This is a genomic window from Paenibacillus sp. 01T47 (genome assembly GCF_056398245.1).
Map to the genome: position 1 here is coordinate 1 of NZ_JBFTPA010000026.1, position 57671 is coordinate 57671.

Genomic DNA, 57671 nt, shown 5'->3' on the forward strand with positions numbered 1-57671 from the left:
TGTTACTCACCCGTCCGCCGCTAAGCATCAGAGGTGCAAGCACCTCATCAACTCCGCTCGACTTGCATGTATTAGGCACGCCGCCAGCGTTCGTCCTGAGCCAGGATCAAACTCTCCAAATTGGTGTTTGAAATGCTCATTACTTTTTTATCGCTTTTTCGCTTATCCCGAAGGATTTGCGAGGCAGTTATTACTCGTTGTTCAGTTTTCAAAGAACAATTCAATCTTTCGTGTCAACCGCGTGTTTCGTATCGGCGACTTTTATAATATATCACATTCGCCCAAGTTAATGCAAGCTTTTTTTTAAATTCTTTTTTCGAAGCTTGTTTACTTACTCTTGGGGCGAGAACTAATGTAGCACATAATTGAATACAGAGTCAACCTTTTCCTTAAACCTTTTTTTAAATTTGCTAAACCACCACCCACTGGAGCCCAACAATTAAGGCTACTCCAGGTACACCTAATGTAAGTACAGTTCCTATCGTTATAGGGTTCAGCGGGATATACATCCCTGGAACAAGACCTGAATAGTTTAACAAGTACAGCAAACCAGCCGCCAGAACAATATGAAGCGAGAAGCTGCGCAGCCATCCCCACGATAACCTGTTCTTAAGCAGTACGACTGCTAACAGGAGAGAAGATCCAATAAAAATCGATAACCATATTGTCTTCACACTCTCACCCCTCTCCATGCTGGCCAGTTCTTGCTAGTACGCTTTGCCAATCGAAGCAGCATCTCATATCGCTTTTCTGCTGTGATCATACAATATATCGCGTAATCCACTTGATCCTTGCCGACTGCGTAATTAAAGAAACGATTCGCATTTTCCCATTCACGGTGTGCCTCAACAATTTCGGCTCGGATGTCATCCATTTGGTTCATCCCTTTTTTTAATTCGAGTTGGCCTGTATTGCTCATATCTATCCCTCCCGCTTGTCCTCACTACATCATGTTCATTACTATATGTATAAGCTTGGACATTAGAATAGAACGGGATATTAAACGGAGCACCTTATCAAGACGACAAAAACGGCAGATCGAGTAATTTCTCGACCTGCCGTTTTCTATATTGATTATGACTAGTTTATTTCTCTTCGACCTTCTAATGCTTTGGACAAAGTAACCTCATCCGCATATTCAAGATCACCGCCAACAGGCAAGCCATGCGCGATACGCGTAACTCGAATACCAAATGGCTTGATCAACCGGGATAGATACATTGCTGTGGCTTCGCCTTCAATATTCGGGTTAGTGGCCAGTATTAGCTCCTGAACGCGTTCGTCGCTCAGCCTTCTTAACAGCTCAGCGATACGAATTTCGTCTGGACCGATGCCCTCCATAGGCGAGATTGCGCCTTGAAGCACGTGGTAATGGCCTTGGAAGTCCTTCATACGCTCAATCGCAACAAGATCCTTAGACTCTTGAACAACACATATGATGGAATTGTCACGTGATTTATCCTGACAGATTCTACATGGATCTGTATCGGTTATATTGCAACAAACCGAGCAATAGAACAAATTGCGCTTAACGCTTACTAGCGCCTTCGCAAAATCAATGACGTCGTCTTCCTTCATTCGAAGAACATGAAACGCCAGACGGGCGGCCGTTTTGGGTCCAATACCCGGTAATCGCGTAAAAGCATCAATTAACTTCGCTATCGGTTCTGGGTAATACAAAACTGGGTACAGCTCCTTTCAAGCAAAAAACGCCTTCGGTGTCCCCTGGACACTAAAGCAGCTTTGACGGAGAAATAAAAGATAAGTACACGTAATATACTTTCCTTCATTTCAAACAGAAGCAATACTGCTTCTTAGAACAATCCTGGAATTTTCATTCCGCCTGTGAATTTACCCATATCCTTATTCGCTAGATCATCCACTTTAGTTAGCGCATCGTTAACAGCTGTAAGGACAAGGTCTTGCAGCATTTCGACATCTTCCGGATCTACAGCCTCAGGTTTAATCGTAATGCTAAGAAGTTTCTTATGGCCGTTCGCAGATACGGTTACTACTCCGCCGCCCGCTGTTCCTTCAACCGTCTTTGTTTCCAACTCTTCTTGAGCCTTCATCATTTGATCTTGCATCTTCTTCACTTGCTTCATCATTTGGTTCATATTGTTCATTACAATTCACCTCATCATTAGAATTTAATCTTTATCCTTCACTACTACTAAATCTTCACCGAAAAGTTTGACGGCCTCTTCCACCCATACCGGCCGACTTGCAGCTTGTGGTGAAGCAGAAGATTCGGGCTCAAGCTGAAGCGTCTCGCTCTTCTGCGTACTAGCGCCTTGTGCCGCTGCCGCCTGCCAGTCCTTCAACATAACCGTAACAATACGGAATGAACCGCCGAGCACATCATGCATGACTTTCTCAATAATCTCGCGATTGGCCGGCTTCTCGGTCGTTTCTCGGTGCATCGTATTCTTGAATGCCACGAGAATGGCATCGTCAGCAGAAGCAACCGGCTCACCGTCTTTTAGCCAAGCATGGACCGTAATCTTAGCGTCCTTCACACCCTGCAGCACATCGTTCCACTTCATTCTGAACTGATTGAATTCTGGACTGCCTGCTGTTGCCAGGTACGGATCAAGCTTGACTGAAGACCGTACTATGCCGCCTGAGCCGCCGAATGAACTGCGAACCGCATTAGTACGTGCTGCTTGCTTGCTGGCCGCACTGTCAGCCGAAGAAGCGCTGTTCCCGCTACCTACTCCATTTTGGATCGCTTGCTCTAGTTTACGCTCCAATGCCTCAATCTGCTGACGCAAACGTCCTACTTCAGCTGATTGTCCGCCGCTTGATGCTGAAGCTGCTGTACTTGCAGAAGCCGCTCCGCCTGACGATTGCTCGTCATTTAATGTGCAAAGCTTCATAAGCGCTACTTCAAACAAGGTTTGAGGCTGCGAGGCATGCTTAAGCTCCACTTGATAACGGTTCAACGTATCAATCATAGCGAACAATCGCTCTGGAGTGAAGGCCTCGGCCATCATTTTGAAGCGTTCAGGATCAACGATCCTCTCTGTTACTGCGCCTCCCTGCGGAGCAAGCTTCATAACAAGCAAATCACGGAAATAATAAATTAAGTTTTCCATGCATTTGTCCGCACTTTTGCCGGCTTGCATCAAGCTTTCCACAAGCGGCATAACAGCTGCTACATGTCGATCCTTCACAGCTTCCGCCAGCTGGTAGAAATGATCAGCGGCCATGCCGCCTGTCACATCTACTGCCGCGTCGAGAGTAATACGATCACCTGCAAAAGCAGAAACCTGCTCCAGCAAGCTGATCGCATCGCGCATTCCGCCTTCCGACAATCTTGCAATATAAGCAAGCGCATCTTCGTCGGCCTGTATGCTCTCTTCACGGCAAATCTTAAGCAAGTGCTGCGTCTGCTCTTCAAGCGATACCTGTCTGAAATCAAACCGTTGACAACGGGAGATAATCGTAGCAGGCAGCTTATGCGGTTCGGTCGTCGCCAAGATAAAGATAACATGCCCCGGCGGCTCCTCCAATGTTTTGAGCAAGGCGTTAAATGCCTCGGCCGTAAGCATATGTACTTCATCTATAATATAAACTTTGAACCGCACTTCTGAAGGTGCATATCGCACTTTATCACGAATATCACGAATTTCATCAATACCGCGATTAGATGCAGCATCAATCTCAATTACATCCATAATATGTCCCGCGGTAATCCCTATGCAAGCATCACATTCATTACATGGCTCTTCAGCCGGACCACGTTCACAGTTAACCGCTTTGGCTAATATTTTCGCTGCGCTTGTCTTTCCGGTTCCTCGCGGCCCATTAAAAAGATAAGCATGAGATACACGCTGCTCACGAATAGAATTTTGCAGCGTTTGAATAATATGCTGTTGTCCAACCATGTCCTGAAACGTCTGCGGACGCCAGGCACGGTATAAAGCGATATGTGACACGCAGACCTTTCCTTTCAAGTTGCCTTTTCATTTACAATAAGCAAAAGCACCTTCGGTCCTGTGGACGCTGAAATTGCTTTGCATTGCGAAATATAAGAGTAGTATTAGAAAATAATATACTTTCTTATATTTTGAACCATTGCTACTCCCCTATTATACAACAACTGTGTAGCAAGCAAAACTTTCTTTTGCTAAGACTTTACCCTATTAAAACAACAGCAATAAACAAAAACACCTGCATTCGCTAATTCCGACAAAAACATCGAACAGCGATCACAGGTGCTACTTTTGCTATTAGCAAATCATATTAGAAAATTTTAGTACCGTGCACCTACTCCTGATAAATACGACCCAGGCGACATCCTTGCACTACAGCTCGAGTCAGGCACTCCCCCGGCACATGAACTAATTTACTTATGGCTGCTTCCTTCCGGACCTGACCAAGTTCATAAACGTCCATTGCGGAGGACCCAACTGTCAACACTGCTCGCAAGTGCCAAGACCCTACATCAGTATAACCTCAAGTAGGAATTCAACCTCGCTACAGCGGATTGCGAGTTACAGGGCACCGCTACCTCCCCATCTAGCACGGCAAAAATAAGTATAGCCGATTCCGTCCTAAAGCGCAACTCGCGGTTGAAATTGGACGAATGCCAGAGCTACCTTTTGGCTTCTACATGAACCTTATACCGAGGCATATTGTACTGAACGACCGACTGGGCCTTTGCTCGCAGCTCTTCGACTTGAACGTCGGACAGTGATTTATTTGCTTTTACATTCACATGAAGATCGGTACCGTTAAAATAAATTTGCGTATGCTCGATGCCGGAAATCGGCTTCAACACCTGCTCAATGAATTTTCCATCTGCATTATAATTAAGATACTGATAACGATTCGGTAAATTGGGATTGCTGTTGGAATAACCCATGTATCCATCATGACCGTAGGTTTTCAGCCTGTTTTCTTGCTTGCTTCTTCCATTCCCACATCCTGAGAGCGTCATGGCTAACAGAAATAAGCAAGCCAGTAAGGCTGTCATTTGAAATAAACCGAATCGTTTACTCAAACCGAATGTTTGTTTATTCAATCAAAAAACCTCCCTTCTATCCAATAGGATGGCTGAGGGAGGCTCTTGTATTCTGCCAAATAAAGGCGGAACGATTTGTAGGATTAAATACCGTATTTCTTCTTGAAACGATCGACGCGGCCGCCAGCATCCAGGAACTTTTGCTTACCCGTGTAGAATGGGTGGCATTGGGAACAAACCTCTACGCGAAGACTCGGTTTAACCGAACCAGTCTCGAAGGAATTTCCACAAGCGCAAGTTGCTGTAATGATGTGGTATGTCGGATGAATAGCTTGTTTCATCTCGTTCACCTCTTTCTGCCCTGAATCGCATGCGGACTCAGAGTTAAATCGCACATCTCGGATTATAGCATGAACTTATTTGCTGTTGCAATGAATAATCAGTGATATGGTTAATATTAGCCGAATTTACTACCTAATAGGTACTTATCGACGTAATGCGGCTGGTGGAACATGTGTATAAGAGCCAATAACTACATCGGGCAGCTCTTCACGGAAAATTTCAAGCATTTGCTTCATCCCGTATATCTCACCTTGTGCCTTAGGAATAATCGCTAAGTAGCTTTCAGGATCGATATTCAGGTTGCGCATTTGAATGAGTTTTAGTCCAGTACGCTTAACGAATCCAATCATCGCTTCTATTTCTTCCTCACGGTCAGTGACCCCTGGGAAAATCAAATAGTTGATCGACGTATATACACCATTGTCAGAAGCATATTTCAAAGACTTCTCAACATTTTTTAAGTTGTAGCCGCGAGGCTTATAGTAAGCATTATAGTGATCATCAAGTGCACTGATCGTACTTACGCGCATTAGATTAAGGCCTGCATCAACAATCGCGCGCATGAAATCAGTTAATCCCGCGTTCGTATTAATGTTAATGTATCCAAGCGAGGTTTGACTGCGAACACGCTTCATAGCCTCAACGATGATTTTAGCTTGTGTTGAAGGTTCGCCTTCACAGCCTTGACCGAAGCTAATGATGGATTCCGGCTCGCGCAAATGCTCAAGCATAATTTCAACGACCTCATCAACAGTCGGCTTAAAATTCATCCGCGTCTGCGGAGCAACAAAGCCGCTATCGTCAGGTTGTTCAGAGATACATCCGAAGCAGCCTGCATTACAAGAATATGATACCGGAACAGCACCCTCCCATCTACCTAAAAACGTGTTGGAAGAGGTCAAGCACTCATAACCTAGAGCACAGTTCGATAGATGCTTATAAAGACGATTATCCGGATATTTAGCAAGAATACGCTCTACTTGAATACCAAGTTCGTCACGATCGCAATTAAGCGGATCCCATCTTTCAGGATCATCACTTTGCTCAGCCGTTACATAAAAGTTACCGTCTTTCCATACGACAGCTGTATAACCGAACAATGGCAGCTTCTCGTTCTTGTCCGCTTTCACATAGCCCGGCAAGCATAGACGAGTAAAGCCTTGCGGAAGCAAGGCGCCGACTGCTTGAGCTCCGCCTTGCAATGCCTGCATCTCACCCGTGCTCGGATTAAGACCAATGGGTCTAGTGAAAGGCAGGCTAACAAGAGTTGCTCCATTAGGAAGTGGAATTAATTCCTCCTCCATAATTTCGACAATCATATCACCGCTTCTTCCCAAAGCTATAAAGTCGGGATGGTCAAATACATTTCCGTTTTTATCCGCATATACGAGATTCATGTTGTTCTCCCTCCTGCGGTCTTACGATCCGTGCGTAGTTCTAGGCGTAGGACGCCTGCTGGTCGCTGTAGTACTGCTCTTTATACCGGACCGCTCCGGCTTCGCTTCAACTGTTGTATCAAGAGACATGAGGAACTGTTCGTTGTTCTCACTATCTTTAAGTTTCTTCAAGAAATTATCTACATAATCAGGCGTATCCGTCATTCCTCTGCGGATGGCCCAAACCTTCTCCAGCTCTTCCTTCGTAAGCAGCATTTCCTCACGTCTAGTTCCAGATCTGCGCAAATCAAGCGCAGGGAAAATACGACGCTCAGAAAGCTTACGGTCTAGATGGAGCTCCATATTACCCGTACCTTTAAATTCTTCATAAATGATGTCATCCATACGTGAGCCTGTTTCGATCAACGCAGTCGCAAGTATAGTCAAGCTTCCGCCCTCTTCCACGTTTCGAGCCGAACCAAAAAACCGTTTTGGACGGTGGAACGCTGCTGGATCAATACCGCCGCTAAGCGTACGACCAGATGGAGGAATAACCAAGTTATACGCCCTAGCAAGACGGGTGATACTATCCATCAAGATGACAACGTCCTTCTTATGCTCAACAAGACGAAGCGCTCGCTCAAGTACAAGCTCTGCTACTTTGATATGGTTCTCGGGCAGCTCATCAAATGTGGAGGCGATAACTTCACCCTTCACGGAGCGCTGCATATCAGTAACTTCCTCTGGACGCTCATCAATAAGCAGAACGAACAATTTGATATCGGGACGATTTTCGGAAATGCTGTGGGCGATTTCTTTAAGAAGCAAGGTTTTACCTGTCTTCGGAGGAGCAACAATTAGACCGCGTTGGCCAAGTCCTACAGGAGCAAGCAAATCCATCATTCGAGTGGAAAGCTTCGACTGTGTCGTCTCAAGCACTAGCTTCTTTTCTGGATAAAGAGGAGTAAGCGCAGGAAAGTGCAATCGTTCTGAAGCCGTTTCCGGATTTTCGCCGTTAACAGCATTTACTTGCAATAGACCAAAATAACGCTCATTCTCTTTCGGAGGACGGCATTTACCTGAAACAAGATCGCCGCTTCTCAAATCAAATCTGCGAATTTGTGATGCTGAAATATAAATATCTTCCTTGCTCGGCAAATAGTTAATAGGCCGTAAAAATCCGAAGCCTTCTGACAAAATATCGAGGACGCCTTCCATGAACATAAGGCCGCTCTTCTCTGCTTGCGCTCGAAGAATTGCAAAAATTAATTCCTTCTTCTTAAGTGTTCCGTAATAGGGAACTTGAAATTGCTTCGCCAATTTATAAAGGTCGGTCAATTTCATCTCTTCTAGATCTGCGATCTGAAGGTCTGTCATGTTCTCACCACTTTATTTAATTTTCATTATGATTTTGTATATCTAGTAAAATCATAGGATTGATTATCCATCATTGCCGAATTAGACGCCGTCTATTCCACAGCGTCTGCATCGTCCTATTCCTTATGAAGTGGCTTCCGTTTCACGCCATACTTCCGCACCCAGGCGGCATAAGTTTTCTACTAGATTATCATAACCTCGGTCAATATATTCGACGCCCGAAATTTCAGTAACGCCTTCTTCAACAGTCAAAGCAGCGACAACAAGTGCAGCCCCTGCGCGTAAATCAGCAGCCTTAACTTTTGCAGCACTCAGCTTGCCGCCTTCAATAACAGCTGAACGGCCCTCAACACGAATATCCGCTCCCATGCGAGTGAGCTCAGGAACATGCTTAAATCTAGTACCGTATACATAATCAGTTAAAATACTGACTCCATTCGCTTGTGTAAGCAAGGTTGTCATTGGAGATTGTAAGTCCGTAGGGAAACCAGGGTACACAAGTGCCTTTACATCAATGGACGAATAATTAGGTCCGCCAATAATTCGGATGGATTCATCCATCTCAATAACTTGAACACCCATCTCTTCAAGCTTAGCGCTCATCGCTTCCAAGTGCTTCGGAATAACATTATCAATAAGGACATCGCCGCGCGTTGCTGCAGCTGCAATCATATACGTACCGGCTTGAATTCGATCGGGAATAATGGAATGGCGGCAGCCATGCATCTGATCGACGCCTTCAATACGAATCGTCTCAGTCCCAGCACCTTTGATTTTTGCGCCCATGGCATTAAGGAGAGTAGCTACATCTATAATTTCAGGCTCTTTTGCCGCATTTTCAATAATCGTTATTCCTTTGGCCCGCGAGGCAGCTAGCATGATATTAATCGTTGCTCCAACACTTGAAACGTCAAGGTAAATCTTTGCGCCTCGTAATTGCTCAGCATGAATTCGAATAGATCCATGATCATTAGTTACCGTGGCACCAAGTGCTTCAAACCCTTTAATATGCTGATCGATTGGTCTAGGCTCAAAGTTGCAGCCCCCTGGCATTCCGATTGTCGCTTCACCAAACCTACCAAGCATTGCCCCCATCAAATAATAGGATGCGCGCAGCAATTTCACTTTGCCGTTTGGCATCGGTTTGGAGACAAGCGCGGAAGGATCAATGCGCATCATATCGCCGTCACGCTTTACGACAGCACCAAGCTCCTGCAAAATTTCACTGTATACAGCTACATCACTTATAATAGGCAAATTATCCAACACAACTTCTGATTCTGCTAAAATAGCAGCAGGTACAAGAGCCACCGCGCTGTTCTTGGCTCCGCTGATTTGAACGGTACCGCGAAGCGGCCGTCCACCGCGTATCATCAATTTCTCCATCTAATTATAGTTCCTCCCGTAGATTGGAAGAGAATAAAGGAAAAACCGCCAAAGCAAGCGAGTGTTAAACCCACTTGCCGTTATGAGGCGGTTTATTCCTTTGCTCCTGTTATTACACTTAGTTGTTACTTCCGAACAAACGGATTTTTGTTAGTAACAGCCAGCTTCTCAATTCGCACAGCTGTCATGTATTGGCGTAGTTCCAATGAATCAGCGTTAGCTATTTGTTTTCTTGAAATTGTATTTGTAAAAGCAACATGTTTCTCTCAAAGGGATACTGCAACTGAAATTAATATCATGATCAAAATCAAATCGATTGGAAGACTAGATTTTTTTTGGCCCCGGCACACGCCATTGCAGCAGTGAATTGAATGCCCATATATTTCAAGGCGCTTTCGCTGACCTTCCAAATAAACGGTGATTTTTCTTCCTTAGCAGCTTCAACAATCGTTTGTGTAATTACCCTGATGTCTGTGTTGAACTGGACTACTGTTTCTCGCTTGCTATAAGCGCCTGGCAAAATTCATTCATAGGAACTAACAAGATCGCTGTCTTCCTCGTAAATGTTATCTTTCTTCCTCCAGCTCGGTCCGACTTGTCATTCTGAGACATTATAACATAATGAGCCTTGGAATAGTAAAGCTTGTTTTGCTATTGCCAATAAATGAAAAAAACGGCATCGCCTTCAAGTAAGAGACGATGCCGTTTATTTGCTAAATCAGGAGCCTATTGCAAAACGACTTGTGGAGTTGCCGCCTCGCAGCTGCATATTAACCGCAATTCGCATCTCATCGATGTCGAAAGGTTTCGTAAAGTGCATTAATGCCCCGAGATCCGTCGCTTCTTTAATCATATCCAATTCACCATATGCGGTCATCATGATGACTTTAATGTTTCGGTCGATAGCTTTCACATGCTTTAAAATTTCCAGACCATCCATGCCGGGAATTTTCATATCCAACAGAACAAGATCTGGAGCATCGTTCTTGACGATTTCCAAAGCCAGCTTGCCATTAGACGCTTGGAACGTATTATAGCCCTCGCTGCTGAAAACTTCCATAAGCAATACGCGAATACCGTTCTGATCATCAACGATCAACACTTTCTTCTTATCCAACTCCAAATCCCCCCGCAAATGAGTTTACCCAAAAAATGGCCAACTCTTCCATAATCGTTAATATATTCGCTAAAGTGGGTATATAATCCTTCTCGTTAAGAGAAAAACTTATCTGTTGTTGTTAAAGAATCTGCCATTGATCAAAAATGCAATATATTACTCGGAATGGTTAAGCGCTGCTTGTACAAATCCGCGGAACAATGGCTGCGGACGGTTCGGTCTAGACTTGAATTCCGGGTGGAATTGAACAGCCAAGAACCAAGGATGATCAGCCATTTCCACAACCTCAACAAGACGGCCGTCTGGAGAAGTTCCAGAAATAGTAAGACCAACAGATTCAATCGCTTCACGGTACTCATTGTTAAATTCATACCGGTGACGATGACGCTCATAAACGAGCTCGTCGCCATATTCACGCTCAGCAAGCGTACCTGGCTTAAGTTTACAAGGGTACAGACCAAGACGCATCGTGCCACCCATATCTTCAACATCCTTCTGATCCGGCAGCAAGTCAATAACCGGATATGGAGTGGATGAATTAATTTCAGAGCTATTCGCACCAGCTAATCCCGCCACATTTCGAGCATATTCAATGACAGCTACCTGCATGCCAAGGCAAATACCGAAAAACGGAATTTTGTTTTCACGTGCGTATTTAATCGCTGTAATCTTGCCTTCAATACCGCGATCGCCAAAGCCGCCTGGCACAAGAATACCATTAACGCCTCTAAGCTGCTGGTGGGCGTTCTCTTCCGTAAGCTCATCTGCATGCAGCCAACGAATTTTCACTTCTGAGTCGGAAGCAATACCCGCATGCTCTAGCGACTCTACAATACTGAGGTACGCATCATGCAACGAGACATATTTACCAACAATTGCAATTTCCGTCTTCTTATGAAGCGACTTCACACGCTGAACAAGGCTTTCCCATTCGCGCATATCCGGCTGTTCTGTCTTAAGCTTCAGATGATTAACAACGATCTCGTCGAGGCCTTCCTCACGAAGCATCAATGGCACTTCATACAAAGTGGACGCATCGCGGCATTCCACGACTGCATTCGCATCGATATCGCAGAACAAGCCAATTTTACGTTTCAAATCTTCAGCAAGCGGATGCTCTGTACGGCATACGATTACGTTCGGTTGAATACCGATGCTGCGCAATTCCTTAACACTATGCTGCGTCGGTTTTGTTTTCACTTCACCTGCCGCTTTGATGTAAGGAATAAGCGTTACGTGGATGTACATTACATTGTCGCGCCCGATATCGCTTTTAATTTGACGAATAGCTTCAAGGAAAGGCAAGCTTTCGATATCACCAACCGTACCGCCGATTTCTGTAATAACAACATCAGAACCCGCTTCTTTGCCCGCACGGAATACACGGTCTTTAATTTCGTTCGTAATATGCGGGATTACCTGAACAGTTCCACCCAAGTAGTCGCCGCGGCGCTCTTTGGTAATTACATTGGAATAGATTTTGCCGGACGTCACATTGTTGTTCTTCGACAAGTTAATGTCAATAAACCGTTCATAGTGACCAAGATCCAAATCTGTTTCTGCACCATCATCGGTAACGAATACTTCTCCGTGCTGATATGGACTCATCGTTCCTGGGTCGACGTTGATGTATGGATCAAACTTCTGAATCGTTACTTTGAGGCCCCTGTTCTTCAGCAATCGGCCAAGCGAGGCTGCTGTTATCCCTTTGCCCAAGGACGACACTACGCCGCCGGTTACAAAAATATATTTGGTCACTGTGATGATACCCTCCAAGCCCTATGGTTAATGTTTAGGTTTGCCCATTTACTCGATAAACATGGATGCGGATACACTCCGCCTATCCATCCAATTTGTGGGAATGCATCCTACAGACCCATCCCTCACAAACAAAAAAAGTGACACCCGTAGCAACGGGGCACTTTTCCTTTTTTTGGCATATATAAAAATACAAGCAAGCATCAGCAATGCGTTATGCTCTACTTCTATTTCACCGCGAAACTTGACCTTCTCGTCAAAAGACGAAAACGAGTCGTTTGCGCTTGTATGCGTTATTTGTTAACCGAATCTTAAGCCCATGAGATAGTTTACTCTGCGCTCCTAGCAACTGTCAAGCGAAACTGACTGGATATTCCTCACGCCAGTTCAAACGACTAAGCCATCTGTATAGAGCAGAGCTCGTACCGCAGAAAAGTATAAGAAGGAGGATAAGCTGGGTGCTTAAACCGCCTTATACTTTCAGCAAACATTTACTTGTCAGACTCGTCGTCGTCTTCAAATTCCTCATCATCCGACTCATCATCATCCGCATCGAGTTCACCGTCGACTTCTTCCTCGTCCAGCTCCTCGTCGTCGATTCCAACTTCCTCATCGACTTCAGCTTCCTCTTCTGCCTCTTCGAAGTCCTCGCGGTCCTCGTCGAATACATCGTAGTCTTCTTCAGCCTCTGCGTAAGTATCCTCTTCTTCGTCCGCGAATACATCATCATCTTCGAGATCATCATCATCGTTAATGATACGCGTACGCTTCGCATTACCTACAGGATCTTCAGAACGCTCAACTGGATACCAGCGTTTCAGTCCCCACATGTTGCTGCCAACGCAAGCGAAACGTCCATCAATGTTGATTTCTGTATACACTTGGGCGATGAACTGGTTGATTCCGTCTGCGGAAAGACCGCGTATTTTAGCGATCTCCATCATTAGATCGCGATAGTAGTAAGGCGTATTAGCCGCTTTCAGCACTTCAAAGGCCAAATCGACCATAGGCATTTCCTTCATACGTTCAGGATCCAGCTTTAACGTGAAATTGCTGCTGCTCATATGGACACATCCTCTCTTGCCATTCAATTTATGTACTCGTTCTTACCTATAAAATGCAAGGATCGTGTACGTTATTCTCTTATACACCGCTCACATTTAATCGCAAAACGATCGGTAACTGCCAGAGGCTCGCACCCGTCGTTTACGCTAGTCACAGTATAGTAAAACCTATTTCCTGCAAAAAAGCAAGCGGACCACGCTGCTGCAGTATAGCTTGGACTTCTATGCAAAAAGCGAAAGGATAGTCCTTCCGCTTTGACTGTATCCATCCGGCCATGACACGAGGCAACGCACCTTGGTCGTAAGAGTCCCTGAGAACTCTTTGTTCATCGTATGTCCCCAGTCGATTTTTGACACGGTTTTCAGCCTAATTATGTGAAAAAAGGCAAGTTGCTCATGCGTTATAGAGCGCTCGTTCATACAATAGTTCAGCATGGTCCGTCGGGAGGGGAAGCCAAGTTTGGACACCGTCGCTTTTATCCGTATGTTGCAGGATACGATGGCTCGCACGGACACAACGACTGTTAAGCGTATCATTCGCTTTCAGCGTGCGAGCGACTACCGATACTTCCTACAGCAATTGCCTAAAGTCACTTCATCATCTTTACCGCAAAAAAGCATTAGACAAATGCCCAGCATTCTTGGAATAGCCTGCACATTGCCGGCCGAGGAATCATTAGAGCGATTCGCCGGGCGTGTTTGGATTGAGAAAGATTGTAAAATCAGCGTGCATTCTTCTCCACAAAAGTCGATTATTGTAGATAAGGGCATCCCCTGGGGTGTAAACCAGATTAAAGCCCCGCTGGCTTGGAGCACGACAACCGGTCACCGGGTCAAAGTCGGCGTCATCGATACAGGAGCTGACTTCAGCCATCCAGATCTCCGCCAATCACTTTCTAGGGGCATCAACCTTCTCAATCGCAGCATGCTCCCTCATGATGATAACGGTCATGGTACACATATTGCAGGTACCATCGCCGCAGCAAATCAATTACAGGGCATGATTGGCGTAGCCCCGCGGGCGTTAATCTCGCCTGTCAAAGCTTTTGACCATAATGGGAGCGCCTTCGTATCCGACATTATTCTCGGTATTGAATGGTGTATCCGCAATCGCATGAACGTCATCAACATGAGCTTCGGTATGAAGACAAAAAGCAAAGCGCTGCTTGGAGCTGTCATTAATGCTCACAATGCAGGCGTCATTATCGTTGCTTCCTCCGGCAATGACGGGAAGCGCCGTTCCGTTGATTATCCGGCACGCTACCCTCAAACGATTGCTGTTGGCGCAACGAATAAACTCCGCCGCGTTGCACCTTTCAGCAATCGAGGCTCCTATATTGACGTTTACGCGCCTGGCGACAAAATCGTATCCGCATGGCTGCGCGGCAAATACAATGAAATGAGTGGAACCTCCATGGCCACCTCGCATGTCAGCGGAGCAATCGCGCTTCTGCTCGCACATAAGCCGGGACTTACGCCTACCGAGATCAAGACAATTATTAAACGATCCGTTCAGCCCCTTAGAGGCAGTAAAGCCCGCCGAACGATCGGCGAGCTTGACGTGATGCGTATGATGCAAACCGTGGATAAGGTATGAGTCCACGGTTTATTTTTATGAAACAAAGCTTACATGCGTTCTGGAGCAGAAACACCGACCAAACGAAGCACGTTCGCAATAGCGATACGTACGGCTCCAAGCAAGGCTAAGCGCGCTTGCGATTGCTCAGCATCTTCTGTGATGACGCGCTCCGCTCTATAATAGCTATGGAACTGGGAAGCCAGCTCGTATACATAACGAATAAGACGATGAGGCGCATATTGTGCTGCAGCCTCAGAGATCTCCTGCGGCAGCTCACCAACTTTACGAAGAAGATCGAACTCGCCCTCGGCAGTCAGCTTGCTGAAATCGATAGTGTCCGTGGATTTAAGAACAATGCCTTGTTCCTCCGCTTGTCTGAAAATACTGCAAATCCGAGCGTGCGCATATTGAACATAGAACACAGGGTTCTCATTTGAAGTAGAGATCGCCAAATCCATATCGAAATCAAGATGCGAATCCATGCTCCGCATGGAGAAGAAGTAACGAATCGCATCGATGCCCACTTCATCCATCAAATCCTGCATGGTAACCGCTTTGCCCGTACGCTTCGACATTTTCATTTTCTCGCCGTTCTGGAACAAGCTGACCATCTGTGCAATTAACACGGTCAGTTTCTTCGGATCGTTGCCTAGTGCCTCCATCGCTGCTTTCACACGCGGAATGTAGCCATGGTGATCGGCACCCCAAATGTTGATCATCTGATCGAAGCCGCGTCCGTATTTATCCATATGATAGGCGATATCCGGCGTCAAATAGGTATATGAGCCGTCATTTTTCACGAGCACGCGGTTTTTGTCGTCGCCAAAAGTCATGGTAGACAGCCATGTCGCTCCTTCTTCTTCATAGACATGCCCTGTCGCCTTCAGCGTTGCAAGACCTTGCTCCACTTGTCCGCTCTCGTATAATGCTGTTTCACTGTACCAAACGTCAAAACCGACGCGGAATCTTCCGAGATCGCGTTTAATTTTATCAAGCTCCCGCTCAAGGCCAAACTGGCGGAAAAACGTAAAACGTTCTTGATCCGGCAATTCCAGCAGCTTATCGCCTTCTTGCTCGACAAGAAGTTTTGCAAAACCAATGATGTCCTCGCCATAATAACCATCCTCCGGCATTTCCGCCGCTTGACCAAGCGCTTGACGGTAACGAGCTTCGATGGATACTGCTAGGTTCTCCACCTGCTTGCCCGCATCATTAATATAATATTCGCGCGTAACCTCATATCCCGCATAATCAAGTACATTGCACAATGCATCGCCAACCGCGGCACCGCGAGCATGTCCAAGATGCAGGCTGCCCGTAGGATTCGCGCTCACGAATTCTACCTGTACACTTTTGCCGGAACCATCCGAAGTACGTCCGTAGTTTTCTCCCGCTTCAAGCGCTGCAGCCACAACCGGATAGAGATAGCTGTTATCCATACGGAAGTTAATAAAGCCCGGGCCTGCAATTTCCGCTGCTTGAATAGAAGCTTGCTTCGTATCCAAATGCGCAATAATCGCCTCAGCGATTTGACGAGGATTTTTCTTCGCCAGCTTCGTCAGCTGCATCGCTGCATTTGTTGCCAAATCACCGTGCGATTTATCCTTAGGAACTTCGAGCACAAACGCTGGAAGCTCTTCCCGCGCTGCCAAACCAGCCGCTACCGCTGCATCAGCGATCGCTGCTTTGACTTGTTCATACATCTTCTCTAATACATTTGCATTCATTAATTTTGTTCCTCCTGTATATGGAGCCGGATATGAAACCGACCCGACATTTGATCACCAACGTACAATTCATACTCCCATTCAAGTGTAAAAGGCAGCTGATCGGGCAATGTGTCCAGCGCTTTCATTACACCATCTTCACCCGGCGCATGAAGCCGCAGCCGCAGCGTTTCTGCTTCAAGCGATAAAGATGTCATTTGTGATTGATAGCTGCCAGCTCTCCTATGTCCAGGAACAAAAAGCTGCTCCGATTCTATAGCGCCGCGCCGCACAACTGACATTTCTTCCGGCCGGAATCGAATAAGCGTCCGTATTTCACCAGCTTCTGTATCGCCTTCCACTGCCGGCTCGATGTAGCGGATAAATATGGATTTCTCCTTGCGGAACCAATCCCCTTTGTAAGCATGAGTATGCGAGCTTCCATCCTGCACACTCTCCAATGTAATTCGCACTTTCCTGCTGTCTGCCATCATCTTGCTCCTGTTATCAGTCTAATCTTATGTAACTACTATATACAGGTAGGCTCCGAATTTCAACGCTAGAGCCCGGTTAACTTGTTGCAAACGGTACGATTTCACGCCATGCCTCCACACGATCCTCGAGCGTTCGCATACGCGGAGTTGGAATCGGACTGGAGGAAGGCAGCTTGAGTAACGTGATGCTTCGAAAGCTTTCATGCCCTTTATAAAATTTCTGAAAGGTATCGTATGCCTTGCTTCCGTTAAATGCAAAGCAGCGCAGCTCTGGATATTTGGCTACAAGCTCCGGCAGCTTCTGCGGTACGATTCCACGTATGTTCACATCCAAGCTGCCTTCGCGCTCGCAAGATTCGATAATATCCCATAACGCTAAGCGATGCTCCTTTAAGAATGCGAGACGGTTGTTATACACAGGGTCTGGGTCTGACTCATTAAATAAACGATATATAATTTTCCACATAAAATTTTGCGGGTGTCCATAAAATTGCTTATGCTCAAGCGATTTTACACTTGGTGCTGTCCCAAGAATCAGCACGCATGATCGCTCATCGATAACAGGCGGAAACGAATAAATGCGCATGTCGTATAGCCCCCTAATCTATATTTTCAAAGCAGCAATAACGTCTTATTATAAGCCCATTCTAGCCTTGATCATACGATCGCATTTTCTGTTTGTATTAGAAAAAGACGCTTCCCGCTAAGATTACGCGGAAAACGTCTTTTTATCAATGCGAATCGATTATTTGGCCGGAATCTTTATGCTTTGACCCGAATAGATTCTATTCGGGTTCTTTAGCTTATTGTAGCTGGCTAATTTCTGCCACGTCGTTCCGTGTTCCAAAGCTATTGCATACAGAGTGTCCCCTGCTTTAACCGTATAAACCGAAGCTTGAGGAGTCGTTGGAACAGAAGTCGTTGGCTTCTCAGGTTTAGCTGGCTCTGTCGGCTTCGTCGGTGTTGTTGGTGTTGTTGGTGTTGTTGGTGTTATCGGTTTTGTTGGTTCTACCGGCAACACTACTGACCTCGCACTTAGATTAAGCTTAAACTCTGCATAGCCATCAGCTGTATCACCCGTGTAGGCAGTCAACTTATTCGCTTCCGCTGCACTCTTTGCTTCCGGTGACGTCTTGATTGTCACGTTCACGGTGTCATTAATTGCCGCTAGCGACCAGTTGCCATCCGCTGCCGGATCAATCGTCTTGAAGGAGCGAATGTAGTCAATGACAACCTGGCGGTTCTCATCCGGGGAAGCAAGGATAATACGTTTGCCGTCCGGGTTAGCGAATTTGCTGGAAGATGCACGGTAGTTGTTCGTTGCAACAACGAACTTCTGATCCGCCTTAATTGGTTTTCCTTCAAACTGCAAATTAACGATCCGCTTCGCGCTTTCGTTCTTGAGCGCGCCGCCAGCTTCATACTTCGTCGGTTGTGCAACATCGATCTGATAGGTCACACCGTCAATGACATCGAAGTTGTACGTTGGGAAATCATAATTGATCAGCTCTTGCTTCTCCGTGCTCGCTGCATCGATCTGCTTGAATTGACCAGCTGACCACTCGAGCCATTCTTTAATCTCCGCTCCTGTGACGAGTACAGCATTCACAGTATTCGAGTACAAATACAAATCGGCAACATTCTTGATTGCAATATCGCCCGCCTGAATATTGGTATAATAGTTCGGTCCTTGGCGGCCGCCAGCCTTAAACGGCGCTCCTGCCGAAAGAACAGGAAGCCCTTCATATTCCGTACCCTGCAGCTGCTTCTCTACATACCATTTTTGTGCATTCGTAACGATTTGAATGGATGGATCATCTTGAACAAGAGCAAACCAGCTGTTGATTGACGCTGTCGTCTTGCCGACAGGCCCTCGCACATACGCCAGCGTATGCTCATGATCCTCTTTCACCGCATCGACAACAGCTTTGTCAGCTTCTACAAGAGGTACCTTATTTACCGCATCAAAGATAGGCTTAACCGTGCTTTTCGAATCCACAACGGCCCATTTCCCATCCTTGTTCTCCAGTGTTAAATCAATAATCCCAAGATTATTTCCCCAGAAGCCCGGTTCAACCGCAGGCACTCCGTTAATCGTTCCTTTGGCGAGATCGACACCCGTTTTTCCTTCAAACGATTTGTCAGGGAATACTTTATGCGCATGTCCGAACAAAATCGCATTAATGCCAGCAACTTTGCTTAAATAGAGCACCGAATTTTCCATGAGCTCTGATTGCGGGATATCTTCAAAGCCCGAGTGCGGAATCGCAACAATGATATCCGCTCCCTTCGCTTTCATTTCCGCTACAAACTTTTCTGCCGTTTTGACAACATCCTTAACGATAACCTTGCCTTCTAGATGAGCTTTGTCCCATGTTGTAATTTGCGGAGGCACAAATCCAATCACGCCCACCTTCAGCTTATGCTTCGCGCCCTTGCTGTCTGTTACCTCTTTATCAATAATGAGATAAGGCTTAAACAAATTAACATCATTCGTCTCATCCTTGTCTCCATCTACTTTATAAATGTTTGCATTTACATAAGGAAAGTCTGCGCCCGCGAGCGAGGTGTCCAGAAACGATAAGCCATAATTGAATTCATGATTGCCTAAGTTGCCTGCATCGTAGTTAAGCAAATTCATAGCTTTGTACACCGGATGCGTCTCGCCCTGCTTCAGCTTATCAACCGTAGCGACATAATCACCTAGTGGATTTCCTTGAATCAAATCGCCATTATCAAATAATAGGCTGTTTGGAGCTTCCTCCCGCGCTTTCTTGATGAGCGTAGCCGTCTTTGCGAACCCATATTCATCAGTAGGCTTGTCCGCAAAATAGTCATAGTTCATCATGTTCACGTGCAGGTCCGACGTTTCCATAATTCGCAGTTGCACTGTATTCCCTGCACCCGCATCGGCCATTGCCGTGAACGGCATAGCCCCTAGACTAACGGTAATAGCAGCAGCTAAAGCACCCTTCCACACCGATTTGTTAACCAACAAAAACGCCTCCTTCATTCTCTTTCTATTAATAAGATGCTCTGCTGCAAGCACAAGATGAAATAATGTTTTCCTACAATATATTAATTTAAATATTCTGAATTGTCATTTATTTATTTTGTTAATCTAAAGTGTCCTTTTACAATAAAAAAAAGGCTTCACGCCACGCGGATAAAAGACCGCTGGCAGTGAAGCCTTCACTCTATTTAATAACTATTTCAAAAAGCCTAGAAGCATCTCGCGAATAACCTTCGCCGCAACAATTTGCGTTTGCTCCGTTGGATCATAAGCTGGCGCAACTTCAACGAGATCGAAGCCCACAATGTTCACGCCGGAACGTGCAATAGCATGAACGGATTCAATAAGCTCCTTCGACGTAATGCCGCCCGCTTCCGCTGTACCTGTACCTGGTGCTGCAGATGGGTCAAGCACATCGATGTCGATCGTTAAATAAACCGGACGTCCTTCTAGCTCAGGAAGCACCTTCTTAAGCGGCTCCAAAACCTCGAACGGATGGAAGTTGATGTTCTCGCGTGCATATTGCCACTCTTCGCGCGATCCTGAACGAATACCGAACTGGTAAATGTTCTGTCCACCCATAAGACCAGCTGCTTTGCGCAGCGGCGTAGAGTGAGACAATGGCTCGCCTTCATACGACTCGCGCAAATCAGCGTGAGCGTCGAAGTGAATGATCGCAAGATCAGGGTGCTTTTTGTACACCTCTTGGAAGATCGGCCAAGAAACAAGATGTTCGCCGCCGAGACCAACAGGTATTTTACCGTCGTCTAGCACACCGCGAACGAATTCGCCGATGATTTCCAGACTGCGCGCTGCGTTTCCGAAAGGAAGCAGCAAATCACCAGCATCGAAATATTCAATATCCTCGAGGCTGCGATCTAGGTAAGGGCTGTATTCTTCAAGTCCAATCGACACTTCGCGAATGCGAGGAGGGCCGAAACGGGAGCCTGGACGGAAGCTAACCGTGAAATCCATCGGCATGCCGTAGATAACCGCTTTGGAAGCTTCGTAGTTGTCAGAGCTCAAAATGAAGACATTGCCTGAATATTTTTGATCCAATTTCATGAGGTATGTCCCTCTCTTTCCTGAAGCGTAGCCGCTTGTTACTTCACAAGATCTTCAACAAATTTAGGAAGCACGAATGCTGCTTTGTGAAGACGAGGCGTGTAATATTTTGTATCAATTTCTGGAATTGCTGTCTCATCAACAGCAAGAGGATCGTGTTTTTTGCTGCCCATTGTGAACGTCCACAGACCGCTTGGGTAAGTAGGAATGTTCGCGCCATATACACGAACGATCGGGAATACTTCCTTCACGTCTTTGTTTACGCTTTGGATCAGGTCCGCTTTAAACCAAGGGTTGTCCGTTTGAGCAACGAAGATACCGTCTTCTTTCAATGCTTCGTAGATACCTTGGTAGAAGCCCTTCGTAAATAGGTTTGCCGCAGGGCCAACCGGTTCAGTGGAATCAACCATAATAACGTCATAGGTGTTTTTATGATCATGAATATGCATAAAGCCGTCGTTTACAAGCACTTCAACACGCGGGTTGTCGAGCTCGCCAGCGATGGATGGCAAGTATTTTTTGGAGTACTCGATTACTTTACCGTCGATGTCGACAAGAACTGCCTTCTTCACCTTCGGATGTTTCATTACTTCACGAATAACGCCGCCGTCTCCGCCGCCAACAACAAGCACGTACTCCGGATTCGGATGCGTGAAAAGTACAGGATGCGCAACCATTTCGTGGTAAACGAACTCATCCTTAACCGTGGTCATAACCATACCGTCGAGAACAAGCATCGTTCCAAACTCTTCCGTTTCGATCATATCAAGCTGTTGAAAATCTGTTTGTTCATTAACGTAAGTCTTAGTGATCTTCGCCGTTATGCCGAAGCTATCTGTTTGTTTTTCCGTATACCACAATTCCATGGTGTTAAATCCCTTCTTTCCTTCAATCGTTCAACCTGTATTATAGTAAAATTATTAAATCACTACAAGTACTCTAGACAATCCGTGCATTAACGTTTTTCAAAGATTTTATTAAGTATAATATCCTGATTTTCCGTACGATATGTAGATGCTGTTTCACAACAAAGGCTGTCCCACATAACATGGGACAGCCTTTATTCATCTTGAGAAGGTCATACCTGTTCTTTTGTATAATGTCCTTCTCAACCATTTGCCAGCTTCACGCAGCCTGTCGTCTCACGAATGATCAGCTCTACCGGTAAAGCCTTGCACCTCTCCTGAACAGGGTTGCCATCAATCTGATCGAGCAGCATGCGGATCGCTTCCTGCCCTTTCTCCAAAATATTTTGAGAGACGGTCGTTAGCGCAGGCGAAGTAAAGCTAGAGATGGACAAATTGTCAAAGCCAATTACCGAATAGTCCTCCGGCACTTTTTTGCCGAGTTCTCGCAGCCGTTTAAGCAAGCCCATCGCACTTACATCCGAAAACGAGAAGATCGCCGTCACGTCCGCAAGCTTGATGAGCTGATCCGCAGCCCGATAGCCACCATCAAGCGATGTCGGGAGCCTGATCATTAAGGCTTGATCATAAGGAATACCCGCTTCTGCCAGCGCATCCTTATAGCCTAACCATCGCTCATGCAAAACACCGTAATATGTGATGCGCTCAAGCGGAATATCTCCAATTAAAAGCGCAATTCGTCGATGCCCTTGGTCGATTAAATAACGAATCGCGCGATAGCTTCCTTTTCTGTCCTCTAAATTAACTTGATATAGATCGTCTCGCTTCAAGTAGCTATCAATAAAGACGGCAGGCATGCCTAAGTTTACAATACGATCAACTGCCTGCGAGCCCTCATTCGTCCCCATCACGATTAACCCATCCAATCGACGCTCCTTGGCGAATGTGAATGTTTCTGTGCTCTCATCAATACCCGATAAAATAATATGAAATTGGCGATCACGAGCGCCTTCTTCTACACCTGTAAGCAGGTCCCAATAAAAAGGGTTGTCCTGCAGCCGCCCAGGCTGCATCATCGGTACGACGAGTCCAACAAGATGCGTACGCCGAGTCTTTAGGTTTCTAGCAGGCAGATTTGGCGTGTAGCCAAGCTCGATAATTACCCGCTCGATATTTTCTTTCGTTGTGCCCGATACCCTTCCCTTGCCGTTAATAACGTTAGATACCGTCGCAATCGATACACCAGCCACCTTGGCAACGTCTACGATGCTTACTTCATTTTTCATCCTCTTATCGCTCTCTTTCGTCTCAAAGTCCATCCGGCTCCTTGAGTTAAACGTTTTATCATAGTATAGCTTATTTGTGGAGGCACTAAAATTTGTACTCCGAAAATATAAAAAAGAAGAAGCAAACCGGCTCAAGCGAGCCAGCCTGCTTCCCCTATATTGCATACTACCAGCCGCTGTTGCCTGCACCTCTAGTTATTACAAACTGATTATTCGGATTCGATAGGCCTCCCGATGCAGCCCCTGTGACTGTTACATTACTAAACGTCCCTGATCCAGTAACGGAATCGAACAATATCCCATAGGTGCCGGCACCGCTGATATTCACTTGATTAAAGCTCACGTTTGTTATCGATTGATTGTAGCTGAATTTCACAGCTTCATAGGTGCTGTCATTAATTTGAACATTATCGACAACGATTGGAGCCGAAATGCTCTGATTTTCTGCATAGATCCATAAACCGCCGAAGCTCGTGTTCCAGTTGCGCTCCCAGCCGCCTGTACGGTTCAGCGTATTTCGTTTCACTTCAGTCGTGCCGCTAAACGCAACGGCATTGAACCTTGTACTGACCACGATGCCTGCAGAAGCCGTCACCGTGTCTGCACCGATGTTATCCCATATCTTGTTGTCCTTGCCGCCGTAAAGGGCGTAAGTATTCGCAAGAACAGGGACCTGGGCGATATTATAGCGGAACATGCTGTTCTCATTCGGTGAGCCGTCCGACCACATCGCGAAGGCGTCGTCCCCTGTATTGCGTACACTGAAATGGCTGATCGTTGTATTTTTGACACCGCCGTGAAGGTTTACACCATCCGCCCATGTATTGCGAATCTTACCTCCGACTACATATAAACCGTCCGTTCCAGACTGCAGCCAGAAGCCCACCTTCGTATGCTCGATCCATACATTTTGAATAAGCGAGCCTGTTCCAAAGTTTCCTTCGAAAGCAGCGTGGTCCGCACCGTCGTTCCGATACAGGGAATCTCCCGTAATCGCAAGATCGGTAATCGTTACATTACCGCCTACGCCATAAAAGCCGCCTTTCCCGTTAGTGCCTTGCAAATTAGAGTACCACATGCCAGCGCCGCGAATATGGATACCGTTCACATTCACTCGGTCATTCATTCGGAAGGTGCCTGATGGAATCCACACGCCTGCTTTACCTGTCGACTTCGCATTAGCAATAGCGTCACGAATCGCTTGCGTATCATCACCTGCATCGCCCGCAATAGCTCCGAAGGAGGTAATGCTCACGAAATTAGCAGGCATTGTGTAGGCGGCATCTACTTGTTCCAAGTTAATAAGATCAATCGTATAGTAAGAAGCTGTATCGCCAGAATCCTTCTGCAGCTTCACCGTAGCCCCCGCAGGAATATTTCCGACAAGGAAGCGGCTCTCATCATAAAAGCGATGTCCTTCGCCGTTCGCAGCATTGTCGTTGTACGGATAAGCGCCATACGTCCATGCATAACGTGACGTTAGGCTGAGTGTCTGTGTTTTAGCTCCGTTCACATAAAGGCTAAGTGTTCCATTCGTACCGCCGCCCCCAGCCGAATCAGGCATACTATACCTGACAACAACAGAGTTAGCAGCTTGTGGCGCTGTCCACTGCACATAGTGCCCAGTAGATGTCAGCTTTACAGCGCGTCTTCCCGACGATTCTGATTCAACAGTCAAATAGGTACGGTTTGCTGTAAGCACCTGAGCGTTCGTCGTGCCGCTCTCCGCTTCCAGCTCTTGATAAGGTACGGTTGCTCCCCGCGCCGCCAAGCCGATTCCACCTGATGCAGAAATGTAATCGATCGCTATTCCGCCGCTATTTCCGCTGTCATATTGATACGTAATTGTATTTAAACCTTTGCGAAGGCTCAGCGTCTCGCTTTGACTGCCCCAAGTAGTTGCTCCTCCAGTTGCTGAGAGCGTTGTTGTTTTAACAAAAACACCATTCACGTAAATATTTATCGTCTTGATCGTCCCTGTTCCATTAGCGTAGCGAAGCTCAACGGCCGAGTTCCCTTCCGCAGTCCGGTTAACGGTGAAAATTGCTCTCGCACCGACGCTTGTAAAGTTCTGCAAATAGGTCGATGTTTTGGTTACTCCACCTGAGAAAAATTGATCCTCCGCTTGATACACAAATCCCGTGCCCGGCGTTGGGGTAGGTGTTACAGTAGGCGTAGGCGTTGGTGTCACGGTTGGTGTTGGAGTTGGAGTTGGTGTAGGGGTTGGTGTCGGCGTTGTTGTAAGAGCACCTACAACGAGGTTATCCAAATTGATATTTCCAGAATCCGTCGTATCAAATTGAAGCCGAACGGCATTGCTGCCTGCATTCAGAGTAACGACTTCCAGCTTGGTGCCCCATGTGTCCCAATTCGATGTAGCTGGAAGCGTCACTTGACGCAGCTTTGTTCCATTCAGATAAAGGCTTAATGTTTTATCGCTGCCTGTTCCATTAGCATATCGGAACGTTAGCTCACGGCTTCCGGCTGCGGCTGGCGTAACAGCAAATTGTACCGCCGCGTTTCCTTTGTTGCCATCTGTGAAGCCGCCGACAAATCCGGTTCCCGTATAGCCCGTATGATCGTTAGCTATAGTTGTTCCTCCAGTAAGAGTCGCCGCTTCTGCCTCAAGGGTGTTTGGCGCAGCTGGCGCTGCTTCAACATCAATTTTGTCTAAGTTTACGTTTCCTGTGTCTATCGTGTCGAATTTGTAGCGGATCGTATTGCTGCCTGCTGCGAGCGTCAATGCTTCCGTGCTGGTCGTCCAGCTGTCCCAATTCGCGGTTGCATTCAGCGTCGTTTGCTTAATCTTGACGCCATTTACGTATAGGCTCAACGTCTTCGCACTGCCATTCCCATTCGCATACCGCACGGTTACGTTATGAACCCCAGCTGCTGCCGCGCTTACCGTAAACTGAGCAGCTGCATTTCCCTTATTGCCATCTGTAAAACCGCCAACGAAGCCAGACCCGGAATAACCCGTATGATCATTCGCATATACGGCTCCCCCTGAGAGTGAAGCCGACTCCGCCTCGTAAGAAGCTGCATAGCTGGTTTGTGCCTGCGCGAAGAATGTGAGCACCATACTCATAATAATGAGTACGGATAGACGTTTCTTAAGACTAATCGTCATTAATCATCACGATCCTTTTCATATAATAGAAGCTCATTTACCTGCGTTGATTTGAATAAGTGCGGTTCTAATGTAAACGCATTCATAAATCGATATCCACTATGTCAGGCAACACCACCTTTCAATAGAACATTTTTTGATCCATTCGCAGCATATTGAGGAAGGTTCATGGATCTTTGCATAATACCATGCCTTATTTTACGATTATGATAACCAATTAAACGTTTAACCAAGTAACGCTCGTCATTCGTGGTTAAACCTTTAATCAGAGATTATCATGCGTTTTCCTTATCGTCAACATCCTAATTTCAAGCCGATTATTCTTGTATTGCAGGCTGCTAATTCTTATGCCACGCTACTGAATAGAGTCCGAATATTAATCTATATAATGAATACTATTTAAATCCCTTCTACAAATATTTACGATTACGCTCCTCTTCGTGAATAGGGTGTTCTTCGTTTTTCCATACTAAGGAAAAGCGAAGTTTTGCATTGAAGGGAGCCTGCTCCATGAAAAAAAATTCCAACCAGCAGGGTAAGCTGCGCCGCAGACCTGCTTTTCCATTTATAACCGAGAGGTTCCTTCCCCAATTTCTGAAAATGAAGAAATGGTTGAGATGGGCAGCTGCCGCATTCACCCTTTTCATACTCATCTTGGCCGGTACACTTATCTTCTTACGTACGCAATCGCTGCCAGTCACTGCGATTAGCCAAACATCTCAAATGCTTGATTTGCATGGCAATGTCATCGATACGTTTCATGCAGGAGAGAACCGCCGTTCTGTGCAGCTATCCGACATTTCGCATTATGTGATTGAAGCTACCTTAGCTATAGAGGATCGCCGCTTCTATGATCATCGCGGCTTCGATATGAAGGGAATGGCGCGAGCCGTTATGGTTAACGTCCAAAGCTTCTCGGCACGCCAAGGCGCAAGCACGCTTACTCAGCAGCTCGCACGTAATCTATATTTGACGCATGAGCGAACCTGGCAGCGCAAGCTGAAGGAAGCGATGTACACGGTTCAGCTTGAAATGAATTACTCCAAAGACGAAATTCTGGGCATGTATTTGAATCAAATTTATTATGGCCACGGCTCCTATGGTATTGAAGCAGCGGCGATGATGTACTTCAATAAACACGCTTCCGAGCTCACGCTTGCAGAAAGCGCGATGCTTGCCGGCATTCCGAAGGGTCCTAAGTATTATTCGCCGTACCTTAACATGAAGAATGCAAAGGACCGCCAGCTTACTATTTTGCAGGCGATGCTTGAAGGCGGCTCCATTACATCCGAGCAGGCTGATGCCGCTTATAAGGAAATGCTGAGCTTCCAGACACTTGGCTCTGGCGACCAGGAAGGGTTTGCGCCTTATTTTCGCGATTACATCAGGTATATTGCTGTCGACAAGCTGGGTATTAATGAACATTTGCTGAATGAGGGCGGAATTACCATCTATACAACGCTTGATCCGTCCGCGCAAGCAACGGCTGAAGAGGTCATTGCAAAGGGCTTTCCCGAAAACTCCGAGCAGCAAGCGGCGCTCATTGCAATAGATCCTCGCACCGGATATATCAAAGCGATGGTTGGCGGAAGAAATTATAAAAACAACCAATATAATCGAGTGTTTGCAAAGACGCGCCAACCCGGCTCCTCCTTTAAGCCTTTCTTATATTTAACCGCCTTGCAAAGCGGTTTTATGTCGCCTGTTACCCGTTATAAGAGTGAACCAACTGTATTCACTTATGATGAGGGACGGAAGACGTATGAACCACGCAACTACGGTGACAAGTATTTGAATGAGCTGATTGATATGAGACAGGCGCTGGCCAGCTCGGATAATATTTATGCGGTTAACACCATCATGACCGTCGGCGCTGATAAAGTTATTGAAACGGCAAAGAAGCTGGGAATTGAAAGTCCGATGAAGCCGGTCCCTTCACTTGCGCTTGGCACCTTTCCAGTTAGCCCATTCGAAATGGCTTCTGCATTTGGTACTTTCGCAAACGGCGGCATTCACATGGAGCCGATTGCGATTCTCCGCATTGAGGACCGAAAGGGACAGGTATTATATGAAGCAAAACAAAAATCAGTGCAAGCCATCACCCCAGCCGAAGCCTATGTTATGACCAGTTTAATGGAGAGTGTATTTGAAGAAGGCGGAACAGCTTTCCGCGTATCTTCTATTATTAAGCGGCCGATAGCAGGCAAGACGGGTACGACCCCAACAGATGCATGGCTTGTCGGGTATACGCCTGAACTAGCGACAGCAGTGTGGGTAGGTTACGATAAGGATCGCAAATTAACCGTTGCCGAGGCTTACCGCGCTGCTCCGGTTTTCGCCAAATTTACTGAGCAAGCGCTGTCTGCTATACCGCCGAAGATTTTCCCGATTCCGGAAGGCATCGTGAACGTGTATATCGATCCGACAAGCGGCAAGCTTGCAGAAAGCAGCTGTCCGCACAGACGATTAGAAACCTTCATCAGCGGAACGGAGCCGACTGATGTATGCGGCGAGCCTGCGGGTGCAGGAAATAACGACAGTGACGCCACTCAAAATGGATCTGGTACAGCAGGACGACGTTCTTGGTGGAATGACTTGAAACGCTGGTGGACAGACTAAACAAACAGCAGCCTTCCTTTAATGAGGAGGGCTTTTGTTCCATCCAATATTGAACCAACCGTGATCTTTGCGCATTTTTGTCCAACTTATGATCAAAAAGTGAATTTTCTTTGAACAAAACCACAAAGTTGTGGTATAGTATGGATAAGAAAACACTTACAATTGATCGGGAGTGTTAAATATGACAACAAAAACCGCAACAATCAGCAACATTCAGCCTTCTAAATCAGATGTCAAGCGCCTCGTAAAGGCAATGACTGCCATCTCTTGGATCGTTTTATCTATTGGCGTTTTATTAAGCCTCATTAACTTAAGCCATTTCAGCGACAAAAATGTTGGACTTATGGTCGGCATTGGATTCCTAATCGGCAGCGTTCATATTTATGTTATTGGCACAGCGATCGGACTTGTTCATGCACGCCTTAACCAAGAGCAGTCGTCAAAGGATTTTAACGAGCCTCAATAATTAAAATTAACTTCATCACTCTTAACCAATAGACAGTCACATTCGGTCATTGACCAGATGCGACTGTCTATTTGCTTTTACTGGGACAAAACAATTTTATTTGGGTAAAGTTACTATATGTAAGAACAATTCACTGTCTGAACGCTCCTAAATCTAACAGTTGTCTAAGCCGTGAACTTTCTATTACAGAATAAAGACGAATTATTGACGTAATTGTTAACCCCGCAGTTATTACCTTGTGGATCTGCTATTGTAGTCGTAAGCAGTAATTTTGAGGAGTTGAACTGATGATGAGACCGTTTCTTCGTATGCTGACACCCGCACTGATTATGCTAATGGCCGTTATGCTTTCCGGCTGCGGCGAGCAATTCATCGTGCTCGATCCGAAAGGGCCAATCGGCGAGTCTCAGAAAGATTTGATTTATTTTTCAACCATTCTGTGTGCGGTTATTATCGTGCCCGTACTTATCCTGACAGCTGTTATCGTCTGGCGGTACCGTGATAAGCCCGGCAGTAAAGCTTCCTATAAGCCTAACTGGGAGCACAGCACGAAGCTAGAGATTACCTGGTGGAGCATTCCGATTGTAGCGATCCTTGTTCTTGCTATAGTCACCGTCAAATACACGTATGCGCTCGAGCCTTCCAAACCGATTGAGTCGGCTAAGGCGCCAATTACGATTCAGGTTACTTCACTTGATTGGAAATGGTTGTTTAAATATCCTGAAGAGGATATTGCGACCGTCAACTATTTGAAGATTCCTGAAGATACGCCGATTAGATTCCAGTTAACATCGGATACGGCGATGAACTCCTTCTGGGTGCCACAACTCGGCGGACAAATTTATTCCATGTCAGGGATGGCGATGACCTTATTCCTACAGGCTGATGAGCAAGGCAGCTATTATGGCTCCGGTGCTAACTTCACAGGAAAAGATTTTGCCAAAATGACATTCAAGGTGGATGCTACGTCCGAAGAGGACTATAAAGCTTGGGTAGGCGAGGTTAAAGCATCGTCGCCTGAACTGACAATGGAAGGGTTCGAGAAGCTTACTGAACCAGGTCCTTCTAATGTGCAGTTGTTCTCCAGCTTCCCTGAAGGACTGTTCAATAAAATTGTAACGCAATATGTAAAAGGCGACGGCAGCGCTCACCAGCATCATGGTGGAGGCGCAACAGAGCCCGCCGCAGAAACGGATAAAGAATCCATCACAGCGGATACGTCTACGACGCAAAAAGAAACGAAAAGCAAACCAGATTTAAATGCTCATATTCATGCGGGTCATTAACCCGCTTTCAAGCAAATGCTTAAGAGGCGAGTTTGTGCCACAAACTTTTAGGAGGACCCCTCATGTTAGACAAAATTAAAGATTTCGCGTCCGAATTTTTCGTCACAGGCGATCCGCTTATTTTAGGGGCTCAAGTATCCATCGGCCTGTCGGTTGTGGCGATTATATTCACGCTTACCTTTTTCAAAAAATGGCGCTGGCTTTGGACGGAATGGCTGACCAGCGTCGATCATAAGAAGATCGGTATTATGTATATCATCGCATCTATTCTTATGCTGTTCCGCGGCGGCGTTGATGCGCTGCTCATGCGTGTTCAGCTCGCAGCTCCTGAAGTGGAGTTTTTGCAGCCGGATCACTATAACCAAATCTTTACGACGCACGGCGTAATCATGATTTTGTTCATGGCGATGCCGCTTATGTTCGGTTTATTCAATATCGTCGTTCCACTGCAAATTGGTGCCCGCGACGTTGCATTCCCGTTTTTGAACTCCCTTAGCTTCTGGATGTTCTTCTTCGGTGCCATGCTGTTTAACGTATCCTTCATTATCGGCGGTTCACCTGATGCAGGATGGCTCGCTTATCCGCCGCTCTCTGAGCTGTCAGGAAGTCCGGGACTCGGACAGGACTTCTATATATGGGGTATTCAAATCTCAGGTATCGGTTCATTGGCTACAGGTATTAACTTTATCGTTACGATTCTAAAAATGCGTGCACCAGGCATGAAGCTCATGCAAATGCCGATGTTCGTATGGTCTGTTTTGTCGTCATGTGTAACTATTATCTTCGCATTCCCAATTTTGACTGTTACCTTGTTCCTATTGTTCATCGACCGTTATCTGGGCGCTCACTTCTTTACGCTCGACGGCGGGGGCAACCCGATGATGTATATCAACCTCATCTGGATGTGGGGACATCCTGAGGTATATATTGTTATCTTGCCGGCTTTTGGTATTTTCTCTGAAATCGTTTCGGCTTTCTCGAAGAAAAAATTGTTCGGTTATAAGTCAATGGTATTTGCGCTTATGTCGATCAGCTTCTTCTCCTTCTTTACATGGGCGCATCACTTCTTCACAATGGGTTCAGGCGCCAACGTCAATGCTTTCTTCGCTTTGACAACGATGATTATCGCAATACCGACCGGGGTTAAAATATTCAACTGGCTGTTTACAATGTATCGAGGCCGAATTAGGTTTACGACTCCGATGATGTGGACGGTAGCATTTATTCCCTGCTTCGTTGTCGGTGGGATGACCGGGGTGCTCTTGTCTGTCGCACCTGCTGACTTCCAGTTTCACAACAGTTACTTCCTGATCGCGCATTTCCATCAGGTGCTTATCGGCGGCGTTGTGTTCGGTTACTTCGCAGGCCTTTACTACTGGTGGCCAAAAATGTTCGGCTTCCGTTTGCATGAAGGTCTTGGCAAATGGGCATTCTGGTTCTGGAACATCGGCTTCTATGTTTGTTTCATGCCGCAATACGCACTTGGCTTAATGGGTATGACGCGTCGTTTCAACGAATATGACTTCGATATGGGCTGGCAGCCTTTGAACGTCGTCTCTACTGTTGGAGCATTCTTGATGGGTATCGCGTTTATTTTCCAAGTATGGCAAATCGCTCACAGCATCAAGTTTTTCAAGAAAGAAAAGGATGGCGATGCATGGGATGGCCGCACACTCGAATGGTCGATTCCATCACCTGCGCCGCTATATAACTTTGCTCGCTTGCCACAGGTTACTAGCCAAGACGAGTGGTGGGAAGAAAAGCAGCGCATTGCGAATGGTCAGCCTGCTAAACCACTTGCGCCGCTTGAACCGATTCATATGCCGAAAAATTCAGGTATTCCATTCATTATGTCGATCTGCTGGTTTATTGCAGGCTTCGGCTTCGTATGGGATTGGCTATGGATGGCCATACCAGGTCTGGTCGGCGTAGCCGTATGTATGCTTGTTCGTTCGTTCTCTTACGATACCGATTATTACATTCCGGTGGATGAGATTGAACGTACGGAAGCAGCGTTAAGGGGGACAAAATAATGGCACATGCAGTTTCCACTCCAGCAGGAGCGCATGGCGGACATGGCGCTGGACACGGCGGCGGTCACCATGACGATCATCACGATCAAGAATCGATGAAAATGTTCGGCTTCTGGCTGTTTCTTATAACCGACGTTATTTTGTTCGGTACGTTATTTGCAACCTATGTCGTCCTCCGTCTCAACACTGACGGCGGACCGACAGGTGCCGAATTGCTTGAGATGAACGGTATTATCATTTCGACCTTCATTCTACTGACAAGCAGCTTTACAAGCGGTATAGCCGTTCTTGAAATGAACAAGGGCAACAAGCGCGGCCTTATACTTTGGCTTGCCATTACAGCAGTGCTCGGCGCTTCATTTATCTATCTTGAAGTAAATGAGTTCATGCATTTGGTGCACGAAGGCGCTAATATCGGAACAAGTGCCTACTGGTCGGCCTTCTTCGTTCTCGTCGGCACACACGGACTTCACGTATCGCTCGGCTTAGTCTGGATGATTGCACTAATTCTTCAGATTAGACGCCGCGGCATTACACCCGTTACGAAGCGCAAAGTAGGCATCATCAGCTTGTACTGGCATTTCTTGGACGTCGTATGGATTTTCGTATTCTCAATCGTTTATTTGATGGGGGTGATGTAGGATGGAAAACCATAACACACATTCGCAGGACGCACACGGGTCCCACGGCGGATCGATGAAGTCTTATGTGATCGGCTTCCTATTCTCCATCATTCTGACAATCATTCCGCTTGTCGTAGTAATGAATGACCTGCTCAGCAAAAAAGCTGCAACGCTGCTCATCCTTGTGACGGCAGTTCTGCAATTTGCTGTTCAGCTTATCTTCTTTATGCACATAAGGGATGAGGAGAAACCTCGCTTCAACCTGATGGCGCTTATATTCGGCCTCGTTATTTTGCTGACAATCGTCGCAGGTTCTGTATGGATTATGACTTACAATGCCGTTGCCGTCGCTTCATAATCGGCAATATGAATAAATATAAAGCTGTGCTAAAGTCTATCTGACTTTGGCGCAGCTTTTTTTCGTTTGTTATTTAATGCTTATAGTCAAACTCTCCCTATCTAGGGCTGCTTCATCCGTGCCATAATCATCTTATATGAATACCGAAACGAAAGATGAGGTGGGACGCCATGTCCATTACACTACGCCCCTTGCAGCTGCCAGAGGACTACGAGCAGCTTGCACAATTGCTTAATCAAGTGTGGTCAGAACCGACGACTGCTGAGAACCTGCATGATGCAGATAAGAAGCTTTATGAAATTGGACATACATGGATGGATGAGAACGGACTGCTTGCCGGATACGATCGCGAGCGGCAGGTTGCAGTAAATGAGCAAGGCGATATTGTCGGCTACGCTTGGACGTGGCGGGCGCCTTGGACAGAGCCTGGCTATTTATGCAATACGCTTGTCGTATCAGAGCCTTATCGCAAGCAGGGAATCGGCCAATTGCTGTTAGCTCACATTGGAAAATGGGCTTTGAAAATAGGCGCTTCTACGCTCATTACTGAAGTATGGGACGATAATGAGGATGCGATTCAGTTTGCAAAGCGACATGCTTTTGTAATTGAACGCCATGCCTTCCAGTCCGTCCTTACACTTGGTGAACATGATGGAGCGCAACAACCGCAATTTCCAAGCATGCCAGACCTTGGGGCGCTACGCTTCCTAACGCTTGCCGATGAACCCGGTGAAGAAAGCGAACAGAAGCTGTATGAGATCTATAAAGAAACGCTGGTGGACATTCCCGGTTATCTTGGTGAAGTCCCTGATTTCGTCGAGTGGCGCAAATGGTATTTGAAAGTAGACGGCTATGCGCCTGAGCAAGTGATTATCGCTGCTGACGGCGACCGCTTCGTAGGGGTTACTAATGTCCTGCTTAATCCACAAACAAACGGAATGTATCATGAATATACCGGCGTAAGCAGAGCTTATCGCGGCAGGAAGATTGCTTTTGCTTTAAAGCTCAAAGCGATTGAGCTTGCTCAGCAGCATCAAGCCGCATATATCCGTACAGATAATGACTCAACAAATGCACCTATTCTCAGCATTAATCGCAAGTTAGGTTATATACCTCTTCGCGGCTCTTATCGTGTCCTAGCTCCTCTTCAAGAGGTGTTGAGTAAGTTGCCCATCGAAGTACAGCAATGAACGACATCTCCTCATATCCCCTCTCTTAAAAAAAGCAGCTTGAAGCGAGAACATCCCGCTTCAAGCTGCTTTTCCAATTTCGCTACTAACGCCCCTGTTCCACGACCTCTACATCCTTCGGTACAATTAATGTCAGCTCCGGGCTGACAGTATCTGAGATGAGGCCGCCGTCCCGGTGATCGACGGAACCAACCATGACATACATCGTTGAGCCAACAACATCGGTTTTCAGCATTTTATTGTCCAATCGCTCATACTTCTCGGATGACCAATAACGAATTTGGCCAAACAGCTTAAGCTCACGTGTTTCCGTTTGCTCAAGCGTCACGCCATCCAAGGTGTGCACAACAATCTTCTTAATATCAGCAGGCACCACTATTTTCTTCGTTTCCACGAATGCTGATCGCTGCGACATTTGCAACCCTCGCTGCAGCTCATCGAATAAGCCCGTTGACATAAGCAGAGCAAGCCCTAGACTGGCTGTTCCAACCATTCCTACAAAAAAGACACTCATCCAATCATAACGAACGATAGTACGCGCACTGTTAGAAAACTTCAAGTAAAGCAGCAGTTCCGCTCCGAGCATAATGAAAACGACTGGCGCGACCCAAACAAGCACCTCGAAAGCCTCCATGTCCTGCCATAGAGAGACAGCTAATGCTGTCCCCACGAGAATCAGTGTCACGCCCATGGATAATGAGCCGACGCGCCAAGTGCGAACGCCTGCTGGTTGATTGACAGACGATTCAGCCATATTTACCGTGTTGGTGTTCAATGCGAATCCTCCTCGTACTTTCTTGGCATCGGCTTATGAAGCTCTGGCGGTTTACCTTTGCTCATTACCGGAGATGCCTTGCTTCCGAAAGCTAGACGCATGCCTACAATAATCATAATAAATGCGACAACCGCCGTTGGTATCATATATTTAATTTGCATGTATTGGGAATAAAGCTCCCTTGAGAAATGAGAAGTAACCTCTACAGCTACACGATCGAGCAAGTAATAAACGCCGAATCCCAGCAGCCCAAAACCAAACCAGCGCTGATAAGGGACAAGCTGCGTCAATACCGGTTCATCGGTAAGCTCCTGACGCTCATAACGAGACGTCTGCTGCAGCGCATCGAAGAAAGCAAAGCACCAGAACAGCGGAAGCAGGAAAAAAAACAGCGACAAGCGCAAATTGTCCATAATATAGACGGCGAGAAGAAAACCACCCATTAGCTGCAGGCCGCGTTTTTGCAAACCTAGATACAGATGTCCTGCACCTGGAAAAATAGCTAATGCGATAGCCAGCACTTTGCTTTTACGCCCAGAGGCGATATACGATTCCACGTCCTCAAATATAGCACGGTCCGCCACATGCTCCCCGCGCTGCTTGGCATGCAGCTGGCTAATTGCGTCAAACATGCTGTATATCCAAATAACAGGAAGCGCCAAAAGAAACACGAGCAGCTCTGCCCTGTGCGTTATCGTGCCTAAGAAGACGATAATCGCAAACCAGCCAATGAAGGAAATGAGAAAGGTAATGCCCCGCTGCATAAGCCCCATATTCATATGCCCTAGACCCGGAATCAGAGAGAACATGATCGTCCGCGACTTCTCGCGCTGGCGCTCCTGCTCCAAAGGAACAAAGCCTGGCGAGAAATGATCAGCAGGATGCTCGAATGGATGCTGGTTTGCCCCGCCTGACGGCAATCCCTTGCCTAGCAGCAGGAAGATGACCATATCAATCATATTGATGATTCCCGCCATCGCCGCTATAAAAAACAAAAAGATATAAACTGTATCCTCCATATACCCGCCCATTAATCCAAATAGCATACACAATCCTATCGAACCAAAGAAAGCTCCCCCGTACAAAACCGCACGTACTGGGCGACCTGCATAGGCATGTCCTACGCCAGGTAAAAAAGAAAGAAAGAACGCCGCTAACGGGCTTTTATTCATCATTTATTCATTCCCTTCTGTCTTCTTTTTTTCATTTATCTAAATCGAGAAGCTTTTAAGCCATCGAGCCACGATCCGGTTTGATCAACCATTCTGTCTGACCAAGACTCGGAATGTCCACCTGCCGCCGCTGGCGGATTTGGCCTTATATCCTGCTGTTTATTCTCATTCATATCAAGCTGAGCCAGCTTCTGTGAGAAGGAGGCAAAAGTCCCGCTGGCAAGCAGCAGCAGCGTAATCGAAGCAGCTATGGTGTAATGCGTTACCGGATGCTGAAGCCATGTCCGCAGACGGCGAGGCTTCTCTTGTATAGTACTCGTCACAACATGTGGCCCGACTTCTCTATGATCATGTTCCTGCTCCATCATCAATTGCTCCACGACACGCTTTTCTATTTGCTCCATGTTAGGCATCGGCGTCGTTAAATCAGAATCTGCCCGCTGCATCTCGCCCTCAGCTGTTTCAATCGCAATGACGAACAGCTGCAAACAGAAATCGCAAGCAGCCAAATGCTGCTCAACCGGTATACGCTCAGCCTCAACCAGTCTGTCGTTTACGTAACGGGACATTTGATCAGAAGAGATATGCTCAATCATCATTCGAAGTCCTCCTTCCGAAAATGGCGCTTCATCCAGCCTCTTGCACGGTACAGCCTGGACTCTACGCTTTTGCGTTCTAGTCCAGTTTCGGCTGCGATTTGTTCATATGACTTGTCTTCCATATAATAAGCGGTTATGACTTCACGATAGTTTTCCGGCATTTCATCAACTCGCTCTCGTATCTGCTGCCTATCCGCCTGTTCGATGGCTAATGTTTCTGCAGCAGGAGCAGACACAAGTTCTTCATGTACTTTTTCAGACATCGCTTCGCTATCCATTAGCTCCTCTGGTTTTCGTGCACGGCTGCGTTTGAAATCGATCGCTCGATTGACGGCAATACGGGTAATCCATGTTTTGAGCCCATCCAATCGACAATCCGGAAGGGAGCGATAAATTTGCAGCAGCACTTCCTGTGTAATATCCTCCGCATCATGCGGTGAACGAAGCACTGCGAAGACTGTTCTATATATATAAGGACCATATGCCTGTACAAAAGGACCAAAATGCTCGGGCCCGCCCTTCTGTACCTCTCTGATCCAATCCTCGTCTTGAATGTCGCTCCCCTCCTTCCCAATCTAATAGACGCCAGCTTGTCCCGCATACCCTGCACTTGCTGCCAAAAAAATTTTTTAAATGCTTTAACAGCCTCTATCAACGCGGAAAACCTCACCATTCGATAGGACTAGCCTACGAACGATGAGGTTCTCATCCATAATTCACGATAACGGTAATCTGCTGCTAATAACGCTAACTGCTATACGTCCAAAGCTTGCTTAAGCTCGTCTGGGGAGCGATCCCACCACTCAAAATTATGCTCCACAAGCAACTTGCGAAGCGCCGATTTATCGACATCGCCAAGCTCGGACAAGTTATAGCGGCGTTTGAGTGATTGATCCAGCTTGTTCACGTGATCCGGGAGAAGCTTCCACCCGCGACGCGCCTCGGAATCAATCAGCATCTCGCATGCCGTAGCGCCCGCGTAATAGGAGCCTTCTTCATTGCGGTCAACCGCTACCCATACGATCCAGCATTGACGACCGTTCGGAGTATCCTCTTTGTTAGGCGTAAACTTAATGCCACGCTCTACTTTACTCTTTGCATGCATAGCGCCAACATCAATATAAGCAACGCCATCATCAATAATAACACAGGATACCGCGCTCAAATCGATCGTTCCTGCTCCAAAACCTTTATGTTGTTTGCTGCTCACTACGTTGAGCGACAGTGATTTCTTTTCTTTCTTTACCGGCTCAGCCGGTTGTCCTTGTTCTTCCGTCATGCATATTCACACCTTCCCCGATACAATAATTCCATTTTAGCTAATAATCATCGAAAAGCAAACATATACATGCTGTAGATGCTTGTCAACGGGAGGGAAACGTTCAATGACTCCACGCTATTTCAAACGAATTTTACTCGTAATACTCGCAGTCGCGCTGCTCGGCATATCGATGCAGCATGACTTCGGGACTGCTTGGCAATCCCAATATACTTATGCTTTTGCCCCCGCCGCTAACGCCAAGCAAGCACTAGCGCCTGCCCAAAAGTCGGTCAAGCCGCCTGCCGTGCAGGAGCCGAATACGGTCATCACACCTAAACCGCAAGAGCTGAGCAAACGTGTCGTTGAGTACCATATCAACGTGCATTTAACGAATGATGCAAAGCAGCTGAACGGTGAGCAAACCGTAACTTGGACTAACCCTGGCAAAAAAACAGTGTCCGAGCTCTATTTCCATCTGTACCCGAACGCCTTTCAATCGGGCAAAACCACGTTTATGAAAGAATCCGGCGGCAAGCTGCGTCAGGACAAAGCAACAACCAATAGCCAAGGCTATATGAACCTGCTTACGCTAGAAACGCTGAACGGTGAGAGCCTTCTGCCACGTCTTCAATATGTACAACCTGACGATGGCAATGCCAATGATTTTACTTTGGCCAAAATCCGCTTGCCGGAGCCTATCGCTCCCGGCACCTCCGTAACGCTGCGAATGAGCTACGAGGTGAAGCTCCCAGAGGTATTCGCAAGAATGGGCTATTCCGGCAACTTCGTGATGGCTGGGCAGTGGTTTCCAAAGCTCGCTGTATATGAGACAGCCGGCATGCGCGGACGTACAGCTGAGGGCTGGAATGTCCATCAGTATCATGGCAATTCTGAGTTCTACAGCGACTTCGGCATATACAGCGTTCGGATTAATGTGCCTGAGAACTACACCGTCGCTGCAACGGGCTTCCAAACAAAGCCTATCGAGATCAAGGAAGCAACAAAGATTTACCAGTTTTATGCTGATGATATTCATGATTTTGCTTGGTCGGCCTCGCCAGACTTCGTATATGAAGAGACTGCTTATTCAGATACCGGCATTCCCGGTGTACGCATTAAGCTGTATCTTGATCCTGCGCATGCTGACCTTAAGGACCGCTACATGCATGCAGCCAAATCCGCACTCTCAAGCTACGCCAAGTGGTATGGAGAATATCCTTACAGTACGCTGTCGATCGTCGTTCCGCCCAAAGGAGCGAACGGAGCTGGTGGCATGGAGTATCCAACACTCATAACCGCTTTCGCTGCAGAAAATGATAACCCAGGCTACGATCTTGAACGTACGGTCGTGCATGAGATTGGCCATCAATATTGGTACGGAATGGTCGCCTCTAATGAATTTGAGGAGGCATGGCTGGACGAGGGGTTTACGTCCTATGCCGAGGATAAAGTAATGGAGACGGCATACGGCTTGGAGCCGAATTTACGCATGGAAGCGAGCTATATGACCAACCCCGCTCCGCTCAAGCAGCAATCTTGGTCATACGCCAGCCACTCGCAATATGCCGAGAATGTATATTTGAGGGCAAAGCTGGTGCTCATTGGCATCGAGAATCAGGTCGGCTCCAGAACGATGCAAAAAATATTGCGAACCTATTTCCAAAAGTATAAGTTCAAGCATCCATCGACAGCAGACTTCCAGCGTGTTGTCGAACAGGTAACAAAAACGAAATGGAATGATTATTTCAGCCAATATGTCTACGGCAACAAAATGGCCGACTTTTCGATCGAATCGATTCATGTACGCCCAGTCACCCAAGATGGTGCTGAGATGTATGAATCTGTTGTACTCGTTAAGAAAAACGGCGGCAGCAATGGCGAGATTAAAGTGTTGATGAAGTTTACTGACGGCACCAAAATAACAAAGCTTTGGGATACTCAGGAATCCCATATGCAATATAAACAGCTGCATTCCGCTCCGCTTGAATGGGCAGTCGTTGACCCAAACAACAGCAATGTGCTTGATAATAAGCTCATTAACAACTACATGCAGGCTCAGCTGCCAGAGGATAAACGCACAAGATGGAGCCTCGGCGTTGTCCAACTAATTGAAGGACTGCTCGGGTCGCTGAGCTGGTAAGTAATTGCGTTCAAGGAGCGATAAACGATGAAAATACATTTGAAGCAAGGCTGGCGGTTAGCGGTAAAACATTTTTACATTGTTGTTTTATTATTTCTTTATCAGCTGATCTGGGGGTTCTTCCTTTACCGCTTCATTGATTCGGTCGTAGCTCCACTGCTGCGTCGATATCCAAGCTCCGCTCCTTCAGAAGCAGCCGTTCAGCTATTCATGACCGAAGCACAATTCCAGCTGTTCAAGACCGATCTCATTAATCCTTACGTCTGGACGCTTGGCGGTCTCCTTGTTGCCCGAATGCTGATCACTCCCTTATTCAATGCCGGTCTATTCTATTCGTTAAATCAGTCCAGATCGAATGGAGGGACACGATTTCTAGAAGGTATTCGCAAAGCTTGGAAGCCTGTAGTTCTGCTTTACTGGATCGAGGTTATTTTATCTGTGGCTCCTGCTTGGTATGTGCTGCCGCGCTCACTGGATGCGCTTCTAGAGAGCGGCTCTATTCCAGAGCTGCTGCAAATGGTGCTGCCTAGCGCCCTTCTATGGCTCCTATGGGGCACAGTACTGCATCTGCTGTTTCTAGCCATGCAATTCAGCGCTGCATCAGGAGGAAGCATATTCCGTTCCTTATGGCACGCTCTCCGAAATTTCCTTACCTATGCAGCTGTGTCGCTCATCATGTGGGGGATTGGAGCGGCTGCTGGGCTTGTGGTGACAAGTCTCTCCATGCTTTGGGCCGGGCTGATTGCACTCATTCTGCATCAAGGCTATTATCTCATTCAAACACTGATGAAGGTTTGGACGATTGCCGCGCAATATGACTTTTTGGAAACGAAAAGAATGTAGCAAACCAAAAAAGCCTTCAGCGTCCTCTGGATGCTGAAGCAAAAATAAACCTTCATTCCACGCTTTGCTGTGGTGTGGAGGTTTTTTTTACAACTAACCGCAACTAAATGATGGCAGTTCTGTATAAATAACTGAAAGAAAATCAAAAATGGGGGATATTCACAAATGATGCGTAAAAAACTAGTTATTATATCCATGGTATTGCTCTTATCGGGCGGTTCATTGGTTGCAGCAGACAAACTATTTCAAAAGGTAACGCTCCTTTATAATAATAAGCAATCCACTGACGATGCTGTCGTTGTGGACGATAAGGTTTATATTAGCATTCGTTCTTTAAGTGACAGCCTTCAAGCCTTCGTCCAATGGAAGAGCAATGACAAGAAGCTCATTATTCAGAAGCCCAATGTGCATATGTTTCTAATGAACGAGAAGCGAGCTATGTTCGGACAGGTTGATAAAGGCAGTGTTCAGAAATTTTTAGTGCAAGCGCAAATCGATAATTTGAATATGGCGATTTCAGAGTTCAAAGTGACCATCGTTGATCCTAATGATAAGGAAACGACAATCGACAGCCGCAGCCAGGATGATGATGATTTTAAAGAGTTCGTCGAAAAAGACACCTTTTGGTTCAGTTCCAAGCTCGTTTCCTACGATTTTAAAAATGCTGGAAAATACAAGGTACAGTTTTGGATGCAGCAAAAAAACAACGATCCACAGCTCATTTCTGAAAAAATCGTTACTGCAAAATAAATCTTTTTTTCGATTGCCCAAAGGGGCTGTTCTCATGAACAGCCTCCTTTGTCTATTTCTGCCGCTCTATCTGGAGCAGCAGCTAGGCTGTCTGAATCTACGCTTATTCACGAGTGATATAGATGAGATTTTTCTAATTTATGAGGAGCAAAATGGTGAAATACCGCCGTTTACGGCACTTTAAGCTAGTCCTTGCGATATAGCGCCTAAAGGACAAATCGGTATATTTTACACAACATCCACATAATTAATGAAATTGACTCCATGTATTTAGTTAGAAAGCACTACTATGGCGTGTTTATATTACAGAAAGAACGGTTTAACGAAGCAAATTGTCAAAAGGTTACATGAGAATTATTAGAAATTGCCACTAAAGGCAGGAGATCATTGAAAATAATCGAATATTTCTCAAAGCAATAAAAAAACTGCCTAATTCCCTATTGGGATACGGGGGAACCACTTTGGGTGAATTGATTCCGACGTTTGAGTTTTTTTCAAACGCCCGAGGAATCATAGGGAGCCTTCAACCGAACCCCACAGCTAACCTCGTCGGCATTGGAAGGAGTTTCACAATTGAAGAAGATTACCGCATTAATCCTGGGTCTCGTTCTCGTGCTCGCTTTTCAAGCGGGAAGCGCTTTCGCTGACTCAAAATTGAACGGAATTGTTAATGATCTTATTGGCACTCCGTACAAAAGCGGCGGAACGTCGTCGAAAGGTTTTGATTGCTCCGGCTTCACGAGCTATGTGTTCGAGAAAATGGGCATTGAGCTTTCACGTACTTCTGGTTCGCAAGCAAAAGAAGGTACAAAGGTCGCTAAGGCTGACCTCATTGCGGGAGATCTTGTGTTCTTCGACACAGTTGGCGGCAATAATAGCGCCATATCCCATGTTGGCATTTACATTGGAGATGGCAAGTTTGTACATTCATCCTCGAGCAGAGGCGTTGTAACTGACAAACTTAACTCCGAGTACTATGAGGGACGATATGTAACTGCTCGTCGTATCATGGATGCTGATTCATACCAAGCCAACGTTGACGTAAAATAGAGCAGCCTAATCCCTCTTCTTGAGGGTTGAACGGGTAGACTCATCTAGCAAAGCCGCAGTTTTTTGTCCTCTGACGACAAATGACTTGCGGCTTTGCTGTTTCATTCCAGCTGGAATGCGGCCGTTCAATGTTGCGCTTATGGAAGGAGCTATCACTGATGTATTTGTTTATTCACCGCAAGGATTTGCGTATTGCAGATTTGCGCGCTTTTGATTATTTGAAGAAAAAAGAGAAACAAGGCATTCATTTGCTAATCATAGATCCCGTTATTACAGGAGATGGCCGTTTAACTAGTCATAGCGGCCGGAATTTCATGGCGCAAGCCGCCTCGCTTCTGCACAACTATTCTAATGCAGGAAAGGAACTGCATGTGCTTTATGGTAATCCTGCTGCGATCACCGAAGCTCTGCTGCATGCGCATCCTATTGATGAGGTTATTGTTCATACAGACTATACGCCTTACTCACGGCAGCGAGATGAGCAGCTTGGGCTAATCACACGCAGCCTTGGCCGCCGCTGGATGTCTATTGCCGATTCACCTCTTGCTGATCTAGATGCTTTCCCGGCATTTGCTCGAAAAATGGATCCATACAAGGTTTTCACACCCTTTTATCGCAAGTGGAGCAGCTTTATGCTGGAGTGCTATAGCCCAATGAGTGAAACGACGATTCATGAGCTTGCTACCTTAAGCGAAATTAATGCCAAGGTTGCGCAGTCCTTCGCTTTGCCCGAATCCGTTTCATGCGCCCTAGGCGGCACAAACGTGCAAGGATCGTCCAAAGGATTATCCAAGCTGGAACGGTTCGTACGAGAACGCCTTGCCTCTTATTCGGAGAGCAGGGACGCCTATGCCGATGATCATACAAGCCAGCTTGCACGTTTCCTTAATACGGGCGCCATCTCCGCCCGCCAAGCCTACGAAATGACCCAAGGGCTCCCGGGGTCTGAATCATGGGTACGGCAGCTGGCATGGCGTGATTTTTATTTATATCAAGCGATGTATCATGATGATTTCTTTCGTTACGAGCAGCTAGCTGATATGTCCAAGCTCTCAAATGCTCATCTAGAAGCATGGGCTGCAGCTGCCACCGGCATTCCAATCATTGATGCGGCCATGACGCAGCTCAATCGTACAGGTGAGCTGCCCAACCGCTTGCGAATGGTAACAGCCATGTTTTTAACTAAAAATCTGCTATGCCCCTTCACGCTTGGCGAACAATATTTCCGCCTTCACTTAAGCGATTATGACAATACGCTTAATCGCGGCGGTTGGCTGTGGTGCGCTTCACTCGGGTATGACGCAGCGCCTTACTTCCGCATCATGAATCCCGCAACTCAGTCACAGACGCATGATCCTAGCGGCAGCTATATTAGGCGCTGGCTGCCTCATTTGAATCATCTGACAGACAAAGAGATTCATCAGCCGCAAAGCGGTGCCATCGTCGACTTGAAAGCATCACGCGCGCGCGCCATAGAGGTATACAAAACCATTCTTAAATAGCTGAAAGCATTTAGAATAACACGTTTAATAATAAATAAACCTCCACACCCGCTTTGAAACAGCGAATGTGGAGGTTTTTTTATAATTTGCAGTTCATTTAAGCCTTGGATCGTACGCTGTGAACTTGTTTTCTTCCGAGCAGGAGCATCGCCGCTAGCAGAAGCAGCATCAGTATAACTAAGCTGCTTATATACCATAACGTAGATTGCACATTGTACTGATCCATTATCCAGCCAGTCAAACGAGGAAAAATCGCTCCTCCAAGCCCGCCGAATGCTACAAGCAAACTCGTCGTCCTCTCCGTCATACCCGGAATGAGCTCATTGGCATAAACAAGAGCGATACCGAATATACCCGAGAAGAACAATCCGCTAAGTGCGACAAAGGCAAGCATCCAGCTAAGCTGACCCATAACAGCCATTAAAACAAAAACGACCGAGGCGCCCGCTGTAGCAATAAGCAAGTAACGCGAATAACCCATTCGGTCAGCCAGCAGCCCCGCAAATAGACGCCCTAGCACCATCGTTCCCCAGAACAAGCTGAGCACCGCTGCCGCACTGGAATCTCCTACACCTGATCGAACGATGAGAATAGAAGGCAGATAGTTAGAGAAGCTCATTTCCATTCCTACATAAATCATAAAAAATAAAGCCGATAACAAGAGAAATGGAAGTGCTTTGCGCGGATAGCCAAAAAAGACAGATCCGCGAGTGGTTTGCATTCCTTCCAACTCATTCGAATGGCCTTCCTTCACTCCCGGTGTTCGAGCAACTATACCAAGCTCATCATCCAGCTCTCCAAAGGACATCGTCAGCCAGAGAACAAAGGTGATGCCTGACATCGCTGCCAGAATCGGAAAGGAAACCTGCCATATGCTATGCTGAATCAGATAAGCCGCTGCAATTGGAATCAACAATGCACCAACGCCAAAAAAGGTTTCCAATCGGCTCATTGCCGATGCCTTGCCGTTTTTCGCCATATCAATAATCATTGCGCCGACGACCGCTTCCGTCATCCCAAAGCCAAGACCCGCAAGCGGAGCAATCGCGAGCATCCAGCCCCATGGCAGCAGCAAACTATACGCCGCCTCACTCAGCGTCAGTACGCCCATCGCAATCAGTACTGCGCCTCTTTTTCCAACTCTCGAAGTAATAGATGGCGCTAACAGAACACCCACCAGGAACCCGAGGAATTGATTCATAATCCATTGCCCGCCATCTTTATAGGTTAAACCATAATGAGCGATGAGCTGTTCCAAGATAGATCCGCCCACAACATGGGCAACGCCGATGACTAAATATGACAAGCAGCCTAGCCAGATCAACTTCTTCATTTTGATGCTTCTCCTTATTTACGCGCGATCAACGCACGCCTATCTGTTATAATAAACCTATTTCATTCGACATTCGCTCTATTCAGCTACTTTTTTTCAAGCGGAGGTAAAAACAAATGACAAGCCATCAAAGCTCTATTCATTATAATCGAGATGAAGGCGATATGACCATATGCCCGCTCGAAACCGTCCATGCACAGCAACTATGCGGCTGGCGCTACGAGGCTCCATTTGATGTTTATAATTGGCCGACTTGGGAGCAAATGAAAAAAGACGAAATCGAATTTGGCGATCCCGTCCTTCGTGCTGCCCAATATATGGCTGTCCTAGACGCTCAGTCTGCGCTTATTGGGTTCGCGCAGTTTTTTCCTTTAACAGGCGTAACGCGGCTCGGGCTCGGATTGCGGCCTGATCTTTGCGGTAAAGGCCTCGGCCTTGCCTTCACACGTCTCATTGTGGCAGAGGCAATAAGGCGCACCCCTCAAAACGAAATTGATTTGGAGGTGCTTACTTGGAATACTCGTGCGATGCGCGTTTATGAACAAGCCGGCTTCCATATTACCGACACCTATGCGCGTTCTACTCCCACTGGCTTTGCCGAATGCCATTGTATGGTTTATGAGCCAGCAGCCGCACGTTAACGACGCTGGACTCCGCGCTCAGAATCCCTCAAATCCATAAGTAAAATAAGACCAGGCGCTGCTAGAACAGATACGGTTCTAATCCATGCGTGAGAATCGAGATCAGTATAGGCGCGCGAAACGATTGCACGTCGATGCTCATTGAGCTGGACGAGATTAGGAACAAAATAGGGACGCCAACACCAGTTGGCACCGCGGTATTGCTCCTCTCGCCTCCAAGCCTTGTCCGCATCGCGATAATAGTTGGATGAGAGCTGAATACCGCTCTCATTGCACAAATAAACCCGAATGCAATGGTCGTAAAGCTCGGGAAGCAGCCCCTCTATCCATTCATCCTCATGATCCAGGTAACGCGTCTCCTGAACAAGCGCAACCCACTGCTCTGCCAGCTTCTCCGATTGCCGCTGCCAATAGCGTTCAGTTCCAACGAAATGCAGCAGATGCTGATCAAGCTCCGCTTCAATTAGAGATGCAAAACAAGCAGGCTCACGAAACTCCGGCTCTGCCCTTGCAAACATATAGCCTTGGACGTAACGGGCGCCTGCCTGAATTGCGCGGGCCAAATCCTCCCTTGTCTCCACTCCCTCGACGAGCAGCGAAGCTCCAATTTGCTCTGCTAAATCAGAGAAGGATCGCAGCACACCGAAATAGCCGTCATGAGTCGCGCTTTTCTTAATCATATGAATATCGATTTTGAGCAGGTTGGGCTGAATGTGAGCAATCCGATCCGTATTGCTAAAACCACTGCCTACATCATCGATTGCAATTAAACAGCCCCTTGCCCGGTATATGTCGACAACAGAACGAAGCCTATCCATGGAACCTTGGAAGCTTTCCTCCGTTATCTCGATGACAATTCGTTTAGGGTCAATTCCGTACTTATCAAGCAGCGACAACGTGTAGAGCTCGCCGATTTCCTCATACCGATAAATCCAAGACGGCTTCAAATTAATGAATAACATCGGCTGCTCTTCTTCCATTGAAGCCAGCTTCGAGAATGCTTGCTCCCGCAGTACCCGGTCCACAATAATGTGGTCATCTTCTGGAATTTGCTCATTGCAGAAGAAAGGTCCAAGACTCCTCACGGAATCACCCTTTACAGCTCGAGCAAGCACCTCGTAACCCATAATGCGTCTTGTATCCATCGCTATAATGGGCTGATAAAATGCAGCTAATGTTTCACCATCCAATTCAAGCGCTTTCGGCAACAGCAACGATGATGAGCACTCATTCATGTCGTTCTCCTCTATGTTAGATCAATGTCAAATTATATGTCATGTTGTATTGAATAACATTGTAATAGAGTCGACATAAAATGTAAAGATCCGACAGGAGCACTACTTATATGAAGTTTTATGCCGAATGCTTATATCAATCTAATGATTTGGGTCACCTTATCGTCTTGTGAAACCTCTATGATGTGATGTTTGCTATTATACGTAATGACACCGCTGCCTACCTCAATGACCGGATTCTCTCCTAGCCCAAAGAAAACATCATCCGCCAAAGCCTCCATCACTTCATGCCGATCGCTTACAGGCAGCTGAGCCCATTCATCTGGTTCCATTTCAAAAAAAGTATAGCTATTCTCAATTTCAGCCACAGCTGCTGTAAAATCCTTCAATATATCTGAATATTCTCTTGCATGTCTTACGCCCATTTGCGTATACCACCTTTGCTATCGTCATTTTTTGTACATATCTCTCTACTATTCTACCGCATTTTATCATTTTTTAACGCATTCGCCTTAAATCATTCCATATACTCTAACTTCAGAATACCCATTTGTCGATAATATAAGAAGTAGAGAAATGTCGAAAATGTATTGGACGGGGTGTATGATGAAAAATTCAACAATTATTGGTTTGGTGCTAGGATTAGTCGCTGTACTTGGAGGCATGGTTTTAAAGGGAGCACACCTGTCCTCTCTTGCAAATCCAGCTGCTTTTATGATTATTATTTTGGGAACTATAGCCTCCGTCATGATCGCCTTCCCGATGTCCGAGCTATCCAAAGTCGGTAAACTATTCAAAATGGTGTTCACTGAGCAAAAGCTGCCTATCCGTGATGAGCTGATTCAGCGCTTCATGGAATGGGCTTCCATTACACGTCGCGAGGGTTTGCTCGCTCTTGAAGCAAAAGTTGACGAGATTGAAGATACATTTCTTCGTAACGGCATGCGTATGATTATTGACGGAAATGACCAAGATTTTGTACGCGATGTTTTACTTGAGGATATTGCCGCAACAGAAGACCGCCATAAAGCGGGAGCACTTATTTTTACGCAAGCAGGTACATATGCCCCTACACTTGGGGTACTCGGAGCAGTTGTCGGCCTCGTTGCCGCACTTGCTGATATGAGCGATATGGGAAAACTCGCACATGCCATCGCAGGCGCTTTTATCGCAACACTTCTTGGTATCTTTACAGGTTATGTATTATGGCATCCTATTGCTAATAAACTGAAGCGCATGTCTAAGAAAGAAATTCAAATCCGTCTTATGATGGTGGAAGGCCTTCTTTCTATTCAATCCGGCGTATCAACGATCGCTATTAATCAGAAGCTATCTGTTTTCCTTACACCTACAGAAAGATTGAAGATGAGGGAAAAGGAGGAAGGCGCCGTTGAGCAGAAAGCATAGACATGAAGAACACGAGGAGCATGTGGATGAATCATGGCTCATTCCTTACGCCGATTTGCTCACCCTGCTGCTAGCACTTTTTATCGTGTTGTACTCCATGAACTCCGTCGACGTAAAGAAGTTTGAAGAAATGTCGAAAGCATTTAGTTTAGCACTCAGCACTGGCAGCGGTATTCTAACCGAAACGTCCGCTGTGAAAAGCGGCGAGGATGACGGGAAGAAGCAAAAAGAAGAAGGCGGCAAGCTTCCCGACAAGGATGTAAACAAAAATCAATCAGATGAAGAGAAAGCTCGCGAGGAACTTATTAAGCAGGAGCAGAAGGATCTCGAGGATCTGAAGAAAAAAGTAGATGCCTATATTAAGAAAAACGGCCTGACATCTGATCTTGAGACGAAGTTAAATCTCTCACAGCTGATGATTACGATTAGCGACAACGCATTATTTGCACCGGCACAAGCAACTGTTAAGCCTGAATCGAAGGAGCTTGCCGTTGCGATCAGCAAAATGCTGCAGCAGTACCCTGATTATGAGGTCATCGTTTCCGGTCATACCGATACAACGCCGATCTCGACTTACCAATTTAAATCAAACTGGGATTTGAGCTCTATGAGGGCGATTCGTTTCTTGGACGTTTTGCTCGAAAATAAACAACTTAAACCCGAGCGCTTTAGCGCTATCGGCTACGGTGAATATCGTCCTGTTGCCGACAACGAGACGGTTGCAGGCAAATCCAAAAACCGTCGTGTAGAGGTTTCGATCATCCATACGTACACTGATGTCACGAATGCCCAGCAGTTAAATGTAAAAAAACCATAATTAAAAACCTGAATCAACTCGCCCTAAGCGTGTGATTCAGGTTTTTTTGTCGTTATACGAATGAATGTTTCCTGCTTAGACCGGCTCATAACTTAATGTCTCGAACAAAGTCGCCTTCTCGGCTTCGCTCAAATCACGCCATTTGCCAACATGAAGACCGCCGAGCTGGATGTTCATAATACGCTGCCGCTGCAGTCTCCGAACATGATAACCGAATGCTTCGCACATTCTACGAATTTGACGATTGCGGCCTTCCGTTAAAATAATGCGGAATACGCGGTCCGTCACTCTTGTTACAACACATGGCAATGTCATGCTGCCTAGTATATGAACTCCGCTTGCCATTCCTTTTAAGAACGCTTCTGTCATCGGTTTATCTACAGTAACCAAATATTCTTTCTCATGCTTGCCCTCCGAGCGTAGAATCGGATTGACGATATCACCGTCATTCGTGAGAAGAATTAATCCCTCCGAATCCTTGTCCAGCCTCCCGATCGGGAAGATACGCTCCTCATGACCAACAAAATCAACAATATTGCCTTTAATATGAAGCTCGGTTGTACAGGTAATGCCTACCGGCTTATTAAGCGCAATATAAACATGATTTTTTTGCTCGCCGATTTTGCGGCCATCAACACGTACATCGTCACCTATTTCAGCTTGGCTGCCGAGCTGTGCCTTTTCTCCATTGATCGTAACACGTCCGCTGTCTACTAGCTTATCCGCCTCACGTCTGGAGCAATAACCTGTTTCACTAATAAACTTATTGATTCTCAAAGCTGCTTCACCCCGTTGTATGTAATGCCAAGTCGGCAATTTTGTCCGATGAATAATATTGAATCATCGATGACTTGCTTGCTGCCTTCATTTGTCCAGCTTGTCCCGCCGCTCTTCTCATTGCCAAAGCTACATCCTCGCCCTTAATCGGCCGATACTTGCGCAGCGGACCAACCATCGCAAATTGCAGCCCTTTCGAAACGACAGCTCCAAACGCTTCACCAGGTCGAGCCTGCGGTCTTTCGCCAAGCAGAAGCGAGGGTTGGAACACTTGAACTAGCGGAATGCACAGCTTAGCAATCGCATCCTGCAGTTCCCCTTTCACTCTGCTGTAAAATATTTTTGAACTGGAGGAAGCCCCCATAGCCGTCACGATAGAAAATAAAGAAGCATTCGTGCGTTCTGCAAACCGGGCAAGCGTGAGCGGATATTCGTAATCTACTTTGCGAAAGGCTTCTTGCGTCTTCGCAACCTTAATCGTCGTGCCAAGCGTACAAAACACGACATCTGCATGTACCTGCTCCAGCGTTTGATCCAAATCATCAAAGGCGGTGACGATCATATTCAGTTTGGAGAGCTCATTTGCGCTGCCCAAAGTTTTCGTCTCTAGCGGCCGCCTTACAATAACGGTTACCATCGTCACCAGCGGATCATGAAGCAGCTGCCGGAGCAAAGCTGCTCCGATCAAACCAGTAGTTCCTACGAGTAAGGCGCTGTAGCCTGAAGCATCATGAAGCACGTTCCCTTTTTGCCATGAACCATCTACAGAAGATTCCTGCTTCAACGAGAATCCCTCCTCTTACTTTTCAGTTAGAAGCCCGATCTGTGCTTATGCTTCCAGTATACCGCTCTCCCGTGTTTCTTTCAAAGCTGGCAGCAGCAAATGTATCGTTGTTCCGACATTAACCTGGCTTTTAATATCCATCGTTCCGCGGTGGCTGTTAATAATACGCTGACTAACCATAATGCCGAGCCCTGTGCCCGTTTCCTTCGCTGTAAAAAAGGGATCTCCAATTTTCGGTATCATATCGTCCGGGATGCCCATTCCTTCATCCGTTATCGTGATCGAAATGTATTCCCGTTTATGGTTAATATGAATATGGATTCGTCCACCACTTGGCATCGCTTCAATCGCATTTTTCAGCAAATTAATAAACACTTGCTTCAATTGATTTTCTTCACATGAAATTAAGCAAGAATCATCGGTTAGAGTAACACAAAACTCGATATTATGAAGAAGTGCCTCACTGTTCATTAACGCAATAACATCTTGCAGTACATCCCGTATGTCCTTGGTGACAAACCTCGTCGCTTGCGGCTTCGCAAGAATGAGAAACTCGCCAACAATGAGATTGATCCGGTCAAGCTCCGATAACATAAGCGTTACGTGGGAAAGCGCCAGCTTCTTGCTCTCCTGCTGGAGCTGCAGGAAACCGCGCAGCGTCGTCAGCGGGTTGCGAATTTCATGGGCTACACCTGCTGCTAGCTGCCCTACTGTCGTCAGCTTCTCCGACCTGCGCAGCAGCTCTTCCATTTTGTTACGGCTCCTCATGTCTCTTGAAATGCTGGCAAAGGCACGAATCGTTCCGTCCGAATCACGAATTGGCGATATGGTTACACTTACAGGTATCAGCTCTCCAAGCTTTGTCATTCGTATCGTTTCCTGAGCTGGCAGTACTTTGCCCGACAAGATCTGGTTTAACATATCCCTCATCTCTGCATGATGAGAGTCGGGAAGAATAGGATTTATGAGACCAATTGCTTCTTCTTCCTCATAACCAAAGAGCAGCTCGAAAGCACGGTTTACTTGAATAACCTTACCATCCAAATCAATAAGATGAATCGCATCGCTCGTGTGATTAATAAATGACTCCAAATGCTCCTTCATCCGGCGGTTTTCCTCAAACGCTCTGCGCAGCTTGTTCATATATATACTTAGATTTTGCGACATCGCATTGACCTTAAGAGCCAGCAAGCCGAATTCATCCTTGCGTTTAATTCGAATCGGCTGTTGAAACCTTGCAGATGAAACCTCGTTAACCTTCCATAATATATCTTTTAAGGGTCTAATCATTACTCCTACCAGCCAATAGCTAATAAAGAGGACGAGCACCATCGATATGCCCGTATAAATGAATGAATCATTTCGCTTCTCCGCGATAAGCTCATTAATTCCCTTTTTGTCATAAACGACACTTATAATGTAATTACCCATCTGCTTCGTGTAATAATAACTTCTAAAATAACATTTTCCGTTGATCTCCATCTTTCGAAGCTCAAAACCTGTTTTCTTCACATCGGTTATAATAGATTGATCGCTATTTGAATCCAAATACGTGTAAGTACCGTAACGCACAGCCAACGTATCTTGCTCAAATACTGTAATTTCATTTATATTTGGATTTAATGTTTTTACGATATCAAAGATATGCCCAGGGCCTGAGCGATCCTTCTCCGGAAAGATATAGCCTGAACCTGACTTCTTCTCGTAAGAGGAAAATGTGTTCGCCACATGCATGGAAGTATCGTGCATCGCTCGTTTTGCTTGCTCACGCATGCTTTGAATCATCGAATACTCACTAAGCATGTGTTGGAATATAAAAAACGTCAAAACGATAAGCGTGATCAAGACTGAAAATTTCATCTTTATTGACAATGAATGACACATCCTTTTACACAAAAACGTTTTTATTAACAACTTATACACAATATCCACAATTACTGTGCACAGCTCTGAATAAATTGTGAGTATTTATGTGTATATCATGATAGTTATCCACAATGTTATCCACGACATGTTAACAACGGAATATTTGTTCGTTGTATAATGAATAAATAGTAAAGGAGTTATTGTATATGACAAGAGAGCAAGAAGATCAGAAATGGATGCTGGAAGCTATTGAAGAAGCCAAAAAAGCCGAGCAAATTGGAGAGGTTCCTATCGGGGCTGTTATCGTCAGAAACAATGAAATCATCGGAAGAGGCTACAATTTGCGTGAGACGAGGTTTGATCCAACCGCTCATGCCGAAATGGTAGCTATTCGTGACGCCTGCGATCGCATCGGCGCATGGAGATTATTAGATTGTACATTGTATGTCACGTTGGAGCCTTGTCCAATGTGCGCCGGCGCCATTGTTCAATCTCGGGTTAAACGTGTCGTTTATGGAACAACCGACCCGAAGGCTGGATGTGCTGGGACGCTCATGAATTTACTGCAAGAGCCCCGTTTCAACCATGAAACGGAGCTCACTAGTGGTATTTTACAGCCTGAATGCTCAAACCTGTTGACTCAATTTTTCCGACGGCTTCGAGAGAGATAATATTCTCTACATATCGTCGCGGCGTATCGTAATATGTGTTAGCTCGTTTCTTTGTATATGCTGTAACGCAACAATTAGTTGATCGGCCTCTTCGCTAATCGCTAGAACATCCGGATCTGTCAGACTGCCGCGCGCTTCGGCTATTTCATGAAGCTTTAGCCGCAACGACTGCAATTGTTTAAGCAAGTGTTTTTTGTCCATAGCTCGCTTCGGGGCACGCTCCTTATCTAGCACTCGTGTGGTAATGCTTCTATTATACTCGTAGAGCAATAAGGAGTTTGTAAAAACTTGTCGACGAACGTAGACAATTTTCGGGCATTATTCGACAAAATGAAGTTATTTTATCCAATTTCTAGTTCTTTTTAACTAGTAAAATCGATCAATATATGGAAAAAGTTACTTGCGTTAAATACAGAATAGTAAAATATACATATATATGAATAATTGAAAAATGTTAATAAAATCACAAATATGCTAATAACGCTCATCAAGTGCTTTAATGTTAAAAATTCCGATAAATGGTTTCAGCGATTTACGGGTAATGGTGTCGAATGCCAGAAAAAACGGCTGATAAAGAAGCTGTTTTAAGCGGCAGCATGCGCCTCGGATTTGGTCCAAATCCTCCACATCTTTGTAGCTATTATGAGGATAAATCCATTTGTATTATAAGAAAGTATGAAGTAAAATTATTTAAAACATTAGTCGTAATACAGGGAAATGAACATAAATTAGGATGTCGGGATGTGCCTTTGTGAATAATAAAGCAGTAATTTTGGGTTGTAATTATTATATAGGTTTAAGCACCATTCGTTGCCTAGGCATTAACGGTGTACATACGGTTGCCGTAGATTATTCGACTAAAGATACCTATGGCGCCGATTCAAAATATACGTCTGAGAGACTAATCTCTCCTCATTATAAAGAAGACACGGCAGCGTTCATTCGTTTCTTGAAGGAATATGCCCGCAAGCAAAGCGCTCCTCCTGTCCTTATTCCATGCCACGATTCTTATCTTGAGGTTATCGATGAGCATTTGGAAGAGCTTAGAGAACACTATCTCATACCACAAGACATTCCGGGCATATACTCGGATATGATGAATAAAGAGGTGCTGCAGCGCCTTTCTCTAGAAAATGGCGTAGCTGTTCCCGAAACGGTCCGTGTAGACGAAGATCGTTTTTTTGAGAAGATCGACGAAATCATTAAATATCCTTGTATCGTCAAACCAACAGATTCTCCATCCTTCGTTGCCAAGTTTAGACGCAAGCTATTTAAGGTACACAGCCGCGCTGAGCTCGAACAAGCGCTGGCCAAAGCGAAGGAAGCGAGCTTGGAAGTCATCGTACAGCGTATCATCCCGGGTTTCGACGATCATATGTATACGTTCGACGCGTATTTAAACCAAGATTCAAAGGTCACTCACTGGGTCACTTGTCAAAAATTCCGCCAATATCCGATTAACTTCGGCGCATCGGTGTATACAGGGCAGAGATACGTACAAGAGCTGTTCGATATCGGAGCTCCTTTTCTAGAGAAGATGAAATGGAAAGGCTTCGCGGAAATTGAATTCAAAAAAGACGCCGAAACTGGCCGTTTTTATTTAATCGAAGTCAATTGCCGGATTACCAACCTGAACAACCTGCTGTACCGAGTTGGGGTAAATATTCCATGGATTACTTACCAAGAGTTAACTGGCGGCAACCTTGTGCCTCCCAAAGCCGTCAAAGAGAATACGAACCGTGTTTTCTGGTACGGATATGAGGACATGCTTGCTGTTCGCGATTACATCAAGACGGGTCAATTGACTTGGAAGCAAGTATTCGTATCCTTGTTTAAACCGAAAGCTTATGCGATCTGGGATTGGAAGGACCCGAAACCAGCCTTTTCCTATGCGGCTATCATCGGTGGCAAGCTTACGAAAAAGCTTCTAAGAAGATAGCCTGCAAAAATAGTAATAGGTAATAGAATGGAGCTGATCGTATGTTATTGACCTCCTTACTGAAAGATCTGGATTACACGCTCGTGAAAGGCGATTTGCATATTGAAGTAAGCTCCATTGCCTTTGATTCGAGGGAAGCTTCAGCCAATGGCGTATTTGTCGCGATAACGGGCTTTTCGGTTGATGGACACCATTTCATCGAAAAAGCAATCGCACTTGGTGCGACCGTCGTTATTGTCGAGAAGGATGTTCATGTGCCAGCAGGAATAACGGTGCTGCAAGTTAACGACACGCGTGAGGCGCTCGCCCTGGTATCTGCAAACTTCTATCATCGCCCGACTGAGCAAATGAATCTTCTCGGCATCACTGGAACAAACGGGAAGACATCGACCACATATTTTCTAAAATCTATATTCGAGCAAACGGGGACAGCCCTCGGAATTATCGGCACGATCGGCACAGTTATCGGCGACAAGCTGATTCAAAATAAAAATACGACGCCGGAATCGCTGTATTTGCAACGAATCTTCGCCGATATGATCGAATCACATATGAAGCATTGCGTCATGGAGGTTTCTTCGCATGCGCTCAATTTGAAACGCGTTGCTCATTCCAGCTTCAAAACTGGCATTTTCACAAATCTAACGCCGGATCATTTGGAGCTTCACCATACGATGGAGGAATATTTCGAAGCGAAGGCCTTGCTGTTCGACATGACGACGGACTTTAACATTATTAATGCAGATGATAAATTTGGCCGTATTCTCATTGACCGATTGCAGCATAAAGGTCCAAAGCTGGTTACTTATGGCATTGAGCAGGAAGCTGACATTTACGCGACGGATATTACTTATTATGCCGACTATACGACTTATAATGTAAATACGCCAAAGGGCAGCATCGCAATTAAAGTAAACCTGCCTGGGACGATCTACGTATATAATAGTCTAGCCGCTATTGCAACAGCTTATTGCAATCAATTTACTCTACAGCAAATTGCAGACGG

The 57671-nt window shown here is 46.1% G+C and carries 55 protein-coding genes, 1 rRNA gene, 1 other RNA gene and 1 riboswitch (1 of these 58 running past the window's edge); of the genes, 21 read left to right on the top strand and 36 right to left on the bottom strand.

What is annotated here, in order from left to right; genetic code table 11:
• The 16 genes from AC1DOV_RS30785 to rpoE form a co-directional block, all read right to left on the bottom strand.
• Positions 1–122: ribosomal RNA gene (locus AC1DOV_RS30785) — 16S ribosomal RNA — on the bottom strand; the annotation flags it as partial.
• Positions 123–410: 288 nt separating this feature from the next.
• A complete protein-coding gene (locus AC1DOV_RS30790) occupies positions 411–674 on the bottom strand; it encodes a pro-sigmaK processing inhibitor BofA family protein (RefSeq protein WP_477551846.1) in 264 nt (87 codons plus the stop codon).
• Positions 671–919, bottom strand: coding sequence for a DUF2508 family protein (locus AC1DOV_RS30795; protein ID WP_430053873.1), 249 nt, complete (start codon positions 917–919; stop codon positions 671–673). The genes AC1DOV_RS30790 and AC1DOV_RS30795 overlap by 4 nt, the downstream gene beginning before the upstream one ends.
• Before the next feature lie 161 nt (positions 920–1080).
• The gene (gene recR, locus AC1DOV_RS30800; protein WP_076271598.1) at positions 1081–1680 is read right to left on the bottom strand and encodes a recombination mediator RecR; all 600 of its coding nucleotides are present in this window, start codon (positions 1678–1680) and stop codon (positions 1081–1083) included.
• Positions 1681–1814: 134 nt separating this feature from the next.
• Entirely contained in the window at positions 1815–2126 is a 312-nt protein-coding gene (locus tag AC1DOV_RS30805; RefSeq protein ID WP_054025909.1) for a YbaB/EbfC family nucleoid-associated protein, read from the bottom strand.
• Positions 2127–2150: 24 nt separating this feature from the next.
• Positions 2151–3941 carry a DNA polymerase III subunit gamma/tau gene (dnaX, locus tag AC1DOV_RS30810; protein WP_441884767.1) on the bottom strand — a complete coding sequence of 597 codons (1791 nt, stop codon included), beginning with the start codon at positions 3939–3941 and terminating at the stop codon, positions 2151–2153.
• Positions 3942–4264: 323 nt separating this feature from the next.
• Positions 4265–4533, bottom strand: an RNA gene (gene ffs / locus AC1DOV_RS30815) — signal recognition particle sRNA large type.
• A 67-nt stretch (positions 4534–4600) separates the two neighbouring features.
• Positions 4601–5029 carry a hypothetical protein gene (locus AC1DOV_RS30820; protein ID WP_477551847.1) on the bottom strand — a complete coding sequence of 143 codons (429 nt, stop codon included), beginning with the start codon at positions 5027–5029 and terminating at the stop codon, positions 4601–4603.
• 83 nt (positions 5030–5112) lie between these two features.
• Complete coding sequence (rpmE, locus tag AC1DOV_RS30825; protein ID WP_339205996.1) at positions 5113–5310, bottom strand: 50S ribosomal protein L31; 198 nt, start codon at positions 5308–5310, stop codon at positions 5113–5115.
• A gap of 144 nt (positions 5311–5454) precedes the next feature.
• Positions 5455–6708, bottom strand: coding sequence for a radical SAM family protein (locus AC1DOV_RS30830; RefSeq protein WP_477512204.1), 1254 nt, complete (start codon positions 6706–6708; stop codon positions 5455–5457).
• A 21-nt stretch (positions 6709–6729) separates the two neighbouring features.
• A complete protein-coding gene (gene rho / locus AC1DOV_RS30835) occupies positions 6730–8064 on the bottom strand; it encodes a transcription termination factor Rho (RefSeq protein ID WP_339205993.1) in 1335 nt (444 codons plus the stop codon).
• A 123-nt stretch (positions 8065–8187) separates the two neighbouring features.
• Positions 8188–9450 (bottom strand): UDP-N-acetylglucosamine 1-carboxyvinyltransferase, encoded by a 1263-nt coding sequence (locus AC1DOV_RS30840; protein WP_076271592.1) that lies wholly within the window; start codon positions 9448–9450, stop codon positions 8188–8190.
• A gap of 307 nt (positions 9451–9757) precedes the next feature.
• Positions 9758–9970, bottom strand: coding sequence for a class II fructose-bisphosphate aldolase (locus tag AC1DOV_RS30845; protein WP_477512203.1), 213 nt, complete (start codon positions 9968–9970; stop codon positions 9758–9760).
• A 198-nt stretch (positions 9971–10168) separates the two neighbouring features.
• Positions 10169–10567, bottom strand: coding sequence for a response regulator (locus tag AC1DOV_RS30850; RefSeq protein WP_076271590.1), 399 nt, complete (start codon positions 10565–10567; stop codon positions 10169–10171).
• Between the two features lie 156 nt (positions 10568–10723).
• Complete coding sequence (locus AC1DOV_RS30855; RefSeq protein WP_339205989.1) at positions 10724–12325, bottom strand: CTP synthase; 1602 nt, start codon at positions 12323–12325, stop codon at positions 10724–10726.
• Between the two features lie 491 nt (positions 12326–12816).
• Positions 12817–13389, bottom strand: coding sequence for a DNA-directed RNA polymerase subunit delta (gene rpoE / locus AC1DOV_RS30860; RefSeq protein WP_076271588.1), 573 nt, complete (start codon positions 13387–13389; stop codon positions 12817–12819).
• 460 nt (positions 13390–13849) lie between these two features.
• Between rpoE and AC1DOV_RS30865 the strand changes: the two genes are divergently transcribed.
• A complete protein-coding gene (locus AC1DOV_RS30865) occupies positions 13850–14986 on the top strand; it encodes a S8 family peptidase (protein WP_339205988.1) in 1137 nt (378 codons plus the stop codon).
• A 29-nt stretch (positions 14987–15015) separates the two neighbouring features.
• On the opposite strand, the gene argS is transcribed toward AC1DOV_RS30865, so the two are convergent.
• The 8 genes from argS to AC1DOV_RS30905 form a co-directional block, all read right to left on the bottom strand.
• On the bottom strand, positions 15016–16695 hold the full coding sequence (argS, locus tag AC1DOV_RS30870) for an arginine--tRNA ligase (protein WP_477551848.1): 1680 nt from the start codon (positions 16693–16695) through the stop codon (positions 15016–15018).
• Positions 16695–17165, bottom strand: a complete 471-nt coding sequence (locus tag AC1DOV_RS30875; protein ID WP_477551849.1) for a YwiB family protein — start codon at positions 17163–17165, stop codon at positions 16695–16697. The genes argS and AC1DOV_RS30875 overlap by 1 nt, the downstream gene beginning before the upstream one ends.
• Positions 17166–17244: 79 nt before the next feature.
• Positions 17245–17754, bottom strand: coding sequence for a DNA-deoxyinosine glycosylase (locus tag AC1DOV_RS30880; RefSeq protein ID WP_477551850.1), 510 nt, complete (start codon positions 17752–17754; stop codon positions 17245–17247).
• A 159-nt stretch (positions 17755–17913) separates the two neighbouring features.
• Entirely contained in the window at positions 17914–20181 is a 2268-nt protein-coding gene (locus AC1DOV_RS30885; RefSeq protein ID WP_477551851.1) for a bifunctional 2',3'-cyclic-nucleotide 2'-phosphodiesterase/3'-nucleotidase, read from the bottom strand.
• 195 nt (positions 20182–20376) lie between these two features.
• Positions 20377–21246, bottom strand: a complete 870-nt coding sequence (gene speB / locus AC1DOV_RS30890; RefSeq protein WP_053373275.1) for an agmatinase — start codon at positions 21244–21246, stop codon at positions 20377–20379.
• Positions 21247–21284: 38 nt separating this feature from the next.
• Complete coding sequence (speE, locus tag AC1DOV_RS30895; protein ID WP_054025894.1) at positions 21285–22112, bottom strand: polyamine aminopropyltransferase; 828 nt, start codon at positions 22110–22112, stop codon at positions 21285–21287.
• Positions 22113–22354: 242 nt separating this feature from the next.
• On the bottom strand, positions 22355–23398 hold the full coding sequence (locus AC1DOV_RS30900) for a LacI family DNA-binding transcriptional regulator (protein WP_477551852.1): 1044 nt from the start codon (positions 23396–23398) through the stop codon (positions 22355–22357).
• Positions 23399–23564: 166 nt separating this feature from the next.
• A complete protein-coding gene (locus tag AC1DOV_RS30905) occupies positions 23565–26528 on the bottom strand; it encodes a carbohydrate-binding protein (RefSeq protein ID WP_477551853.1) in 2964 nt (987 codons plus the stop codon).
• 510 nt (positions 26529–27038) lie between these two features.
• Between AC1DOV_RS30905 and AC1DOV_RS30910 the strand changes: the two genes are divergently transcribed.
• From AC1DOV_RS30910 to AC1DOV_RS30940, 7 genes are all read left to right on the top strand, one after another.
• Positions 27039–29147, top strand: a complete 2109-nt coding sequence (locus AC1DOV_RS30910; protein WP_477527418.1) for a transglycosylase domain-containing protein — start codon at positions 27039–27041, stop codon at positions 29145–29147.
• A 181-nt stretch (positions 29148–29328) separates the two neighbouring features.
• Positions 29329–29613: a hypothetical protein gene (locus AC1DOV_RS30915; protein ID WP_076271581.1), complete on the top strand. Its 285-nt coding sequence runs from the start codon at positions 29329–29331 to the stop codon at positions 29611–29613.
• A 287-nt stretch (positions 29614–29900) separates the two neighbouring features.
• On the top strand, positions 29901–30899 hold the full coding sequence (cyoA, locus tag AC1DOV_RS30920) for a ubiquinol oxidase subunit II (RefSeq protein WP_477551854.1): 999 nt from the start codon (positions 29901–29903) through the stop codon (positions 30897–30899).
• A gap of 62 nt (positions 30900–30961) precedes the next feature.
• Positions 30962–32932 carry a cbb3-type cytochrome c oxidase subunit I gene (locus AC1DOV_RS30925; RefSeq protein WP_076271580.1) on the top strand — a complete coding sequence of 657 codons (1971 nt, stop codon included), beginning with the start codon at positions 30962–30964 and terminating at the stop codon, positions 32930–32932.
• Entirely contained in the window at positions 32932–33573 is a 642-nt protein-coding gene (cyoC, locus tag AC1DOV_RS30930) for a cytochrome o ubiquinol oxidase subunit III (RefSeq protein ID WP_076271579.1), read from the top strand. Before AC1DOV_RS30925 ends, cyoC begins: the two co-directional genes overlap by 1 nt.
• A gap of 1 nt (position 33574) precedes the next feature.
• On the top strand, positions 33575–33913 hold the full coding sequence (cyoD, locus tag AC1DOV_RS30935) for a cytochrome o ubiquinol oxidase subunit IV (RefSeq protein WP_076271578.1): 339 nt from the start codon (positions 33575–33577) through the stop codon (positions 33911–33913).
• A gap of 170 nt (positions 33914–34083) precedes the next feature.
• Positions 34084–35103, top strand: coding sequence for a GNAT family N-acetyltransferase (locus AC1DOV_RS30940; protein ID WP_339205976.1), 1020 nt, complete (start codon positions 34084–34086; stop codon positions 35101–35103).
• A gap of 85 nt (positions 35104–35188) precedes the next feature.
• On the opposite strand, the gene AC1DOV_RS30945 is transcribed toward AC1DOV_RS30940, so the two are convergent.
• The 5 genes from AC1DOV_RS30945 to AC1DOV_RS30965 all read right to left on the bottom strand — a co-directional run bounded on the left by AC1DOV_RS30945 (position 35189) and on the right by AC1DOV_RS30965 (position 38928).
• On the bottom strand, positions 35189–35878 hold the full coding sequence (locus tag AC1DOV_RS30945; RefSeq protein ID WP_477551855.1) for a hypothetical protein: 690 nt from the start codon (positions 35876–35878) through the stop codon (positions 35189–35191).
• The gene (locus tag AC1DOV_RS30950; RefSeq protein WP_477551856.1) at positions 35875–37053 is read right to left on the bottom strand and encodes a hypothetical protein; all 1179 of its coding nucleotides are present in this window, start codon (positions 37051–37053) and stop codon (positions 35875–35877) included. The genes AC1DOV_RS30945 and AC1DOV_RS30950 overlap by 4 nt, the downstream gene beginning before the upstream one ends.
• Before the next feature lie 32 nt (positions 37054–37085).
• Positions 37086–37649 (bottom strand): hypothetical protein, encoded by a 564-nt coding sequence (locus AC1DOV_RS30955; protein ID WP_477512190.1) that lies wholly within the window; start codon positions 37647–37649, stop codon positions 37086–37088.
• Entirely contained in the window at positions 37646–38098 is a 453-nt protein-coding gene (locus AC1DOV_RS30960) for a sigma-70 family RNA polymerase sigma factor (RefSeq protein WP_339205969.1), read from the bottom strand. Before AC1DOV_RS30960 ends, AC1DOV_RS30955 begins: the two co-directional genes overlap by 4 nt.
• Before the next feature lie 305 nt (positions 38099–38403).
• Positions 38404–38928, bottom strand: a complete 525-nt coding sequence (locus AC1DOV_RS30965; RefSeq protein ID WP_477551857.1) for a YwhD family protein — start codon at positions 38926–38928, stop codon at positions 38404–38406.
• Between the two features lie 106 nt (positions 38929–39034).
• Here AC1DOV_RS30965 and AC1DOV_RS30970 point away from each other — a divergent pair, with 106 nt between their 5' ends.
• The 6 genes from AC1DOV_RS30970 (at position 39035) to AC1DOV_RS30995 (ending at position 45195) form a co-directional block, all read left to right on the top strand.
• The gene (locus tag AC1DOV_RS30970) at positions 39035–41050 is read left to right on the top strand and encodes a M1 family metallopeptidase (protein WP_441884806.1); all 2016 of its coding nucleotides are present in this window, start codon (positions 39035–39037) and stop codon (positions 41048–41050) included.
• Positions 41051–41077: 27 nt separating this feature from the next.
• Positions 41078–41893 (top strand): hypothetical protein, encoded by an 816-nt coding sequence (locus tag AC1DOV_RS30975; protein ID WP_477551858.1) that lies wholly within the window; start codon positions 41078–41080, stop codon positions 41891–41893.
• Positions 41894–42058: 165 nt separating this feature from the next.
• On the top strand, positions 42059–42643 hold the full coding sequence (locus tag AC1DOV_RS30980; RefSeq protein WP_441884810.1) for a hypothetical protein: 585 nt from the start codon (positions 42059–42061) through the stop codon (positions 42641–42643).
• 34 nt (positions 42644–42677) lie between these two features.
• Positions 42678–42827, top strand: a complete 150-nt coding sequence (locus AC1DOV_RS30985) for a hypothetical protein (protein ID WP_477512188.1) — start codon at positions 42678–42680, stop codon at positions 42825–42827.
• A gap of 232 nt (positions 42828–43059) precedes the next feature.
• A riboswitch (cyclic di-AMP (ydaO/yuaA leader) is annotated at positions 43060–43213 on the top strand.
• A 3-nt stretch (positions 43214–43216) separates the two neighbouring features.
• Entirely contained in the window at positions 43217–43693 is a 477-nt protein-coding gene (locus AC1DOV_RS30990) for a C40 family peptidase (RefSeq protein ID WP_076271568.1), read from the top strand.
• 158 nt (positions 43694–43851) lie between these two features.
• Positions 43852–45195 (top strand): FAD-binding domain-containing protein, encoded by a 1344-nt coding sequence (locus AC1DOV_RS30995; protein ID WP_477551859.1) that lies wholly within the window; start codon positions 43852–43854, stop codon positions 45193–45195.
• A 97-nt stretch (positions 45196–45292) separates the two neighbouring features.
• Here the strand turns inward: AC1DOV_RS30995 and AC1DOV_RS31000 are convergent, their stop codons facing one another.
• Positions 45293–46528, bottom strand: a complete 1236-nt coding sequence (locus AC1DOV_RS31000) for an MFS transporter (protein ID WP_477551860.1) — start codon at positions 46526–46528, stop codon at positions 45293–45295.
• Between the two features lie 116 nt (positions 46529–46644).
• On the opposite strand from AC1DOV_RS31000, the gene AC1DOV_RS31005 reads away from it, so the two are divergent.
• Entirely contained in the window at positions 46645–47169 is a 525-nt protein-coding gene (locus AC1DOV_RS31005; RefSeq protein ID WP_441958835.1) for a GNAT family N-acetyltransferase, read from the top strand.
• On the opposite strand, the gene AC1DOV_RS31010 is transcribed toward AC1DOV_RS31005, so the two are convergent.
• Both AC1DOV_RS31010 and AC1DOV_RS31015 read right to left on the bottom strand, forming a co-directional pair.
• Positions 47166–48404, bottom strand: a complete 1239-nt coding sequence (locus AC1DOV_RS31010) for an EAL domain-containing protein (RefSeq protein ID WP_477551861.1) — start codon at positions 48402–48404, stop codon at positions 47166–47168. The genes AC1DOV_RS31005 and AC1DOV_RS31010 overlap by 4 nt on opposite strands.
• Before the next feature lie 131 nt (positions 48405–48535).
• On the bottom strand, positions 48536–48829 hold the full coding sequence (locus AC1DOV_RS31015) for a hypothetical protein (protein WP_076271564.1): 294 nt from the start codon (positions 48827–48829) through the stop codon (positions 48536–48538).
• A gap of 181 nt (positions 48830–49010) precedes the next feature.
• On the opposite strand from AC1DOV_RS31015, the gene motA reads away from it, so the two are divergent.
• A complete protein-coding gene (gene motA / locus AC1DOV_RS31020; protein ID WP_477551867.1) occupies positions 49011–49811 on the top strand; it encodes a flagellar motor stator protein MotA in 801 nt (266 codons plus the stop codon).
• Positions 49795–50628 carry a flagellar motor protein MotB gene (locus AC1DOV_RS31025; RefSeq protein ID WP_441912794.1) on the top strand — a complete coding sequence of 278 codons (834 nt, stop codon included), beginning with the start codon at positions 49795–49797 and terminating at the stop codon, positions 50626–50628. Before motA ends, AC1DOV_RS31025 begins: the two co-directional genes overlap by 17 nt.
• A 75-nt stretch (positions 50629–50703) precedes the next feature.
• Here AC1DOV_RS31025 and rluF read toward each other — a convergent pair whose 3' ends face one another.
• From rluF to AC1DOV_RS31040, 3 genes are read right to left on the bottom strand one after another with little or no spacing between them, the layout of a single operon-like run.
• Entirely contained in the window at positions 50704–51405 is a 702-nt protein-coding gene (rluF, locus tag AC1DOV_RS31030; RefSeq protein WP_076271562.1) for a 23S rRNA pseudouridine(2604) synthase RluF, read from the bottom strand.
• A 7-nt stretch (positions 51406–51412) separates the two neighbouring features.
• Positions 51413–52189: an NAD(P)H-binding protein gene (locus AC1DOV_RS31035; protein WP_477551862.1), complete on the bottom strand. Its 777-nt coding sequence runs from the start codon at positions 52187–52189 to the stop codon at positions 51413–51415.
• Between the two features lie 45 nt (positions 52190–52234).
• Positions 52235–54061 (bottom strand): ATP-binding protein, encoded by a 1827-nt coding sequence (locus tag AC1DOV_RS31040; protein ID WP_477551863.1) that lies wholly within the window; start codon positions 54059–54061, stop codon positions 52235–52237.
• Positions 54062–54261: 200 nt separating this feature from the next.
• Here AC1DOV_RS31040 and tadA point away from each other — a divergent pair, with 200 nt between their 5' ends.
• Complete coding sequence (tadA, locus tag AC1DOV_RS31045) at positions 54262–54726, top strand: tRNA adenosine(34) deaminase TadA (protein ID WP_076271560.1); 465 nt, start codon at positions 54262–54264, stop codon at positions 54724–54726.
• 6 nt (positions 54727–54732) lie between these two features.
• Here the strand turns inward: tadA and AC1DOV_RS31050 are convergent, their stop codons facing one another.
• A complete protein-coding gene (locus tag AC1DOV_RS31050) occupies positions 54733–54927 on the bottom strand; it encodes an aspartyl-phosphate phosphatase Spo0E family protein (protein WP_076271559.1) in 195 nt (64 codons plus the stop codon).
• Positions 54928–55277: 350 nt separating this feature from the next.
• Here AC1DOV_RS31050 and AC1DOV_RS31055 point away from each other — a divergent pair, with 350 nt between their 5' ends.
• The 3 genes in view from AC1DOV_RS31055 to AC1DOV_RS31065 are tightly spaced (at most 41 nt apart) and all read left to right on the top strand, a layout consistent with a single transcriptional unit that may run on beyond the window.
• The gene (locus tag AC1DOV_RS31055; RefSeq protein ID WP_477551864.1) at positions 55278–55481 is read left to right on the top strand and encodes a hypothetical protein; all 204 of its coding nucleotides are present in this window, start codon (positions 55278–55280) and stop codon (positions 55479–55481) included.
• Positions 55478–56665, top strand: a complete 1188-nt coding sequence (locus AC1DOV_RS31060; RefSeq protein ID WP_076271558.1) for a carboxylate--amine ligase — start codon at positions 55478–55480, stop codon at positions 56663–56665. The genes AC1DOV_RS31055 and AC1DOV_RS31060 overlap by 4 nt, the downstream gene beginning before the upstream one ends.
• 41 nt (positions 56666–56706) lie before the next feature.
• Positions 56707–57671, top strand: partial view of a UDP-N-acetylmuramoyl-L-alanyl-D-glutamate--2,6-diaminopimelate ligase gene (locus AC1DOV_RS31065; RefSeq protein WP_339205952.1) — the 5' portion only. 505 nt of this gene lie beyond the right edge of the window; only the first 965 of its 1470 coding nucleotides appear in the window; the start codon lies at positions 56707–56709; its stop codon lies beyond the right edge, outside the window.

Bases quoted from the DNA above. Each gene is read 5' to 3' on its own strand.
- AC1DOV_RS30795 (WP_430053873.1), bottom strand. From the start codon at position 919: ATGAGCAATACAGGCCAACTCGAATTAAAAAAAGGGATGAACCAAATG.
- AC1DOV_RS30805 (WP_054025909.1), bottom strand. From the start codon at position 2,126: ATGAACAATATGAACCAAATGATGAAGCAAGTGAAGAAGATGCAAGAT.
- rpmE (WP_339205996.1), bottom strand. From the start codon at position 5,310: ATGAAACAAGCTATTCATCCGACATACCACATCATTACAGCAACTTGC.
- AC1DOV_RS30830 (WP_477512204.1), bottom strand. From the start codon at position 6,708: ATGAATCTCGTATATGCGGATAAAAACGGAAATGTATTTGACCATCCC.
- rho (WP_339205993.1), bottom strand. From the start codon at position 8,064: ATGACAGACCTTCAGATCGCAGATCTAGAAGAGATGAAATTGACCGAC.
- AC1DOV_RS30840 (WP_076271592.1), bottom strand. From the start codon at position 9,450: ATGGAGAAATTGATGATACGCGGTGGACGGCCGCTTCGCGGTACCGTT.
- rpoE (WP_076271588.1), bottom strand. From the start codon at position 13,389: ATGAGCAGCAGCAATTTCACGTTAAAGCTGGATCCTGAACGTATGAAG.
- argS (WP_477551848.1), bottom strand. From the start codon at position 16,695: ATGAATGCAAATGTATTAGAGAAGATGTATGAACAAGTCAAAGCAGCG.
- AC1DOV_RS30875 (WP_477551849.1), bottom strand. From the start codon at position 17,165: ATGGCAGACAGCAGGAAAGTGCGAATTACATTGGAGAGTGTGCAGGAT.
- AC1DOV_RS30880 (WP_477551850.1), bottom strand. From the start codon at position 17,754: ATGCGCATTTATTCGTTTCCGCCTGTTATCGATGAGCGATCATGCGTG.
- AC1DOV_RS30885 (WP_477551851.1), bottom strand. From the start codon at position 20,181: ATGAAGGAGGCGTTTTTGTTGGTTAACAAATCGGTGTGGAAGGGTGCT.
- speB (WP_053373275.1), bottom strand. From the start codon at position 21,246: ATGAAATTGGATCAAAAATATTCAGGCAATGTCTTCATTTTGAGCTCT.
- speE (WP_054025894.1), bottom strand. From the start codon at position 22,112: ATGGAATTGTGGTATACGGAAAAACAAACAGATAGCTTCGGCATAACG.
- AC1DOV_RS30900 (WP_477551852.1), bottom strand. From the start codon at position 23,398: ATGAAAAATGAAGTAAGCATCGTAGACGTTGCCAAGGTGGCTGGTGTA.
- AC1DOV_RS30905 (WP_477551853.1), bottom strand. From the start codon at position 26,528: ATGACGATTAGTCTTAAGAAACGTCTATCCGTACTCATTATTATGAGT.
- AC1DOV_RS30910 (WP_477527418.1), top strand. From the start codon at position 27,039: ATGAAAAAAAATTCCAACCAGCAGGGTAAGCTGCGCCGCAGACCTGCT.
- AC1DOV_RS30915 (WP_076271581.1), top strand. From the start codon at position 29,329: ATGACAACAAAAACCGCAACAATCAGCAACATTCAGCCTTCTAAATCA.
- cyoA (WP_477551854.1), top strand. From the start codon at position 29,901: ATGATGAGACCGTTTCTTCGTATGCTGACACCCGCACTGATTATGCTA.
- AC1DOV_RS30925 (WP_076271580.1), top strand. From the start codon at position 30,962: ATGTTAGACAAAATTAAAGATTTCGCGTCCGAATTTTTCGTCACAGGC.
- cyoC (WP_076271579.1), top strand. From the start codon at position 32,932: ATGGCACATGCAGTTTCCACTCCAGCAGGAGCGCATGGCGGACATGGC.
- cyoD (WP_076271578.1), top strand. From the start codon at position 33,575: ATGGAAAACCATAACACACATTCGCAGGACGCACACGGGTCCCACGGC.
- AC1DOV_RS30940 (WP_339205976.1), top strand. From the start codon at position 34,084: ATGTCCATTACACTACGCCCCTTGCAGCTGCCAGAGGACTACGAGCAG.
- AC1DOV_RS30950 (WP_477551856.1), bottom strand. From the start codon at position 37,053: ATGATGAATAAAAGCCCGTTAGCGGCGTTCTTTCTTTCTTTTTTACCT.
- AC1DOV_RS30955 (WP_477512190.1), bottom strand. From the start codon at position 37,649: ATGATGATTGAGCATATCTCTTCTGATCAAATGTCCCGTTACGTAAAC.
- AC1DOV_RS30965 (WP_477551857.1), bottom strand. From the start codon at position 38,928: ATGACGGAAGAACAAGGACAACCGGCTGAGCCGGTAAAGAAAGAAAAG.
- AC1DOV_RS30970 (WP_441884806.1), top strand. From the start codon at position 39,035: ATGACTCCACGCTATTTCAAACGAATTTTACTCGTAATACTCGCAGTC.
- AC1DOV_RS30975 (WP_477551858.1), top strand. From the start codon at position 41,078: ATGAAAATACATTTGAAGCAAGGCTGGCGGTTAGCGGTAAAACATTTT.
- AC1DOV_RS30980 (WP_441884810.1), top strand. From the start codon at position 42,059: ATGATGCGTAAAAAACTAGTTATTATATCCATGGTATTGCTCTTATCG.
- AC1DOV_RS30985 (WP_477512188.1), top strand. From the start codon at position 42,678: ATGAACAGCCTCCTTTGTCTATTTCTGCCGCTCTATCTGGAGCAGCAG.
- AC1DOV_RS30995 (WP_477551859.1), top strand. From the start codon at position 43,852: ATGTATTTGTTTATTCACCGCAAGGATTTGCGTATTGCAGATTTGCGC.
- AC1DOV_RS31000 (WP_477551860.1), bottom strand. From the start codon at position 46,528: ATGAAGAAGTTGATCTGGCTAGGCTGCTTGTCATATTTAGTCATCGGC.
- AC1DOV_RS31005 (WP_441958835.1), top strand. From the start codon at position 46,645: ATGACAAGCCATCAAAGCTCTATTCATTATAATCGAGATGAAGGCGAT.
- AC1DOV_RS31010 (WP_477551861.1), bottom strand. From the start codon at position 48,404: ATGAATGAGTGCTCATCATCGTTGCTGTTGCCGAAAGCGCTTGAATTG.
- AC1DOV_RS31015 (WP_076271564.1), bottom strand. From the start codon at position 48,829: ATGGGCGTAAGACATGCAAGAGAATATTCAGATATATTGAAGGATTTT.
- motA (WP_477551867.1), top strand. From the start codon at position 49,011: ATGAAAAATTCAACAATTATTGGTTTGGTGCTAGGATTAGTCGCTGTA.
- tadA (WP_076271560.1), top strand. From the start codon at position 54,262: ATGACAAGAGAGCAAGAAGATCAGAAATGGATGCTGGAAGCTATTGAA.
- AC1DOV_RS31050 (WP_076271559.1), bottom strand. From the start codon at position 54,927: ATGGACAAAAAACACTTGCTTAAACAATTGCAGTCGTTGCGGCTAAAG.
- AC1DOV_RS31055 (WP_477551864.1), top strand. From the start codon at position 55,278: ATGCCAGAAAAAACGGCTGATAAAGAAGCTGTTTTAAGCGGCAGCATG.